A 57671-nucleotide genomic window follows, 5' to 3' on the forward strand; every position below is an offset into this window, starting at 1 on the left:
CCCCTTCCCTGTCAGATCAGCCGGAGCGCTTATTGCGCCAGCCAGGACTGGAACTTGGCGTCGATGTCATCGCGGTAGTCGGCCCAGAACTCGTAGTTGTAGAGCAGGGTGTTTTCCGCGTTGGCCGGATCGGTCGGCATGTGCGGCGCCATTTCGATGCCGAGCTCCGCGTGCTCTCCGACCAGCGGTGCCGAGGACTGACGCGCCGGACCGTAGGAGATGTACTTGGCCTGGTCGGCCAGACGCTGGGTGTCGGTGGCGAACATGACGAAGTCCTTCACCCGTGCGAGGCTCTCGTCGGAGAGGCCGGTCGGAATGATCCAGCCATCGAGGTCGAACACCTGCATGTCCCAGAGCATGCCCACCGGCTGGTCCTGCTCCTCGATCACCGAGAACAGACGGCCGTTATAGGTCGAGCCCATGATGACTTCGCCGTCGGCGAGCAGCTGCGGCGTGTCGGCGCCGGCGGACCACCACACGGTCTCGTCCTTGATGGAGTCGAGCTTGGCGAGCGCGCGGTCCTGACCTTCCGGGGTCTCGAGAACGTCGTAGATCTCGTCCTTGGCGACGCCGTCACAGTACAGCGCCCACTCCATGTTGTTGATCGGACGGCGCTCGAGAGCGCGCTTGCCCGGGTAGGCCTCGAGGTCGAACAGCGCGCAGATGTCGGTCGGCGCGGTGTCGCCCACGAGGTCGGTGCGGTAGCCGACGGTGGTCGAATAGACGATCTGCGGGATGAAGCAGTCGGACACGATCAGGTCGCCGAAATCGTCCTCGGCGGAGGTGCCGTCGTCGCCTTCGGCGAGCAGGTCCTCGGGGTCGTATTCCATCGCCAGGCCTTCGTCGCACAGGCGGATGGCGTCGGCCGCCACCACGTCGACGAGATCCCAGGTGATGTTGCCGGCTTCGTTCATGGCACGCAGACGCGCCACGGCTTCGTTCGAGCTCTCATCCCACGAGACGCTCACGTCCGGGTGCATCTCGAGATAGGGCTTCACATAAGCTTCGTCCTGGCTGCGCTGGTAAGCGCCGCCCCAGGAAACAAGCGTCATGCTGTCGGCCATATCCTGTGCAGCCACCGCGCCGGCGGACACGGTCAGCGCCGTCGAGGCCAGAAGCGTCTTGGTCAGTTTCATAGGTAACTCCCTTTTCAACCCGTCATTTTATGAGGACGACGCCCGGGTTGCGGCACCGACCTCGTGGAGAATGCCGCCGCGGCGAGGATCCGCAGATCCGCCGCGGCCGCAATTCACAATCTACTGCGCGTCGAGCGCGCGGCAATCCTCGGGCAACCAGCCGATGGTGACATCCTCGCCCGGCTTGAGCCGCACCTGGTCGGGGCGGTTGCGCGTCTTGATGACGAAATCCTCGTTGCCGGCGACGCTCAGCCGCGTCCGGAAGATATCGCCCATGTAGATGAATTCCTTCACCTTTGCCTTTAGCGTGTGGGCACCCTCGCCAAGCTCGGGATTGACCTCGACCCGTTCGGGCCGGATCGAGACGCGGGTGCGTTCGCCAACCTTGCTGACGTTGACCGGCATGGCGTCGATCATCTCGCCACCGTCGAGCTGGACCGTGCAGCGACCGCCGCTGATCTCCTTGACCACGCCCTCAAGCGTGTTGTTCTCGCCGATGAACTGCGCCACGAAGCTGTTCTGCGGCGCCTCGTAAAGCTCGTCTGGCGGTGCCAGCTGCTGGATGCGGCCATCGTCGAACACGGCGACGCGGTCCGACATGGTCAGCGCCTCGGTCTGGTCGTGGGTCACGTAGACCACCGTGATGCCCAGACGGTGCGCCAGGTCGGTGATCTCGAACTGCATCTTCTCGCGAAGCTGCTTGTCGAGCGCGCCGAGCGGCTCGTCCATGAGCACCAGCTCGGGCTCGAACACCAGAGCGCGCGCCAGCGCGATCCGCTGCTGCTGACCGCCCGAAAGCTGCGCCGGACGGCGGCCTCCGAAGGCCCCCATCTCGACCATGTCGAGCGCGCGCATCACCTTCTTCTCCCGCTCGGACTTGCCGATCTTGCGCACTTCCAGAGGGAAGGACAGGTTCTCGGCAACGGTCATGTGGGGGAAGAGCGCGTAGTTCTGGAAGACCATCCCGATGCCGCGCTTGTGAGGCGGGATGTTGTTGATGCTGACCCCGTCGAGCTTGATCTCGCCATGTGTGGCGGTCTCGAACCCGGCCAGCATCATCAGGCAGGTTGTCTTGCCCGATCCGGACGGCCCGAGCATGGTCAGGAACTCGCCCTTTGGCATGTTGAGGTTCAGGTCTTTGACGACGAGTGTCTCGCCATCATAGCTTTTCTGAACACGTTCAAAGGCGACGAACGCGTCGCTTGTCCCGGTATCTGGCAAATCCGGCTCCCCGTTGATGTCTCGCGGATTGTCCCCGCTGTCTTGTGGGTCAAACTAAACCGCGTCCGACCACGTCTTGCAACCGCATAGACGCGAGAGAAAGCCTAGCCCCGGCAACACGGGAGATCCGGTGCCGAAAGCGGCACTTTGCAGCCAAAAACGCCACTCTGGCAGCCGGCGCCGGTACATTCGACTTCGATCTTCGAGGCGCCTTACGCTACGGAACCCACCCTCCCGTGGGTGCCCCTTCTGCCATTTTCCGGAATTCCGGCGCGGTTAGCGCCCACAAGTGCACAACTTCTGACCACCCGCGCGGAATTTCAGCGCCACCATCCCATGAGCGACGCGTGATGTCGGTTTTTGACAGCCACAGTTGTGCACAACTGTCTAGCTGGGGCGAAGACCACCCCCGGAGACCGCCCATGGACCAGCACCGATTCCAGAAAGACCTGCCCTTCTCCGAGGCCGAGTATGAACGACGTCTCGCCAAGACCCGCGCCGCCATGGAAAAGGCTGGCGTTGAGGTTCTGCTGGTCACCGACCCGTCGAACATGGCCTGGCTCACCGCCTATGACGGCTGGTCGTTCTACGTGCATCAGGGCGTGTTGGTGTTCCACGATGCCGACCCAATCTGGTGGGGCCGCAACCAGGACACAAACGGTGCCGTGCGCACCGTCTGGATGGGCGACGACCGGGTCATCGGCTATGCCGACAACTACGTGCAGTCGACCGAGCGCCACCCGATGGAAGATCTCGCCCAGCGCCTGATCGGCATGGGGCACGAGGGCGCGCGGCTCGGCGTCGAGATGGAGAATTACTACTTTTCCGCCAAGGCCTTCATGGCGCTGGCCGACAGCCTGCCCAGCGCCACCATCGTCGACGCCACCGCGCTGGTGAACTGGCAGCGCAACATCAAGTCCGCCGAAGAGATCGCCTTCATGCGCAAGGCGGCGCGAATCTCGGAAAAGATCGTCGACGGCCTGCTCGAGCGGGTCGAGCCCGGCGTGCCGAAGAACGAGGTGGTGGCCGAGATCCAGCGTGACGCCATCCTCGGCGTGGGCGACGACTGGGGCGACTACGCCTCCATCGTGCCGCTGCTGCCCTCGGGCTCGGATGCCGCCGCCCCGCACCTGACCTGGGACGGGCGGCCGTTCAAGAAGGGCGAGGCCACCTTCTTCGAGATCTCCGGCTGCTACCGCCGCTATCACGCGCCGCTTTGCCGGACGATCTTTCTCGGCCAGCCACCCGACCTGTTCCTCGCCGCGGAGGACGCGCTGGTCGAAGGGCTCGAGGCCGGGCTCCAGGCCGCCCGCGCCGGCAACCGCGCCTGCGACATCGCCAACGCGCTGGCCGCGCCGCTCGAGCGCGCCGGGATCGAGCGCGGCGCCCGCTGCGGCTACCCCATCGGCCTGTCCTACCCTCCGGACTGGGGCGAGCGCACGATCTCGCTGCGCGCCGAGGACGAGACCATCCTGCAGCCCGGCATGACCTTCCACTTCATGCCCGGCCTGTGGATGTCGGACTGGGGCCTGGAAATCACCGAATCGATCCTGATCACCGAAGACGGGGCGGCGGAATGCTTCTGCGACCGTCCCCGCCAGATGTTCGTCAAAGCCTGAGGAGCCAACCATGCTGAAAGAGACCGAAGCGATTCTCGCCGACCTCATCTCCTTCCCCACCGTGTCGAGCGACAGCAATCTCGACATGATGGCGTGGATGGCGAACTGGCTGGAACATCATGGCGCGAAGGTCGAGCTCTTCGCCGACGCCAGCGGCGCCAAGGCCAACATGTTCGCCACCATCGGCCCCGACGTGCCGGGCGGCGTGGTGCTGTCGGGCCATTCCGACGTGGTGCCGGTGACCGACCAGGTCTGGCACTCCAACCCGTTCCACCTGACCGAGCGCGACGACCTGCTGCTCGGCCGCGGTGCCTGCGACATGAAAGGCTTCATCGCCGCCGCCATCGCCATGGCCGATCCGCTGTCGCAGACACCGCTGAAGCGCCCGGTACACCTGTGCTTCACCCATGACGAAGAGGTCGGCTGCATGGGCGCCCGCGCCCTGGTGCCCGAGCTCGAGCGCCGCGGCTACGCGCCACGGATGGCCATCGTGGGTGAGCCGACCGACATGAAGATCATCGAGGGCCACAAGGGCTGCTGCGAATACACCTGCCGCTTCCACGGGCTCGAAGGGCACGGCTCGGCCCCCGCGCGCGGCGTCAACGCGGTGGAATACGCGGTGCGCTACGTCACCCAGCTGATGAGCCTGGCCGAGCAGCTCAAGACCCGGGTGCCGGCCAATTCGCGCTTCGATCCGCCCTGGACCACGGTCAATGTGGGCCGGCTCTATGGTGGCGTGGCGCACAACGTCATCCCCGGCTTCGCCGAGGTCGACTGGGAGATGCGCCCGGTGCAGTCGGGCGACGCGCATTTCGTCAAGGATGCGCTGGAAGCTTATGTCGAAACCGAGCTGCTCCCGGCGATGCGCAAGGTGAACCCGGAGGCCCGCATCGAGACCCAGGTGATCGGCGAGGTGGCCGGGCTCGAGCCGATGTCCGACAATGCCGCCCGCGATCTGGTGGCGCAGCTCACCGGCAATGACGACTGCGGCGTGGTGCCATTCAGCACCGAGGGCGGCCTGTTCCAGGAAATGGGCATGTCGGTGGTGATCTGCGGCCCGGGCTCGATCGCGCAGGCCCACAAGCCTGACGAGTTCGTCTCGCGCCAGCAGCTGTCGCAATGCCTGACCATGCTGGAGGGCATCGGGCGGAGCGTCGCCGCGTGAGCACCGCCGCGGCGCGCCACCAGCGCCTGCATTCAGAACTGCGCGAGCGCATCTGCCTGCTCGACTACCCGCCGGGCACCAAGCTCTCGGAAGAGGCGCTGGCGGCCGAGTTCGGCACCTCGCGCACGCCGCTGCGCCGGGTGCTGGCGCGGCTCGAAGACGAGGGGCTGGTGGAAAGCCGCCACGGCATCGGCACGCTGGTCACCGATGTCGACATGGCACTGATGGCGCAGGTCTACGATCTGCGCCTGCACCTGGCCGCGCTGGCAGGCCAGCTCGACCCGCTGCCGGTGACCCCCGGGGTGAGGGCCGAGATCCGCGATTTCGTCACCCGCGGCGAGGCGCTGCTCGCCGCCCCCGATCCGCGCGCCTTCGCCGCGCTCAACAGCGCCTACCACCGCTTCGGCCTGTCGCTCACCGGCAACGCCCCCCTGCGCGAGACCGCGGCCCGGCTCTACTACCTCACCGCCCGGATCTGGCTGACCTCGATCCCGCGCATGAACCTGACCTCGGAATGCGCCATCTTCCTCGGCGAGATGCGCGAAACCGAAACCGCTCTCGCAGCCGGAGACACCGCCGCCGCCGCCCTGATCCGCCGCGCCCACATCTCGATGAGCGTTCACCGCATGACCCGCTGAGCCACCGCCGCCACACCGCTCCATCTTCTCTGGTTCGAAAATACCTCGGGGGGAGTCGCAGCTCCGCTGCGGCGGGGGCGGCGCCCCCTCACCGCGCTGCAAGTGGCGCAACGCTCCGCACAGCTTCGCGCGCCCGGCTTTGCCAGCCCTTCAACGGTGCGACGCTTCAAGCAGCGCAGCCCCCCAAGCTTCTTCTGGCCAGAAATATCCCGGGGGAGGCCGCGGCACGCGGACGGGGGCAGCGCCCCCATCCCCCCTCTCCAACCTCCAAGGCGTCAGGACATCGCCCGAACTACAGCGAATCCTCGACCCGGAACCCCTGCGGGATCCCATCCTGCCCGTTCAGCATAAGGTCCGCCATCACCCCGGCCACCTTCGGCGCCATGCCGAAGCCGATCTTGAAGCCGCCATTGGCGATGAAATGCCCCTCCCGCCCGGGCCAGCCCCCGAGCATCGGCGCCCGGCTCTTTGCACGGGGCCTCACTCCGGCCCAGCGCTCGACCACCTCGGCACCATGCAGGAGCGGCATCGCCGTCACCGCGCGCTCGACCAGCGCCTCGCATTGATCGTCGCAGGAGGTCGGGTCTTCGAAGTCGCGCTCCGAAGTCGAGCCGATCGCCACGGTGCCGTCGTGATGCGGCACGATGTGCAAACCGCCGGCAAAGACCTGAGGCGCATCGCCAGCATCGAACCGCAGCAGCGCCGACTGGCCCTTCACACCCGCCCCCACCGGCTTGCCCAAGGCCTCCGAGAGCGCGATCAGCCCCTGCCAGCCGGTGGCCCAGAGCACCTGCCCGGCATCCTCGGCCTCGCGCACCACCTCGACACCCATCGCCGAGAGCGCCGCCACCAGCGCCGCCGAGGCGCGCCGCGGCGACATCCGGGCGCTGAGCGTGTCGCGGATCAGCCAGCCCGTGGGGGTCAGCGGCGCGAAGGGCCCGGCCTCCTCGGCGCGGATCACCTCCCAGACCGCGGCCTCGCCCCAGAGGTCTCGCGCCGTGATCTCGCGTCCGCGCGCCAATTCAAGCCCCTTGTCGTCGGCCACCGGCTGCAGCCGGCCGCTGCGGGCGTAGTCGGGCGAGACGCCGCCCACCGCCTCGACCTCGGCCCAGAAGGCTTCGGCCATCAACAGGCTCTCGAGCTGGAACGCCTTCTTCGGGTTCCAGTTCTCCGGCACGTGCGGGGCCAGCGCGCCGACGATGCCGCCGCTCGATCCGGCCCCCGGCCCGTACGGGTCGACGACCTGGACCGTTGCCCCGGCCCGGGCGCAGGCCCAGGCGATCGAGAGGCCGAAGATCCCTGCCCCGCGCACTGTCACGTCGATGCTTGCCATTCGTCTGCCCTCCGGTCATGGTCGCGCCAGTTCTAGGACAGACCATCATGACGAACCAGCCCGACGCCCCTCTCTGGCGCGACGGCGAGGTGCCGGTGTCGCCGCGCTTCGACGATCCGTATTTCTCGCTCGAGAACGGCCTCGCCGAGACCCGACACACCTTCCTCGCCGGCAATGATCTTCCCGCCCGTTTCCGCGACGGCTTTCACGTGGCCGAGCTGGGCTTCGGCACCGGGCTCAACCTGCTCGCCACGCTGCAGATCTGGCGCCAGAGCGGCACCGCCGGGACGCTCCATTTCACCAGCTTCGAGGCCTTCCCGATGACCGGCGCGGACATGATCCGCGCCCAGTCGGCCTTTCCCGAGCTGTCCGCCATCGCCGATGAGCTGGCGCCGTTCTGGCGCGACGGGGCGCGCGAGATCGACCTGCCCGACCTGCGCTTCCGCATGGTGGAAGGCGATGCCCGCCTTGCCCTGCCCGCATGGCAGGGCGAGGCGGATGCGTGGTTTCTCGATGGCTTCTCGCCCGCCAAGAACCCCGAGCTCTGGGGCGCGGACCTGATGGAAGAGGTCGGCCGTCACACTGCGCCGGGCGGCACCATTGCCACCTACACCGCAGCCGGCCACGTGCGCCGCGCACTCGAGGCGGCAGGGTTTGCAGTCGCCCGTGTGCCCGGCTATGGCCGCAAGCGACACATGACGCGCGCGGAGCTGGCCTGATGGCGGAACAGAACACCAAATTCGGCATCTGGCTGATGGTCCTGACGACCTTCGTCTTTGCCCTGCAGGACGGCATCTCTCGGCACCTGTCGGACAGCTACAACGTCTACATGGTGGTGATGATCCGCTACTGGTTCTTCGCCGCCTTCGTCATGGCCATCGCCGGGCGGCAGGCGGGCGGGCTGAAGGCCGCCGCTGCCACCACGCAGCCGTGGCTGCAGATCTTCCGCGGCGTGCTGCTGGTGGCCGAGATCTGGGTGATGATCACCGCCTTCGTGCTGCTGGGCCTCACCGAGAGCCACGCCGTCTTCACCGCCTACCCGCTGCTCGTGGCGGCGCTGTCGGGGCCGATCCTCGGCGAGAAGGTCGGCTGGCGACGCTGGTCGGCCATTGGCGTGGGCTTCATCGGGGTCGTCATCATCCTGCAGCCCTCGGGCGGTGTGTTCTCGCCTCACGCCGCCGTGCCACTGGTGGCGGCGCTGATGTTCGCGCTCTACGGATTGCTGACCCGCTACGTGGCCCGGCGCGACACCGCCGCGACCTCGTTCTTCTGGACCGGGGTTTCGGGCGCGGTGACCGCGACGCTGGTGGGCGCGTGGTTCTGGGAGCCGATGAGCGCACCGGACTGGGGCTGGATGGCGCTGCTCTGCATCACCGGCGCCAGCGGACATTACACGCTGATCAAGTGTTACGAGGTGGCCGAGGCCTCGGCGGTCCAGCCTTTCGCCTACCTGCAGCTGGTGTTCGCCTCGGCCCTCGGCATGACCGTGTTCAACGAGACGCTGCGGCCCAACGTGGCGATGGGCGCGGTGATCATCGTGGCGGCGGGACTGTTCACCCTCTGGCGTGAGCGGGTGAAGCGCTAGGGCGCCTGTGGCCTCAGGCTCGGGCCCTGTCGAGCATCGGGCAGCCGGGGTCGTGAAGGCCAGCTGCATGCTGAGCACGGCGCATTCCTGAGGCCCGGAGGCGGCACCGGTCCTGATCACAGCGCCTCCCGGACCGACAAAAGAAAAGCCCCGCGCACTGCGCGGGGCTTCGTCCTGTCAGGAACAGGTCGGTCGCGATCACATGCGCGAGGCGACGTTTTCCCAGTTGACCAGGTTGTCGAGGAAGTTGGCCAAGTAGGCCGGGCGCTTGTTGCGGAAGTCGATGTAGTAGGAGTGCTCCCACACGTCGCAGCCCAGCAGAGCGGTCTGGCCGAAGCACAGCGGGTTCACGCCGTTCTCGGTCTTGGTGATCTTCAGGCCGCCATCGGCGTCCTTGACCAGCCATGCCCAGCCCGAGCCGAACTGCCCGGCGCCGGCTGCCGAGAAGTCTTCCTTGAATTTGTCGACCGAGCCGAAGCTCTCTTTTAGGGCCGCTTCAAGCTCGGACGGCATGGCGTTGTCGCCGGAGCCCATCATTTCCCAGAACTGGGTGTGGTTCCAGTGCTGCGAGGCGTTGTTGAACAGGCCCGATTGCGCCACGGCGCCAGCTTCGTAAGTGCCTTTCACGATCTCTTCCAGCGACTTGTCAGCCCACTCGGTGCCGTCGATCAGCTTGTTCAGCGTGGTGACGTAGGTGTTGTGGTGGATGTCGTGGTGGTACTCGAGCGTCTCCTTGGACATGCCCTTGGAGGCAAGCGCGTCGTGTGCGTAGGGGAGATCGGGAAGTTCGAAAGCCATGGTGTTACCCTCTTGGTCCGAGTGAATTTGTATACCATTCCTAGACCCACGTTCAGCGAGGTCAAGGAGTGTCATGGTTTAAACGTGCGATGACGCGTCCTGTTCCGAAATCGCCTCGCGCGTGTGGTGGTGCACCTCTCCGCCGGGCCCAGCTGCCAGCGACAGCACCTGGAAGGCGTAGTCGGCTACCGAGCGGAACACGAAGACCTGCGCTTCGCTCGCGCTGCGCAGCCAATAGCCCGCCGCCACCTGCGCCAGCCGCGAGCGCCGGACCATACCGGGGGTAAAGGCGTCCGGCGAGATGTCGGCCGGCGTCACCTTGGAGAGCACGTCGCGCAGATGCGGGCCGCTCAGCCGGAACTGGGCGCGGGCGTCAGAAACATCGGTGATCGCGATGAACCAGCCCTCGAACGTGGTGTTCAGCCGCGCGAGCATCTCCGGCACCGCATCATAGGGCAGAAGCAGCAGAAGCTCGTCATGCGCCATCCAGAGCAGCGCCCGGTCGCCCTCCTCCACCGCCGAGAGCGGCTCGGGGATGCCGAGGCCCAGCAGCTCGCCAAGCTTCGCGCGGTAATCGTCCGAGACCTCGCAGCGCAGGGAGATCTGGCCCTGCGGCGGCAGCGCCTCGATCGAGATCAGGCCCTCGGAGCGGGCGCCCGCCATCGGTGCCATCACATCAGACATCCTGTTTCTCCCCTTTCGGATCAAAGAACACCGGGCTCACGATCTTCGCCTCGACGGTGGTCAGCTCGTCGCGGGTCTCGTCCTGTGTCTCGGCGGTGAACGAGAGCACCTCGCCCATACGGTCGGGCCCGTGTTCGACCAGCCCCATGGCGATGCCCTTGTTCAGCGTCGGCGAGAAGTAGGTCGAGGTCACGCGGCCTTGCGTGTTGCGCTGGCCGTTGGCGTTCTTGCCCGCCGCGATGGCATAGGCGCCATCAGGCAGCACCGAGCCGTCGAGTGTCTCGAGCCCGACCAGCTGCCAGCGGCCATCGCGCGCCATGTCGGGGCGCTGCTGCGCGCGCTTTCCAAGGAAGTCCTCTTTCTTCTTCGAGATCGCCCAGTGCAGGCCAAGATCCTGCGGGATCACCGTGCCGTCGCTCTCGTCGCCGATCATGATGAAGCCCTTCTCGGCCCGCATCACGTGCAGCGCCTCGGTGCCGTAGGGGGTGATGTTCCACTCTGCCCCGGCCTCGAGCAGCTTGCCCCAGAAGGCGCGGCCGCGATTGGCCGGCACCGCGATCTCGTAGGACAGCTCGCCCGAGAACGAGATGCGGTAGACCCGCACCGGGGTGTCGGCGAGCCTGCCATCCGCCCAGGTCATGAACGGCATCGCCTCCTTCGAGACATCCATGCCGCCGAGCTTTTCCAGCAGCTTGCGGGCATTGGGGCCGACCACGGCGATCTGGGCGTATTGCTCGGTCAGGTTGGCGGTGTAGACCTTCCAGTCCCACCATTCGCATTGCAGCCAGTCTTCCATGTGGGCGTGAACGTGATCCGCGCCGCCGGAGGTGGTGTGGCAGAGCCAGCTGTCCTCGGAGAGCCGCACCACGACACCGTCATCCATCAGGAAGCCGTTCTCGTTGCACATGAGGCCGTAGCGGCATTTGCCCACCGGCAGGGTCGACATCATGTTGGTATACATCATGTCGAGGAACCGGCCCGCGTCAGGCCCCTTTACGAGGATCTTGCCAAGTGTCGAGGCGTCGAGCAGGCCGAGGCTCTCGCGGGTGGCGCTGATCTCGCGATTGACGGCGGCGTGACGGCTTTCGCCCGGGCGCGGGTAGCAATAGGGCCGGCGCCACTGGCCGACAATCTCCCACGCCGCGTTGTTGGCCTCGTGCCAGTCCTGCATCGGGGTGCGGCGCAGCGGCTGAAACACCGCGTCTCGCGCCTCGCCGGCGATGGCGCCGAAGCTGATCGGCGTGTAGGGCGGGCGGGAGGTGGTGGTGCCAGTCTGCGGGATGGGCGCGCCGAGCGCATCGGACAGGATCGCCAGACCGTTGATGTTGCTCAGCTTGCCCTGATCCGTGGCCATGCCGAGCGTGGTGTAGCGCTTGGCGTGCTCGACGCTTTCATAGCCCTCGCGCGCGGCGAGCTGAACGTCGGACACTTTCACGTCGTTCTGATAGTCGAGAAAGGCCTTCATGCGCAGATCGGCGCGGGCGCCCTGCGGCATCAGCCAGACTGGCAGCAGCGGTGCTTCCGCGGTGCTCTCGGCCTTCGGCACCGGGCTTTCCTCGAAGCCGCAGCCCATGGCCTCGATCGCCGCCTTGCCGGCGCCGTCGGCGCAGGCCAGCGCCTCCTGCAGCCCGAGATGGCCATTGGCCGATCCTGCCGCAATCACGAAGGGCTTGCCATCGGCACCGGTGGGCGCGCGGGAGGGGTCGGGGCGGAAGAAGGCGCCGTCGGCGTCCCATGTCAGCTTGCCGCCGCAATGCGACCAGAGATGCACCACCGGCGACCAACCGCCGGACATCGCCACCGCGTCGCACGCGATCTCCTCGAGCATCGAGCCGCCGCCGGCCTGATCGCAGATCGCCACGCCGGTGACCCGGGCGCCGCCCAGCACCTTGGAGATGCCGCGGGCAGGCTCGACCCGGATGCCGAGATCGCGCGCCTCCTGCATCAGCGCGCCGCCCCCCATCGGGCGGGCGTCGAGGATCGCCGGCACGTCGAGGCCGCTCTGCTTGAGCAGGATCGCGGTGCGGTAGGCGTCGTCATTGTTGGTGACCACCACGGTGCGGTCGCCGGGGGCGACACCGTAATTGACCACGTAATCGCGCACGGCAGAGGCCAGCATCACGCCCGGCACGTCGTTGCCGGCAAAGCTCAGCGGGCGCTCGATGGCGCCGGTGGCGGAGACGATCTGTTTGGCGCGGATGCGCCAGAGCCGATGTCGCGGCCCCTGCGCGCCCGGCCTGTGGTCGGTGACGCGCTCATAGCCCAGCGCGTAGCCGTGATCGTAAACGCCTGCCCCCATGCAGCGCAGCCTCAGCCGGACATTGTCCATCGCCTCGAGCTCGGCGACGGTCTGCGCGACCCATGCCTCGGGGGCGAGCTCCTCGATGGTGCCGCCGTCGACCGGCGCTCGGCCGCCCCAATGAGCGGCCTGCTCCATGAGCAGCACCTGAACCCCGGCATGCGCGGCGTTGCGCGCCGCCTGCAGCCCGGCCACGCCACCGCCGACGATCAGCACGTCGGTATGGGCATGGAAATGCTCGTAGCGGTCGGCGTCACGCACCTCCGGGTGGGGCGCCTTGCCGAGACCGGCGGATTGCCGGATCACCGGCTCGTAGACGTATTTCCAGAACGACCGCGGCCAGAGGAACGTCTTGTAGTAGAACCCGGCCGGCAGGAAGCGCGCGAGCTTGGCGTTGATCTCGCCCACGTCGAAGGCGAGGCTCGGCCAGTGGTTTTGGCTCTCGGCCACCAACCCGTCGAAGAGCTCGGTGGTGGTGGCGCGCTGATCCGGCTCGAACCGCGCCCCCTGCCCGAGTCCCACCAACGCGTTCGGCTCCTCGGCACCAGACGCGACGATGCCGCGCGGGCGGTGGTACTTGAAGCTTCGGCCCACCAGAAGCTGGTCTCCGGCGAGCAGGGCCGAGGCCAGCGTGTCGCCCTCGAAGCCAGTGAAGCGGCGGCCGTTGAAGGTGAAGCCGATCTGTTTGCCGCGATCGGTGAAGCGGCCGCCCGTAGCGAGACGCGTGCTCATGCCCAAGCTCCCGAGATGTTGCGAGCGGGGGCGGGGGCTGTCTGCCCCCTCGCGCGACGGGGCGCGCTCCCCCCGAGGATATTTTCGGCCAGAAGAAGCATCAGAGCGCCTCTGCCCAGCCCGGGTGACGGGCGGTGATGCGGTCGACGATCTCCTGCGGCGGCGCGTGGGTCTGGGCCGCGTAGGTGCCGTAGACCTCCATGGTGACGCTGTCGCGCGCGGCGAGGAACCACTTTCCACAGCCATAGGCGTGGCGCCAGCGCTCGAGCACGACCCCGCGCGGGTTGTCGCGGGTGAAGAGATAGGTCTCGAGCGCCGCGTCGGAACTGCCGGGGCCTTCGCGTTTCAGATGCGCCTCGCCGCCGGGGGCGAGCTCGATCTCGGCGGCGTCGACGCCGCAGCAGGGGCAGTGGAGGATCAGCATGCGAAGGCTCCTTTTGCGACACCACGAGGCAGCGGCGGCGCGATGCCCCCTGCCCTAGAGGTCGTCGAGATTTTCCAGGGCATTGGCGGCATTGTCGAGCGCCGAGGCGCCACCTTCTGTCGGCACCGGGACGCGAACGCCGATGCCCGGCGATCCGGTCGCGCCGGGGGCAAGCAATGTGTAGAGCAGCACGGCGAGCACCACCGAGAGCACCACGGCGAAGAGGACGGGCGCGAGGCGACGGCCGGGGGCGCGCCGCGGCGCGGGACGATCTGACATTCGGGCGCTCCTTCGCTGCCTGAGGATGTCAGTCGAACGCGTGTCACGCGCCGGGCGTTCCGTCCCGGGCACGCCGCATCCTGCGCCCATTCCCGCGCCAGCTGCGCAAAAGACGGGCAGATTCGCGGATTTTCATGCTGAGCCGGCGCGATCCCGGGTCGGATCACGTTGTTTTCTCGTTCGGCCCCTAGATTGGTCCCGAGGCAACAAGAACGAGAAACTCCATGAGCAGGCTGACCACCCTTACACTCACGAGCCACCGCGGCCGGGACTACCCGGTCGAGCTGTTCTCTCCCGATACCGGTTTCACCGATACCGGCGCGGTCTACCTCTACCTCAAGCTGCCCGAGGGCCGCTCGCGGCAGGTTCAGGTGTTCTATGTCGGCGAGACCTGCGCGCTCGACGCGCAGCTGGCCGAGGACCGTCGCCCCGGCGGCCCTTGGGAACGCGCCGAGGCACTCGGCTTCGACGCCATCGGCGGGCTGGCGCTGGCCCGCCCCGAGGATCGGGCGATGATCGCGGCCGAGTTCATCCACAGCTGGCGCCCGCCCTGCAATGACGGCCACGGCGCGCTGGCCGGGCTCGCAGGCCTCGCCGCCCCCGCGCCGTTCCGCGTGAAGCGGGCGATGGTCGGCAAGTAACACCACCGGGAAAGGATCGCGCGGGGCGGTCAATGCGCCACCCCCGCCGCGACGCTCTCGTCGATGAAGCGGCCCTCGCGGAAGCGGTCGAGGCCGAACTCGGCGGTCAGCGGCGAGTGTCCCTTGGCCATGAGCTCGGCAAAGCCCCAGCCCGAGCCGGGGATCGCCTTGAAGCCGCCGGTGCCCCACCCGCAATTGATGAAACAGCCCTCGAGCGGGGTCTTCGACAGGATCGGCGAACGGTCCCCGGTCACGTCGACGATGCCGCCCCATTGCCTCAGCATCTTGAGTCGCGAGATCATCGGGAAGGTCTCGACCAGCGCCCGCACCGTCTCCTCGATGTGCTGGAAGCTGCCGCGCTGGGTGTAGTTGATGTACCCGTCGGTGCCGCCGCCGATCACCATCTCGCCCTTGTCGGACTGGCTCATGTAGCCGTGCACCGTGTTGGCCATGACGACCACGTCCATGCAGGGCTTGATCGGCTCGCTGACCAGCGCCTGCAGCGACACGCTCTCGAGCGGCAGCCGGAAGCCGGCCTTCTCGGCCAGCACGCCGGAATGGCCCGCCACCACGATGCCGAGCTTGTTGCACGAGATCTCTCCGAGCGAGGTCTCGACCCCGGTGACCTTGCCGCCGGTCTGGCGCACCGCGGTGACCTCGCAGCCCTGCAGGATGTCCATGCCCATGTCGGAGCAGGCGCGGGCGTAACCCCAGGCCACCGCATCGTGGCGCGCGGTGCCGGCGCGGGCTTGCCAGAGCGCGCCCAGAACCGGGTAGCGGGGCCCGTCGATGTTCATGATCGGGCAGAGCCGCTTGACCTCGCGCGGCGAGATCATCTCGGTGTCGATGCCTTGCAGGCGGTTGGCATGCGCGGTGCGCTGGTAGCCGCGCAGCTCGTGCTCGGTCTGCGCCAACATCATCACGCCGCGGGGCGAGAACATGACGTTGTAGTTGAGATCCTGGCTCAGCCCCTCGTAGAGCGAGCGCGCCTTCTCGTAGAGGGCCGCGGACGGGTCCTGAAGGTAGTTCGAGCGGATGATCGTGGTGTTGCGTCCGGTATTGCCGCCGCCGAGCCAGCCCTTCTCGAGGATCGCCACGTTGCGGATGCCGAAATTCTTCCCGAGGTAATAGGCAGTGGCGAGCCCGTGCCCGCCGGCGCCGACGATGATCACGTCGTAATGGGTTTTCGGCTTGGGCTTGCCCCAGGCACGGCCCCAGCCGGTGTGGTAGCGGGCCGCCTCGCGGGCGATGGCAAATGCGGAATAACGCTTCATCAATCCTCGAATCCGGGGCGCGGCAATGCCCCTGTACAACCAAGATCAGCACGGGAGGCGCCCCGACCGCAACCACATCGACGCCTTCGTGACCCGCCACCGGCAATCCGTCGCGCCCTTGAGGCCTTTTTTCCTGCGGCCGCTGCCTATACATGAGGGGCGGACAAAGGGACGGAGACAGCATTGACCCTCTTCTGGATCGTGGCGGGCGCGGTGGTGCTCGTGGTAGCGGCGCTGCTGGTGATGGCACTTCTGCGCGGCGAGCGTGCAACCGGGCCGGCCGAGGCCTATGACCTGCAGGTCTATCGCGACCAACTGCGCGAGATCGAGCGCGACGCGGCCCGTGGCACCATCGCCCCGGAAGAGGCGGAGCGACTGAAGACCGAGGTCTCGCGCCGCATTCTCGCCGCCGATGCGCGGATCCAGGGCGGTGCGGCGTCGGCCAGCCGCGGCAGCGGTCCCGGCAAGGTGATGGCGGCGGTGATCGTGCTGGCGCTGATCGGTGGCAGCTCCCTGCTCTACCTGCGGCTCGGCGCGCCGGGCTACGGCGATCTCGGCCTCCAGGCCCGCATCTCGGCGGCGCAGGAGGCACGGGCCAACCGGCCCTCGCAGGACGAGGCAGAGGCCCAGCTCCCGGCCCAGCCGCCGGTCGAGGCGCCGGAGGACTACCTCGCTCTGGTCGAGCGCCTGCGCACGGCGGTCACCGAACGCCCCGACGACATCCAGGGCCACATTCTGCTGGCCCGCTCAGAGGCGGCGCTCGGCAACTATGCCAAGGCCTACGCCGCGCAACGCCGGCTGATCTCGCTCAAGGGCGACAGCGTCAGCGCCAAGGATTACGCCGATCTTGCCGACATGCTGGTGCTCGCCGCCGGTGGCTACGTCTCGCCCGAGGCCGAGCAGGCGCTCGACGAGGTGATGCGGCGCGATCCCGACAACGGCGTGGCGCGCTATTATGGCGGACTGATGATGGCGCAGACCGGTCGCCCCGACACCGCCTTCCGGATCTGGGACAAGCTGCTGCGCGAAGGCCCCGCCGATGCCCCCTGGGCCGAGCCGATCCGCGAGCAGATCCCCGATCTCGCCTATGCCGCCGGCGTCAACGACTACGAGCTTCCTGCCGCTCCCGGCGCACCGGCCCTCGCCGGCCCTGGCGCGGCGGATGTCGAGGCCGCCTCCGAGCTCAGCGACGAGGACCGCCAGCAGATGATCGAGGGCATGGTCGACCGGCTCGGCGCCCGCCTCGCCGAACAAGGCGGCTCGCCCCAGGAATGGGGCCAGCTTCTCGGCGCGCTCGGTGTGCTCGGCCGCACCGAACAGGCCGCCGCGATCTGGCAGGAGGCCCAGGCGATCTTCGCAGCCCAGCCCGACGCGCTCGCCATCGTCCGCGCCGGGGCCGCCCGCGCCGGTGTCGTGGAATGACGCCCCCGTCTTCTCTGGTTCAAAAATACCTCGGGGGAGTCGCCCTCGGGCGACGGGGGCAGCGCCCCCTCCGACGCAACGAAAGCCACCTGCGATGATCCATGACGAGATCGAAGACTTCGCCGCCGCCCTGCCCCGCGACCGCGCCCTAGCCGGGCTCGACCTCGGCACCAAGACCATCGGCGTGGCGGTGTCCGATCGCCTGCTCACCGTCGCCACCCCGCTCGAGACGGTGAAGCGCAAGAAGTTCACCCTCGACGCCGAGCGCCTGCTCGAGATCCTCGTCAAGCGCGAGATCGGCGGCGTGGTGCTCGGGCTGCCGCGCAACATGGACGGCTCCGAGGGCCCGCGCTGCCAGTCGACCCGCGCCTTCGCGCGCAACTTCTCGCGGCTCTGGGACGGGCCGGTCACTTTCTGGGACGAGCGCCTCTCCACGGTCGCGGCAGAGCGCGCCCTGCTCGAGGCCGACACCTCGCGCGCCAAACGCGCCGAGCTCATCGACCATGTCGCCGCCTCCTACATCCTGCAGGGCGCGCTCGACCGGCTGCGCCACCTGAGGGCAAACGGATGAGCGATGATGTCTGGAAGCGCGACGAGATCGAAAGCCCCTGTATCAAGATCTGCGTCATCCACCCGGAAAGCCGGCTCTGCACCGGCTGCCTGCGCAGCATCGACGAGATCACCGCGTGGTCGCGGATGAGCCCCGACGCGCGCCGCGCGGTGATGCAGGAGTTGCCTTCCCGCGCCCCGCGCATCAGCAAGCGCCGCGGCGGCCGCGAGGGACGCCGCGGCTGAGGCTCACGCGCCCCGCACGATGATGTCGTCCGGCTGGATCTCCTCGGCGGTCTGGACGAAGATCGAGTAGGTCTGGCCGCCCGCGGTCAGGGCGATCTCCGTCAGGCTCCTGCCGTAGACTTCGCTGAAGGCCGGCTCGCCGATGACCAGCTCCGCGTCCTCGAGGTCCGGCCCCGGGACATCGAACAGGATCGCGTCCTCGCCGGGCAGGAAATCCAGCACCACCCCCGACATGCTGCGGTCCCCGGTCAGGTCGCCGACGAACAGGTCGCTGCCGGCCCCGCCATAGATCTCGATGCCCTCCGCCAGGATGACATCGTCGCCGGCATCGCCGCTGACATAGCCACCGGCACCGACATCGATGGTGTCGTTGCCCTCGCCACCCGAGGCGTAGATCGACGCGTCGATCCCGGTCTCGCCTGCCACGATCAGGTCGTCCCCCTCGCCCCCGAGCGCGTCGACATAGGCGTCCTCGTCGGTGAGGTAGATCGCGATCGTGTCGTTGCCCTGATCGCCCGAGACCTGCGCGTTGCTGTTGTCGACCAGCATCAGGTCATCCCCCAGCCCGCCATAGACCTCGTTGAAGGGCAGCTCGTCACCGCTTTCTTCGCTGATCACGATGGTGTCGTTGCCCTCGTCGCCCCAGGCGCGGTCGCCGCCAAGCCCGGTCTCGATCAGGTCGTCCCCCGCGCCGCCCTGGATCAGATCCGGCCCGACCCCGCCACGCAGGAGGTCGTTGCCGTCTTGGCCGTCGATCTCGTCGGCGCCCGCATTGCCCGCAAGGAAGTCGTTGCCGTCGCCGCCCAGAAGCGTGTCGTTGCCATCGTTGCCACGTACCCAGTCGGGGCCGCCAAGCGCGTCGATCAGGTCGTTGCCAGCGCCTCCCTCGACGGAGTCGGCATTGTCGGTGAGCACCGCGGAGTCGTCATCGTCGCCGAGCGTGCCGACGATCGGCTCTTCGGGATCCGTCTCCGGCGCATCAGAGTCGTCATCGCCACCACCGTCACCACCGTCACCGCTGCCAATCAGAGAAATTCCCAAGACACCAAGCGAAAGAAGCAAAAGAACTTCGAGCATTTTCAAATCCCTGTCCCGACCGATTTTCGGCCAGAGATCACGTTAACGAGATTTCTTCACACCGCGCCAGATTTTTCATCCGCGTCGATCAATCGACGCGACAATCACGCGATCCGGGCCGGATCACGTCATTTCTCTCCACATTATCAAGACGCTGTTCAGAAGAAAGACTTGCGCAGCATGTTGGCGGCCACCACCAGAATGAACACCGCAAAGGACCGGCGCAGGGTCTTCTCGTCGACCGCGTGGGCAAGCTTCGCGCCAAGCGGCGCGGTGATCAGGGTCATCGAGATGGCGATGAAGAAAGCGCCGAGATTGACCGATCCAAGCGTCAGCGGCGGTCGCACCTCTGCGGGCACCGGCACGAAGAGGAAGGCCAGCACCGAGGGCAGCGCGATCAGCAGGCCGAAGCCCGCGGCGGTGGCCACGGCGCGGTGCATCGGCACCGAGCACAGGGTCATCATCGGCACCCCGAAGCTGCCGCCCCCGATCCCCATCAGCACCGACAGGAAGCCCACGACCGGCGACAGCAGCGCCCGCATCCCACCGCCCGGCATGGCGCCCGAGAGCCGCCAGTCGCGGCGCCCGAATGCAAAGTAGAGACCGATGAAGATGGCGATGCAGCCGAACAGCGCCTGCAGGAAATCCGAGCGCAGCCGGGCCGCGGTCAGCACCCCGATCAGCGCGCCGATGGCGATGCCCGGCGCCCAGGCGCGCAGGATGCCCCACTCGACCGCGCCCTTCTTGTTGTGCGACAGCACCGAGCGGATCGAGGTGACGATGATCGTCGCCAGCGAGGTGGCAAGGCAGATCTGCATCACCTGTGGGCTGCCATAGCCGATGGTCTCGAAGGTGAAGAGAAAGGCCGGCACCAGAACGATGCCCCCGCCCACGCCCAGTAGCCCCGCGATCAGCCCGGCAAAGGCGCTGGTGACGACAAGCAGCCCGACAAGGGGCAGCAGCGTGGCAATGTCCGGCATGGGGGAGATCCTTGATCTGGTATACCAGCGGCTTAGTCCCCCGCCGCCGCGCGTGCAAGCCTTGCGCCGATGCGCGAAGCTCAGGCGGCCGCTGGCACCCGCGACAGCGCCTCTTCGACCAGCTCCGGCCCGGCGCCGTCGCGCGTGGCGCCCTCGGACAGCACCCGGCGCCACTGCCGCGCACCCGGTCGCCCGGCAAAGAGGCCCAACATGTGCCGGGTGATCTGGTGCAGCCTGCCGCCGCTGGCGAGGTGGCGCCCGATATAGGGCAGCATCGCCTGCACCGCCTCCTCAGGGGACACCGGCCCGGCCGCCTCGCCATAGATCCGGGCATCGGCATTGGCGAGGATGTCCCAAGGCTGGTGATAGGCGGCGCGCCCGATCATCACGCCGTCGAGCCCGTCGGCGAGCAGCGCCTCGGCGGTATCGAGATCTGTGATGCCGCCGTTGATCGAGACGTGCAGCTGCGGGAAGGCCCGCTTCATCTCGCGCACGATCTCGTAATCGAGCGGCGGGATATCGCGGTTTTCCTTGGGGCTCAGCCCCTGCAGCCAGGCCTTGCGGGCGTGGATCACCACGCGCTCGCAGCCCGCGCCCGAGATCTTCTGGAGGAAGTCGGGCAGCACGTCGCGCGGCTCCTGCTCGTCGACGCCGATGCGGCACTTGACGGTGACGTCGATCTTCACCGCCTCGCGCATAGCGGCGACGCAGTCCGCGACGAGCTCCGGCGACCGCATCAGCACAGCGCCGAACGTGCCCGATTGCACCCTGTCCGACGGGCAGCCACAATTGAGATCGATCTGATCATAGCCCGCCTGCTCGCCAAGCGTCGCCGCCCGCGCGAGCTCCTCCGGATCCGACCCGCCAAGCTGCAGCGCGACAGGGTGCTCCTCAGGGTTATAGTCGAGCAGATGCAGCGCCCCGCCGCGCACGAGCGCCGGGGCCGTGACCATCTCAGAATAAAGCAGTGCCCTCCGCGACAGCAGCCGGTGCAGATAACGGCAGTGCCGGTCGGTCCAATCCATCATAGGTGCAACCGACAAGCGGGACGCATTGAGAACACTATATTTTATTTTTTTATCAGCCATTTACCGCTCATCTATCCGCCCTGTTACCGTCTCATATGTTGTAATTCGCGCCGATTTTTGGCATGATTTACAACAAATGTTGTAACTTGAGCCAAATGTTGTAACCCCATGGGTACCATCATCAAGCGAAAGCGCAAAGACGGCTCCGCCGCCTGGCTTGCCCAGATCGCCGTTCGGCGGGCTGGAAAAACTGTCTGGCGCGAGAACCGGACCTTCGAGCTGCGTTCGACCGCCGCGGCCTGGATCGAGAAGCGCGAGAAGGACCTTGCCAAGCCCGGCGCTCTTGAAAACCTGCCCATCGGAGAGACCCGCCGCCGCGAAGTGACCCTCGGCGACGCAATCGACAAATATGTCGAAGACAGCGCGAAGGCAATCGGTCGGACCAAGGCGCAGGTTCTCAAGAGCATCAAGGAGTTCGACATCGCGAACAAGCTTTGCGCCCAAATCGACAGCGCCGACATCGTGGCCTTCGCTCAGGAGAAGCTGAAGACGGGTGTCTCGCCGCAAACCGTGGCCAACTACCTCTCCCATCTCAGCGCGGTCTTCACGGTGGCCGGTCCGGCCTGGAACTATCCGCTGGACGAACGCGCGATGCGCAATGCGATGATCGTCGCGAAGAAGCTAGGGCTGACGCAGAAGAGCCGCCACCGCGATCGCCGACCGACGCTGGACGAACTCGACCAGTTGATGGCGCATTTCCTCGATCGCTCGATCCGCCGCCCTTCCTCCGTCCCAATGCATCGCGTCATCGCCTTTGCGATTTTCTCAACACGACGACAGGAAGAGATCACGCGGATCACATGGGCGGACCTCGACAAGGACGGCAAACGCGTCCTTGTGCGCGACATGAAGAACCCCGGCGAGAAGATTGGCAACGACGTCTGGTGCGACCTGCCCGATCCGGCGCTGGCGATCATTGAGGCGATGCCGAAACACGCGAGCCAGATCTTCCCCTACTCCACCGATGCAATAAGCGCGGCCTTCACTCGGGCGACGCAGCTTCTCGGCATCGAGAATCTGCGCTTCCACGACCTGAGGCACGAAGGCGTCTCGCGCCTGTTCGAGATCGGCTACAACGTTCCTCACGCGGCTGCTGTTTCCGGCCACCGGTCATGGACGTCGCTCAAGCGCTACACCCATCTGCGCCAAACCGGCGACAAGTTCGCAGACTGGACCTGGAATGCCGAAGTCACAACACGAGACCCGAGGCAGCGCATGCGGCGTCCATCACGGCCAGGTTCTGCGACGCGGATCAGAATAAAACCGGTTCGACGCTCGGGCTGAAAAGGAGCGATTTTTTCAATCAGACAAATCGTACTTTGCCTCTTTCGTGAACATGTAGGAGCACCAATTGACTTGGAGACAGTGTCGTCGGTGGCGTTCACGTGTTGAACACCCTGCCAAAGGCAACCTGCTGATAGAACACGGCTGGACGTTGTCACCGGACCAGCAATCTCTTTTTGTTACGGGGGGCGATCTGAACGCCTCTCGGCGAATGCAGCCAATGACTGCGAGGCGTTGGTTGCGGGGGCGCGCAACTCGCGATACTTGCGATTGGTTTAGACCCAGATTTCCCAAGTGACCTGAACATTCCGCTCTGTTGATGGCCGTATTTCTGTTATTCTCCAGTTAGTTGGGCGGCATGAGGGCGACGTTTCATGGCTCACCTATCGGGTGCGGGGTCTCGGGACGATCTGAGGCTGGATTTCGACCGGCGGGTGCGGCTGGAGTTCCGGGGATCGCAGCTCAGTTCGGATGGTGGCCTGCTGATCGTCCGGGAACTCGATGATGCGCTCGGACTGTCCGATCTGACGAGCGCAGCGCTGGTCGACAATCGAACGGGTGCTAACCGAGTTCACCAGTTGGCCGGGCTGTTCCGTCAAGCCGTCTATGGTCGCCTCGCCGGATACGAAGACGTCAACGACGCCGAGCGGCTGGCCCATGACCCGGCGATGCGGCAGGTGGTCGGTCACCGCGCCATCGATGGGCAGGCCGCGTCAACGTCGCAGATGAGCCGGTTCGAGACCGAGGGGCTGGCGACAGAGAGCAACCGCGCGGCGCTCGCCGATCTGAGCGGCCAGTGGATCGACCGCTCCCTCGACCGGGCGGGTCTGAAGTACATCGTGCTCGACATGGATAGTTCGGTCAGCCCGACCCACGGCGAGCAGGAGGGCACCGCGTGGAATGGCCATTTCGGCTGCGCCTGCTACCACCCGCTCTTCCTGTTCAACCAGTTCGGGATGCTGGAACGCTGCTCCCTGCGCCCTGGAAACGTCCACAGCGCCGACGGCTGGAAGGCGGTTCTGGAGCCGGTGATGCAGCGCTACGCCGACCGCGACATGCTGAAGTTCTTCCGCGCGGACGCCGCATTCGCGCTGCCCGATCTGTACAAGACGCTGGAGGCAGCGGGGTACTTTTACGCGATCCGGCTGCCCGCGAACGCCGTTCTGCAGGAGCATATAGCGCATCGGCTGAAGCGCCCGGTCGGACGGCCACCGAAGCACGCCCGACGGTTCTACGAGGACTTCGAGTATCAGGCGAAGAGCTGGGACAAGCCGCGCCGCGTGGTCGCGAAGATCGAGTGGCATCCGGGCGAGTTGTTCCCTCGCGTCGGTTTCGTGGTGACCAACCTGCCGATGGACCCCGAGTGGATCAGCGGGTTCTACAACCGTCGCGGCACCGCCGAGCAGCACATCCGTGAGGGCAAGTACGCCATCCGCTGGACGCGCCTGTCGTGCCGCCGGTTCCGGGATAACGAGGTGCGGCTCCAGCTGCACGCGCTGGCGTACAACCTCGCCGTCTTCCTCGCTCATGTCGGCCTGCCAGAGCCCATGTCGGCATGGTCGCTTACCAGCCTGCAGCTCAAGCTCATCAAGATCGGCGCGCGGGTTGTTCGGCATGCCCGCGCCATCATCTTTCAACTTGCCGAGGTCGCGGTGACAGGGCCGATGGTACGCGCCGTCATTGCCGCAATCCAACGGCTGCGGGCGCCTCCAGCGGCGACATGCTGACTGCGCTGACCATCAAGATCGAAGAAACCCGGCTCGACCATTGCGTCTGCGGCCTGCAGTCGATGGGCATCTGGCTGCCAATGGCGTCCGACAAGGGCCCCCGTCCGGGGCGTAGGCTGATCACCCACGGCGTCTCCGTTCGAAAAAAACGTTGTCAGGGCGTGGTGCATGCGGCACCATGGCCCTCAACGAAGCCAACTTGGGAAAGACCGGTTAGAGGGTCGTCCCGCGAGTTGCGTAGGATTCGCGGGCGCGGCGTAGAGATGTGCGGGGCGCGCGATTTCAGCTTTCTCGACTACAGAGAAGCGCGCCGATATGCCTTCTGCACACGATCCGCAAATGAGACTCCCTAGGCTCAGGACTCATAGCCAATAGATGACAGTTGCGGCGAGAGCGATGGCTGAGAAGAAGGCCTTTGGGCATCTGTCATATCTGGTCGCGACACGGCGCCAGTCCTTGAGCCTGCCGAACATGATCTCGATACGGTTCCGGCGTTTGTAGCGGCGTTTGTCCCTTGCCCGGCAGGGCATTGCGCAACAATGTCCCGTGTATGGACGCCCCCGGGGCTGCAAGCGATTTTTTGACTTTGGCAACAGCATTGCGGTCGAGTTCCTTCGTGTATCCGGCCTCTGGTTGCGACCTTCAATGCCGCGGGCCCTCATGGTGAGTTCGAGGAACAGGTCCAAAACGAGAGGCCGTAGTACAAGCTACTCGGGACATTACTGGTTTTCCCATTCCTGATCTCGTCGACGCTTTGCCATGACCTCCATTCAGAACCACCGCACCCCAGCCTGCCTTCGCGCTCAGGCGTTGGCAGGGGTCTCGTAGACGCCGCCATGAGCCATGATCGCCCAGGCCATCCGCGCCATCTTGTTTGCCAGCGCAACTGCAACCAGCATTTTAGGTTTGCGAGCCAACATACGGGCCAGCCACGACCCATCTGGCGCGCCGCCGCGTTTTTGCGCGGCTTGGATCGCGGACATTGCACCGATGATCAGCAAACGCCGCAGGTCGCGCTGACCCATTTTTGATATCTTGCCCAGCCTTGTTTTACCGCCCGTAGAATGCTGGCGTGGTGCCAGCCCGATCCAGGCTGCGAAGTCGCGCCCCTTGCTGAACATCTCTGGCGGTGCCGCCAGCACGGCAATCGATACCGCCGTCACCGGGCCGATCCCCGGCATGGTCATCAACCTGCGCGCCACATCGTCCTGTCGGGCAATCTGTCGAAGTTGCCGGGTCAGCGCGTCAATGCGCGCGCTTAGCCCGGCGATGAGATCGAAGAATATTTGGCAAAGGCCGGTGACTTCGGGCGGCAATCGTTCTCCATTCTCAGCCACAGCCTTTTCCAACCGAGGCAGATGCTGAGGGCCTTTCGGCGCGACAATCCCATGTTCAGCCAGATGCCCTCGCAATGCGTTGATCGCCTGGGTACGTTGCCCTGTCAAAAGATCGCGGGTCTTGAGTACCATCGACTGACCTTGTTGCTCGGTTGTCTTGGTCGTCACAAAGCGCATGGTCGGTCGGGACGCTGCTTCAGCGATGGCTTCGGCATCATTCGCATCGTTCTTTTGCCGCTTCACATAGGGTTTGACGTATTGCGGGGCGATGAGCCTGACATCGTGGCCAAGTCTGGAAAGCTCCCGGCTCCAGTGATGCGCACCCGCGCAAGCCTCCAAAGCGATGGTGCAAGGCTCAATCTGACCGAAAAACTCTAGCACCCGCCCTCGCGGCAACGCCTTGCTAAAGACCTTAGATCCATTTGCCGCCGCGCCATGCGCGTGAAACGAACTCTTGGCAATATCCAGCCCTACAATGCTAACCTTCTCCATGGACGCTTCCTCCTCGTAGCGAATTTCGACACCGCTACCTTGGCACAGCGATGCCGTGAGGGGGCGTCCACACCATCAAGAGGGTATTTCACGGTTGTTTTGCGTTGTTTCCGACCCGGGATGCAGGCGCGTATCCCTTTGTCTTGCAACGCTTCTCGGAACCAATCGGCGTCGTAGCCGCGATCCCCGAGCAGCCAGTCGACATCGGGCAGGCTGCTGAGCAACGCTCGCGCCCCGATGTAATCACTGACTTGGCCAGCGGAGACGAAGAAACTGATCGGGCGGCCGTTGCTGTCGCAGATGGCATGCAGCTTGGTGTTCATGCCGCCCTTGGTGCGACCGATCAGGCGGCCACGCCCCCCTTTTTCGCGCCCAGGCTGGACGCGGTGCGATGTGCCTTCAGGTACGTCGCATCAATCATCACCGTTTTCTTCTCGCCGTGCTCGGCAGCCAACCCGGCCATCATGTGAGCAAAGATGCCTTTGTCGCTCCATCGCTTCCAACGATTGTAGAGCGTCTTATGAGGGCCATACTCTTTCGGCGCATCCCGCCAGCGTAAGCCATTACGGTTTATGAAGATAATCCCGCTCAGCACACGTCTATCATCGACGCGAGGCTTGCCGTGGGACTTCGGGAAATAGGGTTCAAGACGCGCCATCTGCGCGTCGTTCAGCCAGAAGAGATCAGACATGTCACCGCTCGTTTTCCGAACGCTGAATCACGCTGCTCAGGGAAAATCAATGGGGCCTGAGCCTAGCGAAGAACGTCAATTTCCGGCCAACGCACCGCCGATCTAAGCCTAGTCGGTAAGTCGACCCCCCTATGACAATTTGTCGCATGATACTTTGGGAAATAGAGGTCGGGGTTCTTAAGCACACCAAATCAGGTTGCTCTCTGAGATGCCGCCATAAAGTGTGTGAGCTCAACATTGTGCGCCTCTTGTGGACTGTGCACATTCTTGCCGTCCGATAGGTGCCGGGTCGGATGCCGCGCGGCGTGCCACGTTCTCCAGCATTGCCTTGCCGTCACTCGGCCAATCCCGACGTTCGCAAGGGCCACCACTGCAACAGGCCGGCTTCCCACACCGGACATTTATGACACCGCGCGGCATCGTCCAAGTGAACGAGGACCGCAGTGCGCACCTTCCAGCCGTTCGCCGCGAGTGCTTGATTTACACTGCGGCTGCGACGACCCTCAGGAAAGAAGGGCGGGGAGCGTTCATTCGCTGCCGGGACAACGTACAGCCGCTTTGGTACCGTTTGCGCCCTGACGGAATGCGAGCGATCCGTGGTGGCGTGCATGAACTCATTCATTGGGCAGGAGTGTTCCGCATTAAGATGAGCGCTGCTTGGGCGGGACCCTTATGCAACAGTGACTCAAAAAGGCTCCTGCAAGAATCGCAGAGAAATCGACTACAGGGCAATCATGCGGTTCTCCAAATAATGAATGGGCTCGCGTGGTCCGCTAGACTCTGCGAGCAGAAAATTTAACTCGGTTGCACCGACCCTCCTGAAGGACGGCCATTCGATGTCCCGCTTTGCAAGCTTCAAATATGCGCCGAGCGAGACGCGCCAAGTTCTTCGGGACCGCCTCTCGCGCAAGCTCTCCGTCATACCGCAAGATCGTTATCTCGACCCGAACCAAGCCTACACGCCCGACGTGGTGGCACTGCGTCTTCTTCAGGATATGAAGATATCGCCAGCTTCAGCTTGGGACGTAGCTGAGGCCGCTTACGAGTTCGACCCGGGCGGTCCGAAAGAGGCGGCCACTCTACCAGACCTCTTATCGTCCGGTCTTGTGCGCTTGGTTTGGGGAAGAGTCATAATCTCGGCGGGCGTCAGGGCTAGGGCGCTTAGGGCACCTGAAGGGCTCTGTTGCACAAATCGGGTGATGGCCGAGGTTCCCCTTTCCCCGGACGGACTTATCCCACGGCTTCCGTGACGGGTATGCCAAGCGCGGTATAGCGGTTGAGCACGGCGATGCGGACTTGGAGCTCGGCGACCTGTCGGTCGAAGTCCCGCGCCATGAGCCGTTGACCCAGCAGTTTGACACAATGCATTTTCGTTTCGACGCGGCTTCGGCGGTGGTATCCGCTCCATCGTCGCCACAGGGCACGGCCGAGGTATCTTGATGCGCGCAGGGCCTCGTTTCGGGCGGCCGCGCCAGCGGTGACGGTCTTCCATGGCTTGGCGTTCTTGCGGGGCGGGATGACGGCGTGGGCGCCGCGGTCAGCGATGGCATCGTGGCATTTGCGTGTGTCGTAGGCCCCATCTGCCGTGACGCTGCCGATTTCCTGGTCCGCCGGGACCTGGCCGAGCAGGTCGGGCAAAACCGGTGCATCGCCAATGTGGCTCCCGGTGATCTCAACAGACCGGATCTCCAGCGTTTCCTCATCAATCCCGAGGTGGATCTTGCGCCAGACGCGACGTTTCCGGCCACCATGCTTGCGGGCGTGCCATTCTCCTTCGCCCTCGACCTTGATGCCGGTGCTGTCGATCAGCAGGTGCAGCGGCCCCTTGGAGCCGCGATACGGGATATTGACGGCCAGCGTCTTCTGGCGGCGCGACAACGTGCTGAAGTCGGGCACCGTCCAGTCAAGGCCAACCAGTCGCAGCAGACTTTCGACGAACCCGGTTGTCTGCCGGAGGGCCATCCCGAACAGCACCTTTATCGAGAGGCAAGTCTGTATGGCGGCGTCGCTGTAGCTCTGACGGCGGCCACGCCTGCCTGTCGGCACTGCATCCCAGCTCATCTCGGGGTCGAACCAGATCGTCAGCGAACCTCGGCGCTTGAGCGCTTCGTTATAGGCTGGCCAGTTCCTGGTCCTGTAGGTTGGGAGTGTAGGTCTGCTCATGCATCACAGCTACCATGCTGGATTCACGAGATGAATCCCTTACGCGATTTGTGCAACAGAGCCCTCAGACGCTGCCGTTGCGGCTGGAAAACGCCAGCAGCCTCGTGATCGCCGGTGACACCCTTTGGGGTGCCTTCGACCTGGAAGCGGCAACCTCGAGCCTGCGTGCGCTGCGCCGCTGGCTCGACGAGGATCGTCGACGCAAGGTCGAATTGCTGATCCCTGAAGATACGGATCGGGTGGGGGCGACCGCCACCGGCCTGGATCGGCGGTTGGTCGATGGCCTGGTTGAATACGAGCGCAATGGTCAGATGTCGGTCTATGCGGCAGATTCAGGACGGCTGGCCCGCGCGCCCCGGATGATCGTCATCAAGTCCGAAGGGATGGACGAATTCTGGGGCGAGATGGATCACACCTCGGTGCTGGGTGGGCCGCTGAGCGGTGTCTCGCATCTGGGACGGACAGCCCCGCAGGACAGCTGGATCCATGCTAATATCGGCGGCATTCGTCGTCTTGACGGCGTGCTCGACACTTTCAATGCACGAATCCGGAAAATCGACTACCGGCCCGGCGATCCGCGCGATCACGCCCAGCTTTTCGAGGCGATCGTGGACCGTGAAGTCGATCTGCATGTCGAGGACCCCTGGTGCATCGCCCGTCCCGCCAATCGCGAACGTTTCGAGGCACTTCTGACGACCTTGCACCGGATCGGGGTGAAGGTCGGCCGTCTTAACCTCGTGTGGCAACCGGGCAATTGCCCGGAGCTCGATGCTCGGGCCCAGAGCGAACTGCTGAGCCGCCTTCTTTCCGGCAAGGGGCTGTATCGTGAGCTGCGCTTCGATCCGGCAGATCATCGCCGCAAGCATTTCCATGACCGCTTCATCGAGGCGGTGACTATTGATTGTCTGTCGCCGCTGGAGGTCCGCTACGATATCACCTCGGGGATCGACAACCTGATGGCGCGTCAGAAGGAATGCATCGTCTTCATGACGATTGACAGGCATTGAGCCTTGCCCGAACCGTCCCGCGGAGGCTTGCCTGGCGGGACGGAGCATGAAACCTCGGCGCGTCGGCTCGGAAGAACCGCGCGCCGTTCCGGCTATCGCCGCGGGCGGCTTGGTCTCGCCGCTCGCCGATTGCCTAATAGCTGCCCCGCTGGTCATCACGGCGCTGCAATTGACGCGTACTTCTGGGCATCGGCAGCACGCTAAGTTCATCGCATCCCTTGGCCCCGGCCTCGCTTCGTGACCGGCCAACCCGGTTTCGGCCCTGATTCATCATAAGCAACCTTGTGCAATCAGGCGGATGCAGGCCATTCTGTCTCAACGCCCAGTATATTATCGGTTGCCCAATGCAGATCTCTTCAATTCTCGAATATATCGACAAAGGCCACATGGCCCTTCCAGAATTCCAGCGTGGGTATGTCTGGGGGCGTGAACAAGTCCGCGGTCTTTTCCAATCGCTGTACAGAGGGCATCCGGTTGGCAGTCTTTTGGTCTGGGCGACCGATGCATCAACGGCAACCCATCGTGGCGACGGCCAACTGGCACCCGGTGTCGTGAAGCTGCTCCTGGACGGACAACAGCGGATCACCTCGCTCTATGGCGTGATCCGTGGCAAGCCGCCACGCTTCTTCGATGGAAACGCCAAGGCCTTCACCGACCTGAGGTTCAACCTCGAGACCGAGGAATTCGCGTTCTTCCAGCCGATCAAGATGGGGGACGACCCGCTTTGGATCGACGTGACCCAGGTCCTGCAGAAGGGGAACGCGGGGATCGGTGCCTTTGTGGCCACCCTGAGCCAGAACCCGGATACGCAAGCGAAAGTCGGCGACTACATCGGCCGCCTGAACCAGCTGCTGGGCATCCGTGAAAAGAACTTCCACATCGAAGAGGTCACCGGTCCGGACAAGACGCTGGACGTCGTCGTCGACATCTTCAATCGCGTGAACAGCGGCGGCACCAAACTGTCGAAGGGCGATCTGGCCTTGGCGAAGATCTGCGCGGACTGGCCGGAAGCCCGTGATACGATGAAGTCCAGCATCGGCCGCTGGCGTTCGGAAGGATATGACTTCACGCTCGATTGGCTGCTCCGCTCCGTGAACACGATCCTGACCGGAGAGGCGAAGTTCCTCTACCTTCACAGCCAGGATGCTGGTGACATTGAAGGCGCTCTGAAACGCGCTGTGAAGCATATCGACAGCAGCCTGAACATGATCGGAGGTCGCCTTGGCCTCGATCATAACCGTGTCTTGTTCTCGAAGTTCGCCATTCCCGTCATGGTGCGCTTCCTCGACTCCCACGGCGGCAAGCTGGACGAGAAGACCCGTGACAAACTCCTCTTCTGGTTCGTCCAAACCGGCATGTGGGGGCGCTTCTCGGGATCCGTGGAGAGCTTCATCGACAAGGATCTCGGCATTCTCGACCAGAGCGGGGGCGACCTGGACAAGCTGATTGGCGAGCTCCGGCTCGCCCAGGGCGGGCTGCGCGTTGAACCAGGGCATTTCCACTCGTGGAGCGTTGGTGCGCGTTTCTATCCCGTCCTGTACATGCTGACGCGGATGACCGAGGCGCGCGACTGGGGCACGGGCCTTCCGTTGAAGAACAATCTTCTAGGGAGAATGAGCCGGCTGGAAGTTCACCACATCTTCCCCCGCGCCCGCCTCTATGAAGCCACATATGCACGGTCTGAAGTTAACGCGCTGGCCAACTTCTGCTTCTTGACCAAGGATACCAACCTTTCGATCTCGGATCGTCGCCCCGAGGAATATTTCCCAGAGATCGAGGCGGCGCACCCCGGCGCCCTCCAATCGCAGTGGATCCCGCAGGACCCCGAGCTTTGGAAGATCGATAAGTACCGCGACTTCATCGAAGCCCGGAAGGAACTCTTGGCCGACGCTGCCAATGAATGCCTCGCCTCTCTGCTCCATGGCGACACTGCGATCCTGGAAGGATCGCGCTCGGCCAAATTGACCGACAAGGTTCTTCTCGGCGGCATCGCCAGCGAAGAGGAAGCCAATGAATTGGAAGCCCTTAACGACTGGGTGGCGCAGCAAGGCTTCGCGCAAGGTGAGATGTCCTTCGACTTCGTTGATGCCGAAACCGGCGAACAACGCGCGATCCTCGACCTAGTCTGGCCGAATGGTGTCCAGACCGAATTGTCCGAACCCGTCGCTGTTCTTTTGGGCGAGAGCGCGGAGTTGATCTCACTCGCAAGCTCAGCCGGGTATCGGTGTTTCACCTCGACGCGCGAGTTCAAGTCCTACGTCAACCGCCTTTCGGCATCCGGACAGGGCATCGCGGCGGAATAGAGAGACGCCGGTCACTCGTTCGGCCGTGTGGAAGGAGCCTTCATGGCACATCAGATCGCTCGACTGCGCGTGGAGCTCTTGCATATCGAGCCAACCATATGGCGACGGGTCGAGGTCAGCCTGACCACGAACCTACGCGCCCTCCATGAACTCATCCAGGGCGTAATGCCTTGGGAGAACTACCACCTCTATCAGTTCACGGTCGGGGAGCGTGACTACGGGGAACCCAGTCCGGAGGACGCGGCATGGGGCCACAAGGTCTACCATGCCAAGAACATGCGCCTGGAAACCTTGGTCGGGCGTAGCGTAGCAGACTTCGAATACACCTACGATTTCGGTGACAACTGGCAGCATCGCGTCGTCATCGAACATGTCGGAGTCGCGGATCCAGACGTCGACTATCCCCTCTATCTGGGTGGCGAGCGCACCGCGCCGCCGGAAGACGTCGGTGGCCCGCCCGGTTTCTTCGATTTCGTAGAAGCCATGGCCAATAGCCGTCACCCGGCGCACAAGGACATGATCCGTTGGTACGGGCGCCCCTTCAATCCAAGGGAATTCGGTGAGTCAGCAGTTGCCACGACCGTCCGCGACATCGCGGCCAAGAGGAAAGTGGCGATGCTGGCGTTCGAGCGGAATCGCCAGACGAGATAGGGTGAGCGCGCTGGCAGTTTCACTCGTCTATGATGTCGAAGTCATCTTCTTCGGTCGAAGGCTTGCTGCGCCTTTGTGGCTTCGGCGCACCTGCCCTCTTCTTTCCTAGAGCGTAGTCCGCCATGGAGGAAGACGGATGGCCGGGAAACCCTCCCTCGAAGCCCTGCACCATCTCCTTGTAGCTGAGGCCCAATGCAGACATCTTGCAAAGCTCGCGCCCATCGGTCCCGTCCTTGAGCACGAGGCCACCACCCTTGGGCGCCACTTCAAGACCTCGTGTCCGGCGTCAGCGCCCATGGGACATCTGAATTGATTTCGGAAAGGAGGGTTTCTGGCTCATCGTAACCACCAAGGAGTGGAGATGAGACAGAAACCCGGAACACCCAAGCCTTCCGCCGAGAAGGTTGTGAAGGACATCCGCCGACGCACCCGCAAACAGCATTCGGCGGAGGAAAAGATCCGCATCGTGCTTGAGGGGCTTCGCGGCGAGGAGAGCATAGCCGAGCTTTGCCGGCGCGAGGGGATTGCGACGAGCCTGTACTACAGTTGGTCCAAAGAGTTTCTTGAGGCCGGCAAGAAGCGGCTTGCTGGTGACGCAGCGCGCCAGGCGAGCAGCCCGGAAGTGAAGGTCCTGCGGGCTGAAGCCAGCGCGCTGAAGGAAGCCTTGGCAGAGGCCACCCTTGAGAACCGGCTGCTCAAAAAAAGTATGATCGGGGATGGGGGAGACCACGAATGAGGTACCCTGCATCCGAAAAGCTCGAGATTATCCGGCTCGTCGAGAGATCACATCTGCCCGCGGCGCATACGCTGGAGATGTTCGGTATTCCGAAGACAACTTTCTATCGTTGGTACGACCGATACCGATCCCTTGGGGAGGCCGGTCTCGAGGATCGCCGACCCCATCCGGGTCGGGTCTGGAACCGCATCCCTGATGCTGTCCGGCAGGATGTGGTCGGCTTGGCGCTGGAGGAGCCCGACCTCTCTCCACGGGAGCTTGCGGTGCGCTTCACAGATACGAAGAAGTACTTTGTCTCAGAGGCTTCGGTGTATCGCATCCTCAAGGCACACGACCTGATCCCGAGCCCTGCCTTCATCGTGGTCAAGGCTGCGGACGAGTTCCGCAATAAGACGAGCCGGCCAAACCAGCTCTGGCAGACCGACTTCACGTACCTGAAGGTGATCGGTTGGGGGTGGTACTATCTGAGCACCATCCTGGATGACTTCAGCCGATATGTGATCGCCTGGAAGCTCTGCACGACCATGCGGGCCGAAGATGTCACTGACACGCTCCAGCTCGCGCTGGAGGCGTCCGTTTACGACCAGCCGACCGTGCTACACCGACCACGACTTCTCAGCGACAACGGCTCATCCTACATTGCAGGCGATCTCGCAACCTGGCTGGAGGACAAGCAGATGGAGCATGTGCGCGGGGCCCCCAACCATCCGCAGACGCAGGGCAAGATCGAACGCTGGCACCAGACCCTGAAGAACCGCATCCTGCTGGAGAACCACTACCTCCCCGGCGCACTCGAGGCCGCGATCGAGACCTTCGTCGACCACTACAACCATCAACGCGTCCATGAGAGCCTCGGAAACGTCACCCCGGCCGACGTCTACTTCGGTCGCGCCAAAGCCATCTTAGCCGAACGAAGGAGGATCAAGTCCGACACCATCCGCCAGCGCCGCTTGCTCAACCGAACTCAGGCGGCCTAACCTCGAACAGTATGAGCCAGACCCTCCTGACCGGCTGAGCATTCCGGGTCCCAAATTATTTGATGACGGACAGCGTTTCATATTGAGAGTGAGTACATCATGCAGCTCAATCCAAGGGTTTTCGATAGTGTGCCCGCCTATGTAATAGATGGTCTATCTGCTTCAATTGGCGCAGATTGATCTATGACTTACTCCACCAAAACCTACTAGGTTTATTTGAACTGGGTGTGTTCCGTGGTTGCCCCTCTTTGCTCAATTGGCAAAGTCGTGACGCCTGAGATGAACTACGAGTGCAGCTACGATAATCGAGCTATCAATGCTGCCCACTCGTTGTCGGCTTCGCTGCGCAGAGCTCCCGCTCGCCCAGGGCGCAGCGAAAGCTGGCAGTCCGCCCTTCGTGCCAGGTCAGTTTGCCTTCCTGCGCCGGACGTGAGCGGTGTCTATGGGCCGGTTGAGGCCATCACTCTGTTCCAAGAGCTGCGACGCTCAGTGTCTTCCTGGGTAGCGTTGTGTCAACTGGATCAGGAAGCCCTCGCGAGGCGTCACTCAGGTCTGATCTCGCGCTGGTGGCGGCCAAGAAGGGCGACCAGTCTTCGGCCAGAAATTACCTTCTGACGCTTGAGGTGGATAAGGCCTCGTTCGACCGGGTCGAGGTCAACGTCTTCTCCACAGACGCGCGCAATGGTGTCGGCGTAGACATCGGTTGCCGTGATGGGCACCTGACAATTTCTCCGACGCTGATATCGGTTCAGGATCGTAGCGACAGTTTGCGTCTGCATCATAGTCTTCGTCAGAGCTTCCACCGTTTCAAAGCAACCTTGTGTTCAGGGTCTCACCATCGCGAGCGCCGCTGCGCCCTGCTCAGGAGCGCATAGCGACGGCACGACGGCCCTCCGTGACTTCATATCACGAACCGCACATCCCCTTCATACGCGAAAGGCGCCGGAGCGTCTGCTCCAGCGCCTCTATCACCGTCCTTCAGAGAGCAGCCCAGGGGCACCAGGCGGTACGTTTCGCCCTTGACACCCCTTGCGCAGACTTATGCTTCCGTTTGCGCATTCATCTGCTTTCTCTGACTAAGTAACCCCTTCAGCTCACCCACACTTCGAGTGCCCGCAGCTCGAGCAGGTCATGCAGCCCTCGACCATCATCATCGAGAACTGGCCGCAGGACGGGCACGCCTTGCCGCGGGGCGCGTCGAGGCCGACGACCTTGGCCTGCGGATCGGTCTTGAGACCCATGCCCTCGCCCTCGAGAAAGCCGGTGGCGATCAGGTGACGCTCGATCACGCCGCCGATGGCCGCCAGGATCGACGGGATGTACTTGCCCTGCACCCAGGCGCCGCCGCGCGGGTCGAACACCGCCTTGAGCTCCTCGACCACGAAGGACACGTCACCGCCGCGCCGAAACACCGCCGAGATCATCCGCGTGAGTGCCACGGTCCAGGCGTAGTGCTCCATGTTCTTCGAGTTGATGAAGACCTCGAAGGGGCGGCGATGACCGCCGACGATGATGTCGTTGATCGTCAGGTAAATGGCGTGCTCGCTGTCGGGCCACTTGAGCTTGTAGGTCTGGCCCTCGAGCGCCTGCGGGCGATCCAGCGGCTCGGCCATGTAGATCACGTCGCCATGCGGCTGGTTGGGCTCTGCCGCCGGCGTCGCGACCGCCTCGGGCGCCGCCTTCTTCTCCTCCGACACCGACAGGACCGAGCCGGTCACGTCGTTCGGACGATAGGTGGTGCAGCCCTTGCAGCCGGTCTCGTAGGCCTGCATGTAGACGTCCTTGAACGCCTCGAAGGAGATGTCCTCGGGGCAGTTGATGGTCTTCGAGATCGAACTGTCGATCCATTTCTGCGCCGCCGCCTGCATGCGCACGTGATCCTGCGGATCAAGCGTCTGGGCGTTGACGAAGTAGTCCGGCAGCTCGGCGTCGCCCTTCAGGTCGCGCCACATCTGGACCGCGTAATCGACCACCTCTTCCTCGGTCCGGGTGCCGTCCTTCTGCAGCACCTTGCGCTTGTAAGCATAGGCGAAGACCGGCTCGATGCCCGACGACACGTTGCCGGCATAGAGCGAGATCGTGCCGGTGGGCGCGATCGAGGTCAGCAGCGCGTTGCGGATGCCGTGGGTGCGGATCGCCTCGCGCACGTCCTCGTCCATGTTCATCATGTTGCCCGAGGCGAGGTACTTCTCGGCGTCGAAGAGCGGGAAGGCACCCTTCTCTTTCGCCAGCTCGACCGAGGCAAGATAGGAGGCGCGGGCGATGCGGTGCAGCCAGTCCTCGGTCTGGGCGGCGGCCTCCTCGGAGCCGTAGCGCAACCCCTTCATCAGCAGCGCGTCGGCTAGGCCGGTGACGCCAAGGCCGATGCGGCGCTTGTTCTGAGCTTCTTCTTCCTGCTCGGGCAGCGGGAAACGCGAGGCGTCGACCACGTTGTCCATCATGCGCACGGCGGTGGCGACGAGCGTTTCCAGCGCCGCGTCGTCGATCTCGGCCGCGTCGGTGAACGGGTCGGTGACCAGCCGCGCGAGGTTGATCGAGCCGAGCAGGCAGGCGCCGTAGGGCGGCAGCGGCTGTTCGCCGCAGGGGTTCGTCGCGGCGATCTGCTCGACATAGTTGAGGTTGTTGGCCTCGTTGATGCGGTCGATGAAGATCACGCCCGGCTCGGCGTAATCATAGGTCGCCTTCATGATCTTGTTCCACAGGTCCCGTGCCTTGACGGTGTGATAGACCTTGCCGTCGAACTTGAGATCCCAGGAGCCGTCCGCCTTCACCGCTTCCATGAACGGATCGGTGACCAGCACCGACAGGTTGAACATGCGCAGCCGCGCGCTGTCGGACTTGGCGGCGATGAACTGCTCCACGTCGGGGTGGTCGCAGCGCATGGTGGCCATCATCGCGCCGCGGCGCGAGCCCGCCGACATGATGGTGCGGCACATGGCGTCCCAGACATCCATGAACGAGAGCGGCCCGGAGGCGTCGGCGGCAACCCCGTGCACAATCGCGCCCTTGGGCCGGATGGTCGAGAAGTCGTAGCCGATTCCCCCGCCCTGCTGCATCGTCAGCGCGGCCTCCTTGAGCATGTCGAAGATGCCCGACATGCTGTCCGGCACGGTGCCCATGACGAAGCAGTTGAACAGCGTCACCGAGCGCGCGGTGCCGGCGCCGGCGGTGATGCGGCCTGCGGGGAGGTATTTGAAATCCTCAAGTGCCTCGAAAAACGTCTCTTCCCAGCGCTCGGCGTCTTTCTCGACAGAGGCGAGCGAGCGCGCGATGCGGCGCCAGCTGTCCTCGACGCTCATGTCGATCGGGGTACCGTCCGCCTCCTTGAAGCGGTACTTCATGTCCCAGATCTGTTCGGCAATGGGGGCGGCGAAACGGCTCATGGCAGCGGAATCCTCTTTGGCAGAACAGGCCTGATAGCAGGCACGAAGCTAGCACGTCCAGAGCCTTCGAGACAGACTCGCATCGACGTTACGCCACCACTACTTGCAACCGGTCCGGGGCAAACTACAATATGCTGCGGCATCTGTGGAGGACTCTGTGGACAAGTTCACGCACCTGATAAAGCTCAGCGCCGGGACCGAAAGCCTCGAGACGCTCGCGGCCTGGCAGGCAAGCCGCGCCGCCCAGACCGAGGACGGCCTGCCGCGCCACGTCACCCGGATGTGGCCGCGCCGCGAGGCCGAGGTGCTGAACGGCGGCAGCATCTACTGGGTCTTCAAGGGTCTGATCCAGTGCCGCCAGCCGATCCTGCGGCTCGATCCGGTGACCGGCTCGGATGGCGTGGAGCGCTGCGCCATCGTGCTGCAGCCGGGGCTGATCCGTGTCACCACGGCGCCGCGGCGGCCGTTTCAGGGATGGCGCTACCTCGCCCCGGAGGATGCCCCCCGCGATCTTCCAGCCAACCGCCAGGACGAGGACGCGCTGCCGCCGGAACTGGCCGGTGCGCTGGCCGAGATCGGCGTGCTCTGAGCGACCACACTAGCGTCCTGCCCCACGCAGCCAGTACCAGACAAACGCCGGGATCTCGCGCAGCATCGCCCTTGCCTGAGCGCCCATCCGCGCGCCCCCGAGGCCCGGCGCCGCCCCGCGTGCCCTGAGCCCCAGCCGCCGCGCCACCAGCAGCGCTCGCGGCAAGTGATAGGCCTCGCTGACGATCACCACGTCGTGCGCGCCCATCTCTTCCAGAACCGGGAGCGCGAAACGCAGGTTCTCCTCCGTCGTGGTCGACCGGTCCTCCCGGAAGAGCGCCTCCTCCGGCACCCCCGCCTCGCGCGCCAGCCGGCAGATCACCTCGGCCTCGGACGGCGCATGCGCGCCCTCTCCTCCACAGCCGAGGATCGCCCCGACCTCGCCCGACTGCCACAGCGCCACCGCGCGCTTCGCCCGCCGCCGCAGCGTCGGAGACGGCTCGCCCCCCGGCCACACCGCTGCCCCGAGCACCACCGCCACCGGCAGCGCCGACCTCTGCTCTTCTCTACGTCGACAAATACTCAAATCCCGACCATCCCGGCCCTCACCACCACTGGGCACACGCACCGCAGCGCCCGCCCGATCCCGCAGCCACCCCGCGCCCCACCTCCCCCGAGACGCGCCGCGCTCCTGTCTTCTCTACGTCGGTAAATACTCACATCCCGACCGCCCCAAGCAAAAGCACCGCCGGGCAGATGCGCCGGCGGTGCCAGTGACCAGTCAAAGCCCAAGAGCTCAGTTCGGGATCGAGCCGCTCACGCCTTCGACGTAGAAGTTCATGCCCGCCAGCGTGCCGTCATCGGCGACTTCGCCCTCGGCGAGCCAGGCCGAACCGTCCTGCTTGTTGATCGGGCCGGTGAACGGGTGGTAGGCGCCGGACGCGATGTCGTCCTTCATCTGCGTCACGTGGGCCAGCACGTCCTCGGGGATCGGGCCGGTGAACTCGCCGATGCCGACCATGCCGTCACCAATGCCCTGCCAGGTGTTGTGGCTCTCCCAGGTGCCGTCGAGGACCGCCTGCACGCGCTCGATGTAGTAGGGCGCCCAGTCGTCGATGATCGACGAGATCCGCGGCGTCGGCTTGTACTCGGCCATGTCGGCGGCCTGGCCGAAGCCGTAGGCGCCGGCCTTCTCGAGCACCGCGAGCGGCGCGGTGGAGTCGGTGTGGGCCAGCACCACGTCAGCACCCTGGTCGAGCAACGCCTGCGTTGCGTCGGCTTCCTTGGCCGGGTCAAACCAGGTGTTGAGCCAGACCACGGCGATCTCGACATCGGGGTTGGCCTGCTTGGCGTGAAGGTAGGAGGAGTTGATGCCGCGGATCACTTCCGGGATCGGGAAGGAGCCGATATAGCCGATCTTGTTGGTCTCGGACATCGCGCCGGCAAGATAGCCGGTGATCGCGCGCCCCTCGTAAAAGCGCGCCGAGTAGGCCGAGACGTTGTCGGCGGTCTTGTAGCCGGTGGCGTGCTCGAACTTCACGTCAGGGAACTTCTCGGCGACGTTGATGGTGGGGTCCATGTAGCCGAAGGAGGTGGTGAAGATCAGGTCGGCGCCGGACAGCGCCATCTGGGTCAGCACGCGCTCGGCATCGGCGCCCTCGGGCACGCTCTCCTGCTCGATCACCTCGATGGCATCGCCGAAATGCTCCTTCATCTGCATCGCGGATTCGTGGTGGTGCTGCGACCAGCCCCCGTCGTTCACCGGCCCCACATAGACGAAGCCGATCTTCGGCACGTCCTGGGCGAAGGCGGTCCCGCCCATCACGAGGCCGAGCGCCGCGGAGGCGGCGAGAAGCGTTCTGCGTTTGATCATTCTTGGTCTCCCATTGGTTTTTCAGTCTTTGTTGGTGTTTCGGTCTGCGTACCCTGCGAAGGGCGCTCCGGGCGCGGCTTCTGCCGCAGCAGTTCCGAGGTGATGATCCCGGCCGGGATGGCGACGATACCCACCCCGATCAGCACCGTGAGCCCAGTGAAGATGCGCCCCCCCGCGGTGATCGGGTAGACATCGCCATACCCCACCGTGCTCAACGTTGCGAGCGCCCACCACATGCATTTCGGGATCGACCCGAATTTCTCCGGCTGCGCCTCGTGCTCGAAGAAATGGATCCCCACCGACGCCACGAAGAGCACCAGCACCGCCACCGCGGTGAACAGGATCAGCTCCTCGCGCGAGGCGCGCAACGCGTCCTCGAGCCGGCGCGAGGCGCGGCGCAGACGCAGCAGCTTCAGCAGCCGGAACACCCGCATCAGGCGCAGCACGCGCAGGCTCTGGGTCTGCGGTTGCAGAAGCAGCAGCCCCGGCAGCACCGAAAGCAGGTCGACGATGCCCCAGAAGCTCAGCGCGTAGCGCCATCGCGACGGCGCCGCCCAGAGCCGCAGAAGGTACTCCCCTGCGAACACTCCGAGGATGGCGAACTCGGCCCAGCCGAGCAGGCGATGGATCAGCGGAGGCAGGCTGTCCATGCTCTCCAGCGTAAGCACCACCGCCGAGAGGATGATGACCCCGTAAAGCCCCCAGAGAATGCGCGCGCCGAAGCGCGGGTCGCGCCCGTCGAGCGCCGCCTGCACCCGCGCCTTGCCCTTCGTATGCCTTTCCCTCCCCGGCATCGCGCCTCACGAGCTGGCGTGGAACGGCCGGCCGAGCGAGCCCGGCGCGCCATGCGCCCCGCGCGCCGAGATGACGACCAGCACGAGGATGGTGATCAGGTAGGGCGACATCGACAAGAGTTCGACCGGCACCGTGGTGCCAGCAGCCTGCAGGTTCAGCTGGATCACCGTGACGCCGCCGAACAGGTAGGCCCCCACCAGAACGCCCAGCGGCCGCCACGACGAGAACACCACGATGGCCAGCGCGATCCAGCCAGCGCCGGCGGTCATGCCCTCGGTCCATTGCGGCACCCGCACGAGGCTGACATAGGCGCCGCCGAGCCCGGCGCAGGCGCCGCCGAAGGCGATCGCCGCCATGCGCACCCGCACCACCTTGTAGCCCAGCGCATGGGCGCTCTCGTGATCCTCCCCCACCGCGCGCAGGATCAGGCCGGCGCGGGTGTACTTGAGGAAGGCCCAGACCGCGACGACCAGCGCGAGGCTCAGGTAGACGACAAAGTCATGCGAGAACAGCATCCGCCCGAGCACCGGGATGTCGCTTAGCACGGGGATGTCGAGCTTGGGCAGGTTCGGCGCCCGCTGTCCCTCGTAGTTGGAGCCGATCAGCGCCGAGAGGCCAAGCCCCACCAGCGTCAGCCCGAGGCCGGTGGCGACCTGGTTCGACAGGAGGTACTGGGTCAGCAGGCCGAAGCTCAGCGACAGCACCGCCGAGGCGACGGCCGCGCCGAGAAAGCCCAGCAGCGGCGAGCCGGTCGAGACGGCGATGGCAAAGCCCATCACCGCGCCGGTGATCATCATGCCCTCGACCCCGAGGTTCAGCACGCCGGATTTCTCGGTCACCAGCTCGCCGATGGCGGCCAGCAGGATCGGCGTCGCCGAAACCATGATCGAGGCAACGAGAAGAACGGGATCCATCACGCCACCTCCCGTCCGACAAAGCGGATGCGGTAATTCGTGAACACGTCCGTGGCGAGCAGGAAGAACAGCAGCATGCCCTGGAACAGCTGGATCGATGCGCCGGGCAGGCCGAGCATGAGCTGCGCCAGCTCGCCGCCGATATAGGTCAGCGCCATCAGCAGCCCGGCAAGCAGGATGCCGAACGGGTTCAGCCGCCCGAGGAACGCCACGATGATCGCGGTGAACCCGTAGCCCGAGCCGAAATCGATGCTGATCTGGCCAGCCGGCCCGGTGACCTCGAACAGCCCCGCCATGCCGGCCAGCGCGCCCGAGACGCCGAGGCAGAGCAGCACGATGCGCACCGGGTTCACCCCCGAGAAGCGCGCCGCCCGCGGCGCCTCGCCGGTCAGGCGGATGTTGAAGCCCTGGATGTGGCGCGCCATCAGCACGTAGGCGCCGATCACCGCGATGAAGGCCGCGACCACGCCCCAGTGCATGCCGGTATTGGCGATAAGCTCGTCATTGAATACCGCCGGCCATTGCTTGAAGTTGCGCGAGCCCGGAAAGCCCTGCCCCTCGGGATTGCGCAGCCAGCTCGAGGAGGCCGAGGCGAGGATGTTCTCGGCCACGTAGACCAGCATCAGCGAGACGAGGATCTCGTTGGTGCCGAAGCGGGTCTTGAGCAGTGCCGGGATCATCGCCCAGAGCCAGCCGCCCAGCGCGCCCGCCACCACCATCAGCGGAAACAGCAGCACGCTGTCGGACGGGTAGAAGGCCAGCCCCACCGCGGCGCCGATCACCGCCCCCATGATGTATTGTCCCTCCGCCCCGATGTTCCAGATCCCCGCCCGGAAGCCGACCGAGAGCCCGATGGCAATGAGGATCAGCGGCCCCGCCTTCACCAGCAGCTGCGGCCGCGAATACGAAGCGAATTGCGGGTGAAACAACGGATCCCAGAAGATCGTGCGGATCGCCTCGAGCGGCGGCTTGCCGAGCGCAGCGAACATGATGCCGCCGACGATCATCGTCAGCAGCACCGCCAGCACCGGCGTCAGCGCGGTCCAGAGCGTCGAGGGCTGCGGGCGTTTCTCCAGCCGGATCATGCGCGCGCCTCCGGAAGATTTTTCGCAGGAAAAATCTTCGCGCCCGGGGTCGGGTCGCAGAGTTTTCGGACGAAAACTCTGCTGCGGTCAGCCATCCACATGGGCCACCTCCATGTCATGCGCACCGCCCATCATCAGGCCGATCTTCTCGATATCCAGCTCGCTCACCGCGCGGGTCGGCGACAGCCGCCCCTCGTTCAGAGCGCCGAAGCGGTCGGAAATTTCCATCAGTTCGTCAAGATCCTGGCTGATGCAGATGATCGCCGCGCCCTTGGCGGCCAGGTCGAGCAGTGCCTGACGGATCGCCGCCGCCGCCGCCGCATCCACGCCCCAGGTGGGCTGGTTGACCACGAAAACATCCGGATCCTGCTGGATCTCGCGGCCGACCACGTATTTCTGCAGGTTGCCGCCGGACAGCGCCCGCGCCGCCGTACCCGGCCCCGGCGTGCGCACGTCGAAGCGCTCGATCACCTCCTCGGCAAAGCCCGTGGCCTTGCCCCAGTCGATGAAGCCGTTCGAGACCAGCCCCTTCCGCCGCGAGGCGGTCAGCACGCCATTCTCGGTCAGGCTCATATTGGGCGCCGCCGCGTGGCCCAGCCGTTCCTCGGGCCCCGACAGAAGCCCCGCGTCGCGGCGCGCCATAGGCCCGGCCCGACTGATGTCCTCACCCTTGAACCAGATCGCCCCCTTGGGCGCCAGCCGCTCGCCCGACAGCGCCATCAGCAGCTCGTCCTGCCCGTTGCCGGCGACGCCGCCGATCCCCAGCACCTCGCCCGCGCGGACCTCCAGCGAGACCTCCCGCAGCGGCGTGCCGAAGGCGCCCGGTGCCGGCATCGAGAGCGCGTCGCACTTGAGCAGCACCTCGCCCTTCTCGGCGCTGCGCGCCTCGGGCGTGGCAAAGCTCGAGCCCACCATCATCTCGGCCATCTGCCGCGCGGTCACCTCGCGCGGCGTGCAGGTGCCGACATTCTTGCCCAGCCGCAGGATCGTCGCCTCGTCGCAGAGCGTGCGGATCTCTTCGAGCTTGTGCGAGATATAGAGGATGGACGTACCCTCCGCCTTCAGCTTGGCCAGCGTCTCGAACAGGATCTCCACCTCCTGCGGTGTCAGCACCGAGGTCGGCTCGTCCATGATCAGGAGCCGCGGGTGCTGCAGCAGGCAGCGGATGATCTCGACCCGCTGGCGCTCGCCCGCCGACAGCGTGCCCACGGTGCGCGAAGGATCGAGCGGCAGCCCGTAGGTCTCCGAGACCTCACGGATCTGCCGCGCCAGATCGCGGGGTTTGGGCGGGTTCTCCATGCCCAGCGCCACGTTCTCGGCCACGTCCAGCGCCTCGAAGAGCGAGAAATGCTGGAACACCATCGCCACGCCGGCGCGGCGCGCGTCCGAGGGCTTGCCCGGCGTGTAGGCGCTGCCGTCGAGCAGCATCTCGCCGCGATCGGGCTTCACCAGGCCGAAGATCATCTTCACCAGCGTCGACTTGCCGGCGCCGTTCTCGCCCAGCAACGCGTGGATCTCGCCTTTCTGGATCTCGAAGGAGACGTCGTCATTGGCCACGACGCCCGGATAGGCCTTGGTCAGGCCCCGGATGCTGAGAAGTGTGTCTGCCACGCCTGTCCATCCCCTGTTTCACGGTTGAGTAGATGCGCAGCCACCCCGATGGCAATGGCCTGCGGGTGCTTGCCGTAGGATTTCTGCCCAATTGGGCAGCAGATGCGCGCGATCCGGGCATCAGGATGACCCAGCGTAGCCAATCGCTTGCGGAACCGGGCCCATTTCGTCTCGGACCCGATCAGCCCGGCAAAGCCGAACCCGTGCTCCAGCAATGCATGGCACAGCGCGAAATCGATCTCGTGGCTGTAGGTCAAGATCAGGTGCTCGGCGCTCTCGGGCGCGTGGCGCACCAGCCGCTCCGGCTGCGCCGCCGGCACCACGGTCACCCCCTCGGGCACCTCCTGCGGAAACCGCTCGGGCGCGGTGTCGATCCAGGTGAGCGCCAGCTCCGGCAAGGGCGCCAGCGTCTCCACCACGGCGCGTCCCACATGGCCCGCGCCCCAGATCCAGAGCTGCCGCTCGGCCCGTGCCACCGGCTCGACCATCCAGCCCTGCACCAGCTGCGGCTCGGGGCGCACGCCCTGTCCCCGCGCCCGGTCGATGAGCCGCCGCACCGCCAGCGGCATCTCCCCCGGCCCGCGCGCGATCACCTCCTGCCCCTCGAGCGCCGCGACCCGCGCGGCATCGAAATGCTCGGTCAGCAGCACCACCGCGCCGCCACAGCACTGCCCCAGAGACGGCCCCAGCGGATGGCGTGTCAGCCCCTCGCGACCCAGCGCTGCCTCCGCCGCCGCCAACTCGAGCGCGCCGCCGCCGATGGTGCCGGACTGCGCCAGGCCACCGCCCTCGGCCCAAACCAGCATCGCCGTGCCGGGACCGCGTGGCACCGAGCCCGCGACCTCGGCCACGACCACACGCGCCACCCGCCCGTGCCGGTCCACCGCGCGGCGCAACGCCTCCAGATCAAAGCTCATCGCGCACCGCCCGGATTGCCCTCAGCACGCGCTCCGGTGTCGCCGGCGCGTCGAGTGCCGGATAGCGCGTGCCGCAGGACGCCACCGCGTCCGACAGTGCCAGGAAGGCCGAGATGCCCAGCATGAACGGCGGCTCGCCCACCGCCTTGGAGCGATAGATCGTCTCTTCCTCGTTGCGCCCTTCCCAGAGCGCCACGTTGAATATCTCGGGCCGGTCGGAACAGGCCGGGATCTTGTAGGTCGAGGGCGCATGGGTGCGCAGCCGCCCGTCTTCGTCCCAGACCAGCTCCTCGGTGGTGAGCCAGCCGGCGCCCTGCACGTAGCCGCCCTCGATCTGGCCGATATCCAGCGCCGGGTTCAGCGAGGCGCCGCAATCGTGCAGGATGTCGGTGCGCAGGATGCGGTACTCGCCGGTCAGGGTGTCGAGCACCACCTCGGTGCAGGCCGCGCCATAGGCGAAGTAGAAAAACGGCCTACCCTGCCCCTTGATCCGGTCCCACGCGACCTTGGGCGTCTTGTAGAACCCGGTCGACGACAGGCTCACCCGCCCCTCGTAGCAAAGCTTGGCCGCCTGCGCGAAGCTCATCGTCTCGCTTCCGACCGTGACCTCCCCGCCGGCAAAGGCGACCTCCGAGGTCTTGGCCTGGAATAGCCCCGCCAGATGCTCGGCCATGCGGTCGCGGATGGTGTCGCAGGCGGCCTTGACCGCCATGCCGTTCAGGTCCGAGCCCGAGGAGGCGGCGGTGGCCGAGGTGTTGGGCACCTTGGCGGTGTCCGTTGCGGTGATCCGCACCATATCGAGCGGCAGGCCGAATCGCGCCGCCGCCACCTGCGCCACCTTCTGGAACAGCCCCTGCCCCATCTCGGTGCCGCCATGGTTCAGCGCCACCGAGCCGTCCTGGTAGACATGCACCAGCGCACCGGCCTGGTTGAGGTGGGTGAGCGTGAACGAAATGCCGAACTTCACCGGCGTCAGCGCGATGCCGCGCTTCAGCAGCGGCGTGCCCACGTTCCACTCTGCCACCCCCGCGCGCCGCGCCGCGTAGTCGCAGCTCTCGGCCAGCCGTTCGGTCAGTCCGCCAAGGATGAAATCCTCCACGGGCTGGCCGTAATGCGTCACCTGCCTGTCCGCCGGCACGCTGGGCGCAGGTCCCGCGGGCACGCTCGACACCGCCCCGCGCGAGGTCAGGTCCTCTTCCGCGGCAGCCTGTTTCTTCTGGCCGGAAATATCCTCGGGGGGAGGTGCCTGCTCCGCAGGCGCCCGGGGGGCAGACAGCCCCCCGTCCAAACTCTCCACCGCGCCGACATCCGAGTAGTAGTTCAACCGCCGGATCTCCAGCGGATCGCGCCCCAGCGCATGGGCCACGTGGTCGAGCACCCGCTCGATCCCCAGCATGCCCTGCGGCCCGCCAAAGCCGCGATAGGCGGTGGCGCTCTGGGTGTTGGTCTTCAGCCGGTGGCTCTCGACCCGCAGGCTGGGAATGTCATAGGCGTTGTCCGAGTGCAGCATGGCCCGGTCCGCCACCGGCAACGACAGATCCTGCGCCCAGCCGCAGCGGGCATATTGCACGAAATCCACCGCCTTGAGGCGCCCGTTGCCGTCGAAACCGGCGCTGTACTCGATACGGAAATCATGGCGCTTGCCGGTGATCACCATGTCATCGTCGCGGTCGTAGCGCATCTTGGCGGGCCGTCCGGTCTCGGCCGCCGCCACGGCGCAGGCAATGGCCAGCGCGTTGCCCTGGCTCTCCTTGCCGCCGAAACCGCCGCCCATGCGCCGGGTCTCGACCCGCACGCCATGCATCGGCAGGTGCAGCGCGTGCGCAACCTTGTGCTGGATCTCGCTCGGGTGCTGGGTCGAGCTGTGCACCAGCAGGTCGCCGTTTTCCTGCGGCAGCACCATGGCGGCCTGCCCTTCGAGGTAGAAATGCTCCTGCCCGCCCATCTCGAGCGTGCCCGAGACCGTGTGCTCCGCCTCGGCCATGGCGGCGTCGGCGTCGCCCTTCTCCCAGATCCGCGGGCCGTCCTCGAAGCGGCTGTCGGCGGCCATCGCCTCGTCGACGGTCAGCACCGCGTCGCGCGGCTGGTAGCTGATCTTCGCCTTGCGCACCGCCTTGCGGGCGGCGAGGTGGCTGGTGGCCGCGACCATGAAGATCGGCTGGCCGACGTAATGCACCGAGGCCCCGGAAAGCAGCGGCTCGTCATGCAGCGAGGGAGAACAGTCGCAATCCGAGGGCAGGTCCTTGGCCTCCCAGACCTTCACCACGCCGGGCGCACGGCGCACCTCGGAAAGGTCGATCTCGCGGATCCGGCCCGAGGCGATCTCCGACAGACCGAAGGCCATGTGCAGGCAGTTCGACGGCACGGGGATGTCGTCGATGTAGCGGGCCTTGCCGGTCACATGCAGCGGCGCCGCGTCATGCGGCAGCGGTTTCGTAACGCTCATGCCCGCACCTCCCGGACGTCTGTGGCCGCGCCCATGTCCTCGAGCAGGCAGCGGGTCAGCATGTTGCGCGCCGCGGCGAGCCGGTACTCGGCACTCGCCCGCATGTCCGAAAGCGGCGCGAAATCCTGCTCCCACGCGTCCCACGCGGAAACCACCGCCTCGTCGGTCCACGGCTTGCCGGTCAGCGCCGCTTCGACCGCCGCTGCGCGCTTGGGGATGCCCGCCATGCCACCAAAGGCGATGCGGGCCGTCACGACCTTGCCGTCCTCGACGGTAACGTTGAACGCGCCGCAGACCGCCGAGATGTCCTGATCGAAACGTTTCGAAAGCTTGTAGACCTTCAGCCGATCAGGCTGGCGCGGGATCGTCACCGCCTCGACGAACTCGCCCGGATAGCGATCCTGCTTGCCGTACTCGATGAAGAACTCCTCCAGCGCCATCTCGCGCCGCGTGTCGCGGAAACGCAGGCGCAGCCGCGCGCCCAGCGCGATCAGCGCCGGGGGGTTGTCCCCGATCGGTGAGCCGTTGGCGATGTTGCCGCCGATGGTGGCGGCGGCGCGCACCTGCGCCGAGCCGTAGCGGCGCAGCATCCCGGCATAGCTCGGGTAGTGCTCCCGCATCAGATCGAGCACCCGGTCCATGGTGACGCCGGCCCCGATCCGGATGGCCTCATCCCTGACCTCGATCTGCTGCAGGTCCTCGCAGCGGTTGAGAAAAATCACCTCTGGCAGCTCGCGCAGCTGCTTGGTAACCCAAAGCCCGACATCGGTGGCGCCGGCAACGATGGTTGCCGAGGGGTGCTTGGCCACCAGCTCGGCCAGCTCATCGCTGCTTGAGGGCGAGTGCGCGCTGAGATCGGCAGAGGAGACCTGCCCGGCCACCTTGGGAAGCGCGGGCTCTTCCATCCAGTCCGGCACCGGCGCGTCGGCGGCGGCCTCGGCCGCGCGCACGATGGGGGCGTAGCCGGTGCAACGGCAGAGATTGCCCGCCAGCGCATCGTCGTATTGGGTGTCGCCGACCTTGTGCGCCTTGGCCATCGAGACCACGAATCCCGGCGTGCAGAAGCCGCATTGCGAGCCATGATGCGTGACCATCGCTTCCTGCACCGGGTGGAGGCTGCCATCGGGCCCGGCGAGCCCCTCGACGGTGCGCAGCGCCTTGCCGTGCAACTGCGGCAGGAACAGGATGCAGGCGTTGAGTGCCCGCGAGCCGTGCGCGTCGGTGACCATCACCGTGCAGGCGCCGCAATCGCCTTCGTTGCAGCCTTCCTTGGTGCCGCTCAGACCACGCTCCTCGCGCAGCCAGTCGAGAGCCGTGCGCGTCGGGGATACGCCGCGCAGCTCCACTCTTTCCCCGTTCAGAAGAAAGCAGATATCCATATGAAGAACCCGCCGCGATACCCCGTCCCTGTCATGCACACCCTCGATGCGGCGTAGAAAGCGTGCGGACCTTTATCGATCCGCTACAGGCTAGGTTCCGGGTTTCCCGCTTGGCAAGAGGAAAATGCCCATTTGAGAGGCAGATGGGCGGAGGGTGCCACCAAACTTGGCGTCACCCTCCAAGGTCGCGCCATCAGCTGGCGCCGGCCTCATCGGGTTGGCGGAAATCGCGAGTGAGGAAGTCGGTGATGCACTGCACCGGCGCGGACTGGCCGACGATGGTGTTGTGATCCGCGTTCTCGAAGATCTCGATTCGACCTTCGGCCCAAACATCCGCCAGCGGCTCGAGATCCTCTGCCGGAGCAGCGTAGTCGTTGCGCGCATGCACGGCGAGCATCGGCTCGGAACGCGTTGCGGCGATGGCACGCCACGGCGCCTCGGCCGGGTACGGGGCGCTCAGACGGACGACCTCGTCGACGAAGCGCTCGAGACAGTCGCCTTCAATGCCGTATTGGGAGCCGCCGAGCCGCAGCAGCTTGCGCTGGTCGAGTGGCGCCGAGATGAGTACCACGCGGCCGCATTCCAGCCCGTCCTCGAGCGCGAAGATCAGACCGTTGGCACTGACGCAATGGGCGATCGCCCCGTCATAGGGGCCATGGGTCCGGGCGCAGTCGTGGATCGCACGGGTGATGTCGGCGATGCTGCACGGGTCCCGATCGGGCTCGATATGGCCCGGAAGCAGCAGCGCATCGACTTCGGCGCCCGCGTTCTGCAGCGCGCGGATCATGCGGCCGAACTGGCGCACATTGCCGTCATGGCCGTGCACCAGCAGGATGCGCTGACCGGTGGGCTCGGCCATCGGAGCGTGGCGCAGCACCGCCGCCGCCTCGCCCGAGGGCAGGAACTCGGCCTTGCCCGCACCGCAGAGCCGGGCACGGTCGATATTGGCCGCAGAGCAGAGGTAGCGCTTCGCCAGATGCCGGGCGGTCAGGCCCGGTGCCAGCTTCGCTGCAGCCAGAAGCGCCTTGCGGCGGCGCTCGCTGGTCCGGGTCGAGAGGCCCGCGCGCCGCTCGGGCGTTTGGCCGTAGGTCGGCATCTGGCCGGCGCCGGTCTCGGCGAAGGTCATGCCAGTGATGTCGGGAGAATAGGAATCGAGAGCCTTGTCCATTGCCATATGCCGCGCTCGGAAGGGGGAGAAACCCGGACCGTCTATGTAGGACCGCAGCGCAACACAAGGCGCCACGGCAGGTAAGAAGTGTCGTGTCACCCAAAGTCACCAGAAACTGAGGGGAAAATTGGGCAAACTCGCTATCGAAATGTGGTGATTGGGATGGATTCCGTCCGACCATGGCCTTTACCGAGCGATGCCGCAGGCGCGCGGCGCGAAGACACCGGGGCGTGAGTCGGGTCTTTCGCCGGGCGCGGGCGCGCCATAATGTCGGGCGCATGGCAGATCCCCGATTCATCCACCTCCGCGTTCACACCGAATACTCCCTGCTCGAAGGCGCCATCCGCCTGAAGAAGCTTCCCGGCCTCTGCGAGGCCATGGAGATGCCCGCCGTGGCGGTGACCGACACCAACAACCTGTTCTCGGCGCTCGAGTTCTCGGTGACCGCGAGCGGCGCCGGGGTGCAGCCGATCGTCGGCTGCCAAGTCGATCTGCGCTACGTGCAGCCGGCCCCGGGAGAACGCCCGAAGGCGCCGGCGCCGGTGGTGCTGCTGGCCCAGAACGAGCGCGGCTACGAGAACCTGATGAAGCTCAACTCGTGCCTCTACCTGCGGCGCGACGGCGAGCTGGCACATGTGCTGCTGGACGAGCTCGAAGAGTATGGCGAGGGCGTGATCTGCCTCTCCGGCGGACCAGACGGCCCGGTCGGCCGCCTCCTGCGCGAGAACCACCGCGCCGCGGCGCAGACCCTGCTGACCCGGCTGCACCAGATCTATCAGGACCGGCTCTATGTCGAATTGCAGCGTCATCCCGGCGAGGACGGCCTGCCCGAGGCCGAGCGCCTGACCGAGCGCGGCCACGTGGAGATGGCCTACGAGATGGGCATCCCGCTGGTCGCCACCAACGACGTGTATTTCCCCAAGGAGAACATGTACGAGGCGCATGACGCGATGATCTGCATCGCCGAGGGCGCCTATGTCGACCAGCAGGAGCCGCGCCGGCGGCTGACCCCGCAGCACTACCTCAAGACCCCGCAGGAGATGGCGACGCTCTTCGCCGATTTGCCCGAGGCGCTGGAAAACACCGTCGAGATCGCCAAGCGCTGTGCCTTCATGGCCTACCGCCGCGATCCGATCCTGCCGAAATTCGCAGATGACGAGGTGGTCGAACTGCGCCGTCAGGCCAACGAGGGTCTGCAGAAGCGCCTCTCGGTGATCCCGCACGCGGTGACGGTGGAGAAATACCAGGAGCGGCTCGATTTCGAGCTCGGCATCATCGAGGGCATGGGCTTTCCGGGCTACTTCCTGATCGTTGCCGACTTCATCAAGTGGGCCAAGGATCACGACATTCCCGTCGGCCCCGGCCGGGGCTCGGGTGCGGGCTCTCTGGTGGCCTACGCGCTGACCATCACCGACCTTGACCCGCTGCGCTATTCGCTGCTGTTCGAGCGCTTCCTCAACCCCGAACGGGTCTCGATGCCGGACTTCGACATCGACTTCTGCATGGACCGCCGAGAAGAGGTGATCCGCTACGTTCAGGAGAAATACGGCCGCGACAAGGTGGGCCAGATCATCACCTTCGGCGCGCTGCTCTCCAAGGCCGCGGTGCGCGACATGGGCCGGGTGCTGCAGATGCCCTACGGCCAGGTCGACCGGCTGTCGAAGATGATCCCCGTGGAGGGCGTGAAGCCTGTCTCGATCGAGAAGGCGCTGCAGGACGAGCCGCGCCTGCGCGAGGAAGCCGAGCGCGAGGAGGTCGTCGACCGGCTGCTGAAATACGGCATGCAGGTCGAGGGGCTGCTGCGCTCCGCCGGCACCCACGCCGCCGGCGTGGTCATCGCCGACCGCCCCACCGACGAGCTGGTGCCGCTCTACCAGGATCCACGCTCGGACATGCCGGCGACCCAGTTCAACATGAAATGGGTGGAACAGGCGGGTCTGGTGAAGTTCGACTTCCTCGGCCTGAAGACGCTGACGGTGATCCAGAACGCCGTCGACCTGATCCTCAAGTCCGGCCGCCCGATCCATGTCGCCGCCGACGGAAGCCAGCTCTACGAGCCGGCCGAGGGCGGCGAGAACCAGATGAACCTCATCCCGCTGGATGACGACAAGACCTACAAGCTCTACGCCTCGGCCAAGACCGTCGCCGTGTTCCAGGTGGAATCCACCGGCATGATGGACGCGCTCAAGCGCATGAAACCGACCTGCATCGAGGACATCGTGGCCCTCGTGGCGCTCTATCGTCCCGGCCCGATGGAGAACATCCCGGTCTATTGCGAGGTCAAGAACGGCCAGCGCGAGATCACCTCCGTGCACCCATCGATCGACCACATCCTTGCCGAAACCCAGGGCATCATCGTCTACCAGGAACAGGTGATGCAGATCGCCCAGGAGATGGCGGGCTACTCGCTCGGCGGCGCCGACCTGCTGCGCCGCGCCATGGGCAAGAAGATCAAGGAGGCGATGGACGCCGAGCGCCCGAAATTCGAGTCCGGCGCCGCCAAGAACGGCGTCGAGAAGAAGAAGGCCACCGAGGTCTTCGACCTGCTCGAGAAATTCGCCAACTACGGCTTCAACAAGTCCCACGCCGCCGCCTACGCGGTGGTGAGCTACCAGACCGCCTGGCTCAAGGCGAACCACCCGGTCGAGTTCATGGCCGGCGTGATGAACTGCGACATCCATCTCACCGAGAAGCTGGCGGTCTATTTCTACGAGACCAAGAAGGGCCTCAAGCTCGACTACATCCCGCCCTGCGTGAACCGGTCCCAGGCGAGCTTTGACGTCGAGGACGGCAAGCTGGTCTATGCGCTCGGCGCGCTGAAGAATGTCGGGCTTGATGCGATGCGGCTGGTGGTCGAGGGGCGCCGCTCGGTGCCCGAGGACCCCAGGAGCCCCGACAAGCCCTTCGTCAACGTCTACGATTTCGCCCGCCGGGTCGATCTCAAGCGCGTCGGCAAGCGGCCGCTCGAGATGATGGCGCGGGCCGGCTGCTTCGACCAGCTCGACCGCAACCGCCGGCGGATCTTCGAATCGCTCGACGCGCTGGTCGCCTATTCCGCCGCGATCCACGAGCAGAAGGCCTCGGCGCAGGTCTCGCTCTTCGGCGAGGCCGGCGACGACCTGCCCGAGCCGCGGCTGTCGCCGGCGCCCGACTGGCTGCCCGCCGAGCGGCTCTCGGAGGAGTTCAAGGCGATCGGCTTCTATCTCTCGGGCCACCCGCTCGACGATTACATGCCGGCGCTCAAGCGGCGCGACGTGCTGACGCTGGACGAGGTCGAGGACAAGGCCCGAGGCGGCGCCTGCATCGCCAAGATGGGTGGCGTGGTGGCCGGCCGTCAGGAGCGCAAGTCGGCCAAGGGCAACCGCTTCGCCTTCGCCCAGCTCTCGGACCCGAGCGGCGCCTACGAGGTGACGATCTTCTCGGACACGCTGGAAAAGGCGCGCGACCTGCTGGAGACCGGCACCAAGGTGGTGGTCACCGTCGAGGCGACGATGGAGTCGGACCAGCTGAAGCTGCTGGCCCGCTCCTTCGGACCGGTCGAGCAGGTCGTGGCCGATGCCGGCGCCGCGGGCATGAAGATCTACATCGAGAATCCCGACACCGTGGCGCAGGTCGCCTCGGTTCTGGGCCGCGCTGCCGAGCAGATGCCGCGCGCCGGGCGCGGCCCCGTGCGGCTTTGCTTCGCGGGCTCCGGCTTGCCGGGTGAGGTCGAGATGGATCTCAGGCAGGAATTCCCCGTCACCCCCGAGATCAAGGGCGCGGTGAAATCGCTCGACGGGGTGATGGCGGTGGAGGATTTCTGAGCCGGGCGCCTCACCCCGGCCGCGCGCCGCTCCTCAGTAGTGCGGCGGGCGCTCGTCGCCCATCACCACCGCGCCGACCCCCTCGTCCTGCCGCGCCGCCTCGCGCTCGAGCAGCAGCGCCACGCGACGGGTGAGCAGCGCGATGTCGCGGTCCTGACGCGCCACGGTCTCGGAAAGATCGTCCACCGCCCGCTCGAGATGGGCGATGCGTTCCTGCAGGCTGTCGGTGTCGCTTGGCATGTCTCCGGCTCCTTTTGTCGCGCCACATAGGCCGCGCCGCTTATGTCGCGCCACATATGCCGCGCCGCGCGGCTTGGAAAGGGCGCATGGGGGGCGCTGCCCCCCGGCCTGGCGGCCTCCCCCGGGATATTTTGTGCCAGAAGAAACCAGGGCGGGTGGGGAGTGCGGCGCCCCTGTCTTCTTCTGGCTCTAAATATCCCCGCCGGAGGCATCCGACACAAGCCGCAGGATGTAACGCCGGGCCGCTGCACACCGCCGGTCGCTTGCCCCCGCACGCGCAAGCGGCTAAGGGGGGCGCGCAATCTGGACGAGCCCGGAGCCCGCCATGGCCAAAGTGAAAAAAGCCCCCCGCCCCAAGGCACAGACGCCGAAGGGCTTCCGCGACTATTTCGGTCCCGAAGTGACCGAGCGCGCCGAGATGCTCGAGGCCATCGCCGGGGTGTATCATCGCTACGGCTTCGACGCGCTGGAATCGAGCGCGGTGGAGACCGTCGAGGCGCTCGGCAAGTTCCTTCCCGATGTCGACCGGCCCAACGAGGGCGTGTTCGCCTGGCAGGACGAGGACGAGAGCTGGATGGCGCTGCGCTACGACCTGACGGCGCCGCTGGCCCGGGTCTATGCCCAGCACCGCAACGACCTGCCCCTGCCCTATCGCCGCTACGCCATGGGCCCGGTCTGGCGCAACGAGAAGCCCGGCCCAGGCCGCTTCCGCCAGTTCTATCAATGCGACGCCGACACCGTGGGCGCCGCGAGCGTCGCCGCGGATGCCGAGATCTGCGCCATGCTGGCGGACACGCTGGAAGTGGTCGGGATTCCGCGCGGCGACTACCTGGTGCGGGTCAACAACCGCAAGGTTCTGAACGGCGTGCTCGAGACCATGGGGCTCGAGGATGACGCGCAGCGCGACGCGGTGCTGCGCACCATCGACAAATTCGACAAGGTCGGCGAGGCCGGCGTGCGCGAGCTGCTCGGCAAGGGCAGGCTCGATGCCTCGGGCGCCTATATCGACGGCGTGGGCCTGAGCGAGGCGCAGGCCGAGCCGGTGGTCGCCTTCCTGACCTCTAAGGGTGCCGATGCCGCCGCCACGGTGGCCAACCTCCGCGCCGCTGTCGGCAGCTCCGAGATCGGCGCCGAGGGGGTCGACGAGCTCGAGGAGATCGGCGCGCTGCTGGCGGCGCAGGGCTATGGCCCCGACCGTATCGAGATCGACCCCAGCGTGGTGCGCGGCTTGGGCTACTACACCGGCCCGGTCTTCGAGGCCGAGCTGACCTTCGAGATCTTCGACGAGAAGGGCCGCAAGCGCCAGTTCGGCTCGGTCGCCGGCGGCGGACGCTACGACGATCTCGTCAAGCGCTTCACCGGTCAGGCGGTGCCCGCGACCGGCGTCTCCATCGGCGTCGACCGGCTGCTCGCGGCGCTGCGCGAGAAGGGCCGCATCGGCGGCACCGTGCAGGGCCCCGTGGTCGTGACGGTGATGGATCGCGACCGCATGGCCGATTACCAGGCGATGGTGGCCGAGCTGCGCAATGCGGGCATCCGTGCCGAGGTCTATCTCGGCAATCCGAAGAATTTCGGCAACCAGCTCAAATATGCCGACAAGCGCAGCTCGCCGGTCGCCGTCATCGAGGGCGGCGACGAGAAGGAGCGCGGCGTGGTGCAGATCAAGGACCTGGTCCTCGGCGCCAAGCTGGCCGAAAGCGCCAGCCTCGAGGAATGGAAGGAGCGCCCCTCTCAATACGAGGTGGCGCGCGGCGATCTGGTCGCCAAGGTGAGAGAGATCCTGAACCAATGGGCGTGACCACCGCGCAGGAACGCGCCGAAGCCGTCCGCCTGCGGGCCCGGTTTCTCGAGGCCGGGGCCGAGAATGTCGACTGCGCCATCCTGCAGCCGGCGGAAACCCTGCTCGACCTTTATGGCGAGGACATCCGCGCCCGCACCTACGTGACCCACGACCCCGCCCGCGGCGAGGTCATGCTGCGGCCCGACTTCACCGTGCCGGTGGTTCAGATGCACATGGAGACCGGCGCCGCGCCGTCGCGCTACACCTATGCCGGCGAGGTCTTTCGCCGCCAGGAAGAGCATCCCGAGCGCGCGCCGGAGTATTTCCAGGTCGGCTTCGAGCTGTTCGCCGATGACGATCCGGCGCAGGCCGATGCCGAGGTCTTCGCGCTTTTCGCCGAGACGCTGGCGCCCTATCGGCTGCGCGCGGTGACCGGCGATATCGGCATCCTGACCGCTGCGGTCGCGGGGCTCGAGACCTCCGAGCGCCGCCGGTCCGCGCTGATGCGCCACATCTGGCGTCCGCGCCGGTTCCGCGCCCTGCTCGACCGCTACTCGGGCCGCAGCCCGGTGCCGCCGTCGCGCAAGGCCTTGCTGGCCGCAGAGAACCCGATGGACACCGCAGCCCCGGCGATCGGCCTGCGTTCGGAGACCGAGGTCGCCGCGCGCATCGCCGCGCTGCGCGAGGACGCCGCCGAAGGCCCGCTCTGCGAGAGCCAGGTGGCGCTGATCGACACGCTGCTGGCGGTGCGCGAGACCTGCTCCTTTGCATTGGAACAGCTGCATGACATCGCCGTCGATATGCCGGCGCTGCTGCCGGCGGTGGACCGCTTCGAGCGCCGCTGCGAGGCGCTGACTGCCCGCGGGGTCGACGTGGCCGCGCTGGAGTTCGAAGCAAGCTACGGCCGCAGCTCGATGGAATATTACGACGGCTTCGTCTTCGGCTTCGTGCCGACGGCGCGGCCCGACCTTCCCCCGGTGGCCACCGGGGGGCGCTATGACGCGCTGACAGAGCGGCTGGGCAATGGCCGCGCCGCCCCGGCCGTGGGCGGGGTCATCCGTCCGGGGCTGCTTCTGCAGACGGGAGAGCGGGCATGAGTGTGAAGCTTGGGGTGCCCTCGAAGGGGCGCCTGATGGAGAAGACCTTCGACTGGTTCGGAGCCCGTGGCGTGGGCCTTGCCCGCACTGGCAA

49 protein-coding genes (1 of these 49 running past the window's edge) are annotated in these 57671 nt (G+C 65.8%); 20 read left to right on the forward strand and 29 right to left on the reverse strand.

Annotation, left to right across the window (positions count from 1 at the left end):
- Nucleotides 1-29: 29 nt before the first annotated feature.
- Nucleotides 30-1136, reverse strand: a complete 1107-nt coding sequence (locus tag R2601_RS02535; RefSeq protein WP_007793065.1) for an extracellular solute-binding protein — start codon at nt 1134-1136, stop codon at nt 30-32.
- A gap of 120 nt (nt 1137-1256) precedes the next feature.
- Entirely contained in the window at nt 1257-2357 is a 1101-nt protein-coding gene (locus R2601_RS02540; RefSeq protein ID WP_007793068.1) for an ABC transporter ATP-binding protein, read from the reverse strand.
- Between the two features lie 422 nt (nt 2358-2779).
- Here R2601_RS02540 and R2601_RS02545 point away from each other — a divergent pair, with 422 nt between their 5' ends.
- The 3 genes from R2601_RS02545 to R2601_RS02555 are packed head-to-tail and all read left to right on the forward strand — an operon-like array spanning nt 2780 to nt 5779.
- The gene (locus R2601_RS02545; protein ID WP_007793070.1) at nt 2780-3976 is read left to right on the forward strand and encodes a M24 family metallopeptidase; all 1197 of its coding nucleotides are present in this window, start codon (nt 2780-2782) and stop codon (nt 3974-3976) included.
- Between the two features lie 10 nt (nt 3977-3986).
- Nucleotides 3987-5141: an acetylornithine deacetylase gene (gene argE / locus R2601_RS02550; protein ID WP_007793072.1), complete on the forward strand. Its 1155-nt coding sequence runs from the start codon at nt 3987-3989 to the stop codon at nt 5139-5141.
- The gene (locus tag R2601_RS02555; protein WP_007793075.1) at nt 5138-5779 is read left to right on the forward strand and encodes a GntR family transcriptional regulator; all 642 of its coding nucleotides are present in this window, start codon (nt 5138-5140) and stop codon (nt 5777-5779) included. Before argE ends, R2601_RS02555 begins: the two co-directional genes overlap by 4 nt.
- A 292-nt stretch (nt 5780-6071) precedes the next feature.
- Here R2601_RS02555 and R2601_RS02560 read toward each other — a convergent pair whose 3' ends face one another.
- Complete coding sequence (locus R2601_RS02560; RefSeq protein WP_007793078.1) at nt 6072-7112, reverse strand: NAD(P)/FAD-dependent oxidoreductase; 1041 nt, start codon at nt 7110-7112, stop codon at nt 6072-6074.
- 47 nt (nt 7113-7159) lie between these two features.
- Here R2601_RS02560 and mnmC2 point away from each other — a divergent pair, with 47 nt between their 5' ends.
- Entirely contained in the window at nt 7160-7831 is a 672-nt protein-coding gene (mnmC2, locus tag R2601_RS02565) for a tRNA (5-methylaminomethyl-2-thiouridine)(34)-methyltransferase MnmC2 (protein ID WP_007793081.1), read from the forward strand.
- Nucleotides 7831-8697 (forward strand): DMT family transporter, encoded by an 867-nt coding sequence (locus R2601_RS02570; RefSeq protein WP_007793084.1) that lies wholly within the window; start codon nt 7831-7833, stop codon nt 8695-8697. The genes mnmC2 and R2601_RS02570 overlap by 1 nt, the downstream gene beginning before the upstream one ends.
- 198 nt (nt 8698-8895) lie before the next feature.
- Here R2601_RS02570 and R2601_RS02575 read toward each other — a convergent pair whose 3' ends face one another.
- From R2601_RS02575 to R2601_RS02595, 5 genes are all read right to left on the reverse strand, one after another.
- The gene (locus tag R2601_RS02575) at nt 8896-9495 is read right to left on the reverse strand and encodes a superoxide dismutase (protein ID WP_007793087.1); all 600 of its coding nucleotides are present in this window, start codon (nt 9493-9495) and stop codon (nt 8896-8898) included.
- Nucleotides 9496-9573: 78 nt separating this feature from the next.
- Nucleotides 9574-10179 carry a sarcosine oxidase subunit gamma gene (locus tag R2601_RS02580; RefSeq protein WP_007793089.1) on the reverse strand — a complete coding sequence of 202 codons (606 nt, stop codon included), beginning with the start codon at nt 10177-10179 and terminating at the stop codon, nt 9574-9576.
- Nucleotides 10172-13210: a sarcosine oxidase subunit alpha family protein gene (locus tag R2601_RS02585; protein ID WP_007793092.1), complete on the reverse strand. Its 3039-nt coding sequence runs from the start codon at nt 13208-13210 to the stop codon at nt 10172-10174. The genes R2601_RS02580 and R2601_RS02585 overlap by 8 nt, the downstream gene beginning before the upstream one ends.
- A gap of 100 nt (nt 13211-13310) precedes the next feature.
- Nucleotides 13311-13634, reverse strand: coding sequence for a sarcosine oxidase subunit delta (locus R2601_RS02590; protein WP_007793096.1), 324 nt, complete (start codon nt 13632-13634; stop codon nt 13311-13313).
- Between the two features lie 54 nt (nt 13635-13688).
- On the reverse strand, nt 13689-13913 hold the full coding sequence (locus R2601_RS02595; protein ID WP_007793099.1) for a hypothetical protein: 225 nt from the start codon (nt 13911-13913) through the stop codon (nt 13689-13691).
- A gap of 224 nt (nt 13914-14137) precedes the next feature.
- Between R2601_RS02595 and R2601_RS02600 the strand changes: the two genes are divergently transcribed.
- Complete coding sequence (locus tag R2601_RS02600) at nt 14138-14554, forward strand: hypothetical protein (RefSeq protein ID WP_007793103.1); 417 nt, start codon at nt 14138-14140, stop codon at nt 14552-14554.
- A 29-nt stretch (nt 14555-14583) separates the two neighbouring features.
- On the opposite strand, the gene R2601_RS02605 is transcribed toward R2601_RS02600, so the two are convergent.
- Complete coding sequence (locus tag R2601_RS02605; protein ID WP_007793106.1) at nt 14584-15828, reverse strand: sarcosine oxidase subunit beta family protein; 1245 nt, start codon at nt 15826-15828, stop codon at nt 14584-14586.
- A gap of 183 nt (nt 15829-16011) precedes the next feature.
- Here R2601_RS02605 and ccmI point away from each other — a divergent pair, with 183 nt between their 5' ends.
- From ccmI to R2601_RS02620, 3 genes are all read left to right on the forward strand, one after another.
- Nucleotides 16012-17250, forward strand: coding sequence for a c-type cytochrome biogenesis protein CcmI (ccmI, locus tag R2601_RS02610; protein ID WP_007793109.1), 1239 nt, complete (start codon nt 16012-16014; stop codon nt 17248-17250).
- Nucleotides 17251-17344: 94 nt separating this feature from the next.
- Nucleotides 17345-17821 carry a Holliday junction resolvase RuvX gene (gene ruvX, locus R2601_RS02615; protein ID WP_007793111.1) on the forward strand — a complete coding sequence of 159 codons (477 nt, stop codon included), beginning with the start codon at nt 17345-17347 and terminating at the stop codon, nt 17819-17821.
- Nucleotides 17818-18045, forward strand: coding sequence for a DUF1289 domain-containing protein (locus R2601_RS02620; protein WP_007793115.1), 228 nt, complete (start codon nt 17818-17820; stop codon nt 18043-18045). The genes ruvX and R2601_RS02620 overlap by 4 nt, the downstream gene beginning before the upstream one ends.
- A gap of 3 nt (nt 18046-18048) precedes the next feature.
- Here the strand turns inward: R2601_RS02620 and R2601_RS02625 are convergent, their stop codons facing one another.
- The 3 genes from R2601_RS02625 to dusA all read right to left on the reverse strand — a co-directional run bounded on the left by R2601_RS02625 (nt 18049) and on the right by dusA (nt 21190).
- Nucleotides 18049-19122 carry a calcium-binding protein gene (locus tag R2601_RS02625; protein ID WP_007793118.1) on the reverse strand — a complete coding sequence of 358 codons (1074 nt, stop codon included), beginning with the start codon at nt 19120-19122 and terminating at the stop codon, nt 18049-18051.
- Nucleotides 19123-19280: 158 nt separating this feature from the next.
- Nucleotides 19281-20102: a sulfite exporter TauE/SafE family protein gene (locus tag R2601_RS02630; protein WP_007793121.1), complete on the reverse strand. Its 822-nt coding sequence runs from the start codon at nt 20100-20102 to the stop codon at nt 19281-19283.
- A gap of 80 nt (nt 20103-20182) precedes the next feature.
- Entirely contained in the window at nt 20183-21190 is a 1008-nt protein-coding gene (gene dusA, locus R2601_RS02635; RefSeq protein ID WP_083793886.1) for a tRNA dihydrouridine(20/20a) synthase DusA, read from the reverse strand.
- Between the two features lie 108 nt (nt 21191-21298).
- On the opposite strand from dusA, the gene R2601_RS02640 reads away from it, so the two are divergent.
- Both R2601_RS02640 and R2601_RS02645 read left to right on the forward strand, forming a co-directional pair.
- Complete coding sequence (locus tag R2601_RS02640) at nt 21299-22474, forward strand: tyrosine-type recombinase/integrase (RefSeq protein ID WP_007793126.1); 1176 nt, start codon at nt 21299-21301, stop codon at nt 22472-22474.
- Between the two features lie 374 nt (nt 22475-22848).
- The gene (locus R2601_RS02645) at nt 22849-24201 is read left to right on the forward strand and encodes an IS1380-like element ISRssp9 family transposase (RefSeq protein WP_076611136.1); all 1353 of its coding nucleotides are present in this window, start codon (nt 22849-22851) and stop codon (nt 24199-24201) included.
- A gap of 362 nt (nt 24202-24563) precedes the next feature.
- Here R2601_RS02645 and R2601_RS27675 read toward each other — a convergent pair whose 3' ends face one another.
- The 4 genes from R2601_RS27675 to R2601_RS02660 form a co-directional block, all read right to left on the reverse strand.
- On the reverse strand, nt 24564-24863 hold the full coding sequence (locus R2601_RS27675) for a transposase (RefSeq protein WP_375360179.1): 300 nt from the start codon (nt 24861-24863) through the stop codon (nt 24564-24566).
- A 141-nt stretch (nt 24864-25004) separates the two neighbouring features.
- Nucleotides 25005-26030: an IS110 family RNA-guided transposase gene (locus tag R2601_RS02650; protein WP_007793130.1), complete on the reverse strand. Its 1026-nt coding sequence runs from the start codon at nt 26028-26030 to the stop codon at nt 25005-25007.
- Nucleotides 26009-26721 (reverse strand): IS5 family transposase gene (locus tag R2601_RS25740; protein ID WP_375360168.1). Its coding sequence is split into 2 segments (ribosomal slippage): nt 26009-26397 and nt 26397-26721, totalling 714 coding nucleotides; the frame shifts between segments, so codons are not numbered across the junction. The genes R2601_RS02650 and R2601_RS25740 overlap by 22 nt, the downstream gene beginning before the upstream one ends.
- Nucleotides 26722-27951: 1230 nt before the next feature.
- A complete protein-coding gene (locus R2601_RS02660; protein ID WP_040544309.1) occupies nt 27952-28884 on the reverse strand; it encodes an IS5 family transposase in 933 nt (310 codons plus the stop codon).
- Between the two features lie 14 nt (nt 28885-28898).
- On the opposite strand from R2601_RS02660, the gene R2601_RS02665 reads away from it, so the two are divergent.
- From R2601_RS02665 to R2601_RS02675, 3 genes are all read left to right on the forward strand, one after another.
- Complete coding sequence (locus R2601_RS02665; protein WP_144266888.1) at nt 28899-29891, forward strand: hypothetical protein; 993 nt, start codon at nt 28899-28901, stop codon at nt 29889-29891.
- Between the two features lie 344 nt (nt 29892-30235).
- Entirely contained in the window at nt 30236-32194 is a 1959-nt protein-coding gene (locus R2601_RS02670; protein ID WP_040544311.1) for a GmrSD restriction endonuclease domain-containing protein, read from the forward strand.
- Nucleotides 32195-32236: 42 nt separating this feature from the next.
- Nucleotides 32237-32845: a plasmid pRiA4b ORF-3 family protein gene (locus R2601_RS02675; RefSeq protein ID WP_007793152.1), complete on the forward strand. Its 609-nt coding sequence runs from the start codon at nt 32237-32239 to the stop codon at nt 32843-32845.
- Between the two features lie 19 nt (nt 32846-32864).
- Here R2601_RS02675 and R2601_RS02680 read toward each other — a convergent pair whose 3' ends face one another.
- Nucleotides 32865-33110 (reverse strand): hypothetical protein, encoded by a 246-nt coding sequence (locus R2601_RS02680; RefSeq protein WP_007793155.1) that lies wholly within the window; start codon nt 33108-33110, stop codon nt 32865-32867.
- Between the two features lie 96 nt (nt 33111-33206).
- Between R2601_RS02680 and R2601_RS02690 the strand changes: the two genes are divergently transcribed.
- A protein-coding gene (locus tag R2601_RS02690; RefSeq protein WP_086003291.1) for an IS3 family transposase occupies nt 33207-34558 on the forward strand; the annotation gives its coding sequence in 2 pieces (ribosomal slippage) (nt 33207-33543 and nt 33543-34558; 1353 coding nt in all).
- A gap of 1094 nt (nt 34559-35652) precedes the next feature.
- On the opposite strand, the gene R2601_RS02700 is transcribed toward R2601_RS02690, so the two are convergent.
- Nucleotides 35653-37941 (reverse strand): adenosylcobalamin-dependent ribonucleoside-diphosphate reductase, encoded by a 2289-nt coding sequence (locus R2601_RS02700; protein WP_007793162.1) that lies wholly within the window; start codon nt 37939-37941, stop codon nt 35653-35655.
- Nucleotides 37942-38098: 157 nt separating this feature from the next.
- Between R2601_RS02700 and R2601_RS02705 the strand changes: the two genes are divergently transcribed.
- Nucleotides 38099-38530, forward strand: coding sequence for a DUF1489 family protein (locus R2601_RS02705; protein ID WP_007793165.1), 432 nt, complete (start codon nt 38099-38101; stop codon nt 38528-38530).
- Between the two features lie 9 nt (nt 38531-38539).
- Here the strand turns inward: R2601_RS02705 and R2601_RS02710 are convergent, their stop codons facing one another.
- From R2601_RS02710 to R2601_RS02755, 10 genes are all read right to left on the reverse strand, one after another.
- The gene (locus R2601_RS02710) at nt 38540-39055 is read right to left on the reverse strand and encodes a YdcF family protein (protein WP_254656026.1); all 516 of its coding nucleotides are present in this window, start codon (nt 39053-39055) and stop codon (nt 38540-38542) included.
- Nucleotides 39056-39265: 210 nt separating this feature from the next.
- Nucleotides 39266-40342, reverse strand: coding sequence for a BMP family ABC transporter substrate-binding protein (locus R2601_RS02715; RefSeq protein ID WP_007793173.1), 1077 nt, complete (start codon nt 40340-40342; stop codon nt 39266-39268).
- The gene (locus tag R2601_RS02720; protein ID WP_254656027.1) at nt 40339-41136 is read right to left on the reverse strand and encodes an ion transporter; all 798 of its coding nucleotides are present in this window, start codon (nt 41134-41136) and stop codon (nt 40339-40341) included. The genes R2601_RS02715 and R2601_RS02720 overlap by 4 nt, the downstream gene beginning before the upstream one ends.
- A 6-nt stretch (nt 41137-41142) precedes the next feature.
- Complete coding sequence (locus tag R2601_RS02725) at nt 41143-42051, reverse strand: ABC transporter permease (RefSeq protein WP_007793179.1); 909 nt, start codon at nt 42049-42051, stop codon at nt 41143-41145.
- A complete protein-coding gene (locus tag R2601_RS02730; RefSeq protein ID WP_007793181.1) occupies nt 42051-43136 on the reverse strand; it encodes an ABC transporter permease in 1086 nt (361 codons plus the stop codon). Before R2601_RS02730 ends, R2601_RS02725 begins: the two co-directional genes overlap by 1 nt.
- 87 nt (nt 43137-43223) lie before the next feature.
- On the reverse strand, nt 43224-44747 hold the full coding sequence (locus tag R2601_RS02735; RefSeq protein WP_007793185.1) for an ABC transporter ATP-binding protein: 1524 nt from the start codon (nt 44745-44747) through the stop codon (nt 43224-43226).
- Nucleotides 44714-45664 (reverse strand): xanthine dehydrogenase accessory protein XdhC, encoded by a 951-nt coding sequence (xdhC, locus tag R2601_RS02740; RefSeq protein ID WP_007793188.1) that lies wholly within the window; start codon nt 45662-45664, stop codon nt 44714-44716. The genes R2601_RS02735 and xdhC overlap by 34 nt, the downstream gene beginning before the upstream one ends.
- On the reverse strand, nt 45654-48110 hold the full coding sequence (gene xdhB, locus R2601_RS02745) for a xanthine dehydrogenase molybdopterin binding subunit (RefSeq protein WP_007793191.1): 2457 nt from the start codon (nt 48108-48110) through the stop codon (nt 45654-45656). The genes xdhC and xdhB overlap by 11 nt, the downstream gene beginning before the upstream one ends.
- Complete coding sequence (gene xdhA / locus R2601_RS02750) at nt 48107-49489, reverse strand: xanthine dehydrogenase small subunit (protein ID WP_007793193.1); 1383 nt, start codon at nt 49487-49489, stop codon at nt 48107-48109. Before xdhA ends, xdhB begins: the two co-directional genes overlap by 4 nt.
- Before the next feature lie 193 nt (nt 49490-49682).
- Complete coding sequence (locus R2601_RS02755) at nt 49683-50657, reverse strand: alpha/beta hydrolase (RefSeq protein ID WP_007793195.1); 975 nt, start codon at nt 50655-50657, stop codon at nt 49683-49685.
- Between the two features lie 278 nt (nt 50658-50935).
- Between R2601_RS02755 and dnaE the strand changes: the two genes are divergently transcribed.
- Nucleotides 50936-54460, forward strand: a complete 3525-nt coding sequence (dnaE, locus tag R2601_RS02760; RefSeq protein WP_007793197.1) for a DNA polymerase III subunit alpha — start codon at nt 50936-50938, stop codon at nt 54458-54460.
- 33 nt (nt 54461-54493) lie between these two features.
- Here dnaE and R2601_RS02765 read toward each other — a convergent pair whose 3' ends face one another.
- Nucleotides 54494-54700: a SlyX family protein gene (locus tag R2601_RS02765; RefSeq protein ID WP_007793200.1), complete on the reverse strand. Its 207-nt coding sequence runs from the start codon at nt 54698-54700 to the stop codon at nt 54494-54496.
- 325 nt (nt 54701-55025) lie between these two features.
- Between R2601_RS02765 and hisS the strand changes: the two genes are divergently transcribed.
- The 3 genes in view from hisS to hisG are tightly spaced (each overlapping or abutting the next) and all read left to right on the forward strand, a layout consistent with a single transcriptional unit that may run on beyond the window.
- Nucleotides 55026-56498 (forward strand): histidine--tRNA ligase, encoded by a 1473-nt coding sequence (gene hisS, locus R2601_RS02770; RefSeq protein ID WP_007793203.1) that lies wholly within the window; start codon nt 55026-55028, stop codon nt 56496-56498.
- Nucleotides 56489-57577, forward strand: coding sequence for an ATP phosphoribosyltransferase regulatory subunit (locus tag R2601_RS02775; RefSeq protein WP_007793206.1), 1089 nt, complete (start codon nt 56489-56491; stop codon nt 57575-57577). Before hisS ends, R2601_RS02775 begins: the two co-directional genes overlap by 10 nt.
- Nucleotides 57574-57671, forward strand: partial view of an ATP phosphoribosyltransferase gene (gene hisG / locus R2601_RS02780; protein WP_007793209.1) — the 5' end (the start) only. Its footprint extends 595 nt past the window's final position; 98 of the gene's 693 nt are visible here — the first part of the coding sequence; the start codon lies at nt 57574-57576; its stop codon lies off the right edge, out of view. The genes R2601_RS02775 and hisG overlap by 4 nt, the downstream gene beginning before the upstream one ends.

Source organism: Salipiger bermudensis HTCC2601, from assembly GCF_000153725.1.
Classification (GTDB): domain Bacteria; phylum Pseudomonadota; class Alphaproteobacteria; order Rhodobacterales; family Rhodobacteraceae; genus Salipiger; species Salipiger bermudensis.

What these genes read in the sequence shown, in the direction of transcription:
- R2601_RS02535 (WP_007793065.1), bottom strand. Translation starts at nt 1,136, where the DNA reads ATGAAACTGACCAAGACGCTTCTGGCCTCGACGGCGCTGACCGTGTCC.
- R2601_RS02545 (WP_007793070.1), top strand. Translation starts at nt 2,780, where the DNA reads ATGGACCAGCACCGATTCCAGAAAGACCTGCCCTTCTCCGAGGCCGAG.
- argE (WP_007793072.1), top strand. Translation starts at nt 3,987, where the DNA reads ATGCTGAAAGAGACCGAAGCGATTCTCGCCGACCTCATCTCCTTCCCC.
- R2601_RS02560 (WP_007793078.1), bottom strand. Translation starts at nt 7,112, where the DNA reads ATGGCAAGCATCGACGTGACAGTGCGCGGGGCAGGGATCTTCGGCCTC.
- mnmC2 (WP_007793081.1), top strand. Translation starts at nt 7,160, where the DNA reads ATGACGAACCAGCCCGACGCCCCTCTCTGGCGCGACGGCGAGGTGCCG.
- R2601_RS02570 (WP_007793084.1), top strand. Translation starts at nt 7,831, where the DNA reads ATGGCGGAACAGAACACCAAATTCGGCATCTGGCTGATGGTCCTGACG.
- R2601_RS02575 (WP_007793087.1), bottom strand. Translation starts at nt 9,495, where the DNA reads ATGGCTTTCGAACTTCCCGATCTCCCCTACGCACACGACGCGCTTGCC.
- R2601_RS02580 (WP_007793089.1), bottom strand. Translation starts at nt 10,179, where the DNA reads ATGTCTGATGTGATGGCACCGATGGCGGGCGCCCGCTCCGAGGGCCTG.
- R2601_RS02585 (WP_007793092.1), bottom strand. Translation starts at nt 13,210, where the DNA reads ATGAGCACGCGTCTCGCTACGGGCGGCCGCTTCACCGATCGCGGCAAA.
- R2601_RS02590 (WP_007793096.1), bottom strand. Translation starts at nt 13,634, where the DNA reads ATGCTGATCCTCCACTGCCCCTGCTGCGGCGTCGACGCCGCCGAGATC.
- R2601_RS02595 (WP_007793099.1), bottom strand. Translation starts at nt 13,913, where the DNA reads ATGTCAGATCGTCCCGCGCCGCGGCGCGCCCCCGGCCGTCGCCTCGCG.
- R2601_RS02600 (WP_007793103.1), top strand. Translation starts at nt 14,138, where the DNA reads ATGAGCAGGCTGACCACCCTTACACTCACGAGCCACCGCGGCCGGGAC.
- R2601_RS02605 (WP_007793106.1), bottom strand. Translation starts at nt 15,828, where the DNA reads ATGAAGCGTTATTCCGCATTTGCCATCGCCCGCGAGGCGGCCCGCTAC.
- ruvX (WP_007793111.1), top strand. Translation starts at nt 17,345, where the DNA reads ATGATCCATGACGAGATCGAAGACTTCGCCGCCGCCCTGCCCCGCGAC.
- R2601_RS02620 (WP_007793115.1), top strand. Translation starts at nt 17,818, where the DNA reads ATGAGCGATGATGTCTGGAAGCGCGACGAGATCGAAAGCCCCTGTATC.
- R2601_RS02625 (WP_007793118.1), bottom strand. Translation starts at nt 19,122, where the DNA reads ATGCTCGAAGTTCTTTTGCTTCTTTCGCTTGGTGTCTTGGGAATTTCT.
- R2601_RS02630 (WP_007793121.1), bottom strand. Translation starts at nt 20,102, where the DNA reads ATGCCGGACATTGCCACGCTGCTGCCCCTTGTCGGGCTGCTTGTCGTC.
- dusA (WP_083793886.1), bottom strand. Translation starts at nt 21,190, where the DNA reads ATGGCTGATAAAAAAATAAAATATAGTGTTCTCAATGCGTCCCGCTTG.
- R2601_RS02640 (WP_007793126.1), top strand. Translation starts at nt 21,299, where the DNA reads ATGGGTACCATCATCAAGCGAAAGCGCAAAGACGGCTCCGCCGCCTGG.
- R2601_RS02645 (WP_076611136.1), top strand. Translation starts at nt 22,849, where the DNA reads ATGGCTCACCTATCGGGTGCGGGGTCTCGGGACGATCTGAGGCTGGAT.
- R2601_RS27675 (WP_375360179.1), bottom strand. Translation starts at nt 24,863, where the DNA reads ATGAGGGCCCGCGGCATTGAAGGTCGCAACCAGAGGCCGGATACACGA.
- R2601_RS02650 (WP_007793130.1), bottom strand. Translation starts at nt 26,030, where the DNA reads ATGGAGAAGGTTAGCATTGTAGGGCTGGATATTGCCAAGAGTTCGTTT.
- R2601_RS02660 (WP_040544309.1), bottom strand. Translation starts at nt 28,884, where the DNA reads ATGAGCAGACCTACACTCCCAACCTACAGGACCAGGAACTGGCCAGCC.
- R2601_RS02665 (WP_144266888.1), top strand. Translation starts at nt 28,899, where the DNA reads ATGCTGGATTCACGAGATGAATCCCTTACGCGATTTGTGCAACAGAGC.
- R2601_RS02670 (WP_040544311.1), top strand. Translation starts at nt 30,236, where the DNA reads ATGCAGATCTCTTCAATTCTCGAATATATCGACAAAGGCCACATGGCC.
- R2601_RS02675 (WP_007793152.1), top strand. Translation starts at nt 32,237, where the DNA reads ATGGCACATCAGATCGCTCGACTGCGCGTGGAGCTCTTGCATATCGAG.
- R2601_RS02700 (WP_007793162.1), bottom strand. Translation starts at nt 37,941, where the DNA reads ATGAGCCGTTTCGCCGCCCCCATTGCCGAACAGATCTGGGACATGAAG.
- R2601_RS02715 (WP_007793173.1), bottom strand. Translation starts at nt 40,342, where the DNA reads ATGATCAAACGCAGAACGCTTCTCGCCGCCTCCGCGGCGCTCGGCCTC.
- R2601_RS02720 (WP_254656027.1), bottom strand. Translation starts at nt 41,136, where the DNA reads ATGCCGGGGAGGGAAAGGCATACGAAGGGCAAGGCGCGGGTGCAGGCG.
- R2601_RS02725 (WP_007793179.1), bottom strand. Translation starts at nt 42,051, where the DNA reads ATGGATCCCGTTCTTCTCGTTGCCTCGATCATGGTTTCGGCGACGCCG.
- R2601_RS02730 (WP_007793181.1), bottom strand. Translation starts at nt 43,136, where the DNA reads ATGATCCGGCTGGAGAAACGCCCGCAGCCCTCGACGCTCTGGACCGCG.
- xdhC (WP_007793188.1), bottom strand. Translation starts at nt 45,664, where the DNA reads ATGAGCTTTGATCTGGAGGCGTTGCGCCGCGCGGTGGACCGGCACGGG.
- xdhB (WP_007793191.1), bottom strand. Translation starts at nt 48,110, where the DNA reads ATGAGCGTTACGAAACCGCTGCCGCATGACGCGGCGCCGCTGCATGTG.
- xdhA (WP_007793193.1), bottom strand. Translation starts at nt 49,489, where the DNA reads ATGGATATCTGCTTTCTTCTGAACGGGGAAAGAGTGGAGCTGCGCGGC.
- R2601_RS02755 (WP_007793195.1), bottom strand. Translation starts at nt 50,657, where the DNA reads ATGGACAAGGCTCTCGATTCCTATTCTCCCGACATCACTGGCATGACC.
- dnaE (WP_007793197.1), top strand. Translation starts at nt 50,936, where the DNA reads ATGGCAGATCCCCGATTCATCCACCTCCGCGTTCACACCGAATACTCC.
- R2601_RS02765 (WP_007793200.1), bottom strand. Translation starts at nt 54,700, where the DNA reads ATGCCAAGCGACACCGACAGCCTGCAGGAACGCATCGCCCATCTCGAG.
- hisS (WP_007793203.1), top strand. Translation starts at nt 55,026, where the DNA reads ATGGCCAAAGTGAAAAAAGCCCCCCGCCCCAAGGCACAGACGCCGAAG.
- R2601_RS02775 (WP_007793206.1), top strand. Translation starts at nt 56,489, where the DNA reads ATGGGCGTGACCACCGCGCAGGAACGCGCCGAAGCCGTCCGCCTGCGG.